This window comes from Acinetobacter sp. AB03, from assembly GCF_058107045.1.
Genome location: NZ_JBUEBA010000002.1, coordinates 2,335,712 through 2,379,977 on the forward strand (window position 1 = coordinate 2,335,712; position 44,266 = coordinate 2,379,977).

The window sequence follows — 44,266 nt, forward strand, 5'->3', positions numbered from 1 at the left end:
CACAGTCGATCTTGAATGTGGTTCAACTACAAACAACAAAGAACGCCAGCAACAAGTTGATTTTTCTGTGGGCTTCTTTGAAGTGGGTTCACGTTTACTTACTGCAACCGATTCAGGCGTGAAGGACTTTGCTGACTTAAAAGGCAAAAAATTAGTGACTACAGCAGGGACAACCTCTGAACGCTATATCCGTCAGCATGAAAAAGAACTCGGTATTGGTGAAGTGATTTCTGCCAAAGACCATGCTGAATCATTCTTGATGCTCCAAAGTGGTCGTGCTGCTGCGTTTATGATGGATGACATTTTACTTGCTGGAGAGAAATCGAAAGCCAAAGATCCAAACAAGTGGCACATTGTCGGTACAGCACCAATTCAAGAAGTTTATGGCTGTATGTTACGTAAAGGCGATACTGGCTTTAAGCAAGTGGTTGATGATGCAATTAAAGCCACTTATAGCTCAGGTGAAATTAACAAAATGTACAACAAATGGTTTGAACAACCGATTCCACCGAAAAATATTAACCTGAACTTTGCTATGTCAGACCAACTTAAAGCCTTAATTGCAAACCCACATAACCGTGATCAGTAAACGATAAAGGAAAGATTAATGTTCACTCAGGCAAAGTTTCTTTGCCTGACCTATTTTAGGGGATTGTCATGAATTATACCTGGAACTGGGGCGTCCTTTGGCAATCCACAGGCGTCGGAGATAGCACCTATCTCAGTTGGATTTTAATTGGTTTAGGCTGGCTGGTTGTTATTGCCATTGTGGCTTGGAGCATTGCAATGGTGCTCGGAAGTATTCTCGGCATTATGCGCACGCTTCCCAATAAAACCGCACGTGCTATCGGCACTGGCTACGTCACCATTTTTCGTAATGTACCTCTACTGATCCAATTATTTATTTGGTTTTATGTTGTGCCGAATTTCTTACCTGGCCCGATTAAGTCATGGTGGATTAATGATTTAAGTGCAGGAATAACAGCGCTGATTTCAGCCAGTATTGGTCTTGGACTGTTTACTGCAGCACGTGTCTGCGAACAAGTCCGCACAGGTATTGAAGCTTTACCTACTGGACAGGTCAATGCAGGTTATGCCATGGGTTTTAGTACCGCACAGCTATACCGCTATGTCATTTTACCGCAGTCCTTCCGTACGATTTTGCCGCCTCTGAGCTCCGAGTTGACCAACTGCGTCAAGAATACTTCTGTGGCCTCTTTGGTTGGGGTCTCCGAGATTATTTCGCAGATGAAAACCATCAGCGAATATACGCAGAACACCATCGAAATCTATACCTATGTCACGATTATATTCATCGTTATCAACGTGTGCCTAATTACCTTAATGACGCTGCTTGAAAAACGTTTGCGTGTCCCAGGTTTAATTGCAGGAGCTAAATAATGGAATGGCTCACCGCATTTACCCATGATTTGCAGTTATCTGCACCTGCCCTATGGCATGGTTTAAGTATCACTTTAAAAGTGGTCATCATCGCCACCATTGGCGGTATTTTCATTGGCACGCTGTTGGCACTGATGCGTTTGTCTTCAATTCGCATCTTGAATTTAATTGCCCAAGGCTATGTCAATTTATTCCGCTCGATTCCACTCCTATTGGTATTGATGTGGTTCTACTTTGCTGTACCCTTCATCTACACCACAGTCACGGGAAATTACCTGACCATTGATACCGCTTTGGTCTCAAGTATTGTGGCGTTCATGCTGTTTGAAGCGGCTTATTTCTCGGAAATTGTACGTGCAGGAATTCAATCAATTCCTAAAGGACAGTCTGCCGCGGCTTATGCACTAGGCATGACCTATGGTCAATCCATGCGCTTAATCATTTTGCCGCAAGCCTTTCGCAAAATGACACCGCTGCTGTTACAACAAACCATCATCTTGTTCCAAGACTCAACCATGGTATACGCCATTGGACTACTCGACTTCTTCCGCACCAACTACGTGCGGGGCGATTTGATGTCTCTATTAACGCAATATATTTTATTTGCTGGCTTGGTGTATTTCACCATCAGTATGCTAGCCACATATGCAGTAAAACGATTACAAAGGAGGTTAAGCGTATGAGCGACCAAAAAGTAATGATTGACCTCCAAAATGTCAGTAAATGGTATGGCGATTTTCAAGTCTTAACCGATTGCACCACACAAATTTGCCAAGGTGAAGTGGTGGTGGTCTGTGGTCCATCAGGCTCAGGAAAATCGACCCTGATTAAAACAGTGAATGGACTGGAAGCCTTCCAACAAGGTCAAATCACAGTCGATGGAATACCCATCAAAGACCCGAAAACAGATTTGACCAAATTACGCAGCCGTGTAGGTATGGTGTTTCAGCACTTCGAGTTGTTTCCGCATCTCAGCATTACTGAAAATTTAACCATTGCCCAAATTAAAGTATTGGGACGCTCTGAAGCTGAAGCGAAAAAGAAAGGCTTAGGCTATTTAGAACGGGTTGGGCTGAGTGCACATGCACATAAATTTCCAGCACAACTTTCAGGTGGACAACAACAACGTGTCGCAATTGCCCGTGCATTAAGCATGGATCCGATTGCCATGTTGTTTGATGAGCCTACATCGGCGCTTGACCCTGAAATGATTAATGAAGTTCTTGATGTGATGGTCGAGTTGGCACATGAAGGCATGACCATGATGTGTGTCACCCATGAAATGGGCTTTGCCCGCCAAGTCTCCAACCGTGTGTTATTTATGGATCAAGGTAAAATTGTTGAAGACTGTAGCAAAGATGATTTCTTTAACACCAAACGTGGTGATCGTGCTCAACAGTTCTTAGACAAGATCTTGCACTAGTACAGACGTCTTATCCCACCTTAAAAAAAGCAGATCATACGATCTGCTTTTTTAATTCACGCTCTAGTCTAAAACCAAGCGCGCATTGGTGGCTTGAACAGGACGATTATTCGGATACCCCATCAGTGCAGCGAAGTTTGTGATTTGCTGTGCTGATGCCTGCTGAATATCTTTTAAGACCACCCAACGTACACCTTCAGTACACGGCGGTGTCGTGAGCGAACCATTAAAGCGGTAGTACTCGCGATGTGTCGGCAGAAATTGATCTGCGTTTAAATTGAGTGCTTTTTGGGGTTGCCTATATTGCTGCCATAGTCCATCAAGTGCTTGATTCTTTTTCCCTTGTTCATACATCACCGCAACCACAGCCAGCTCGCCTTTTTCAGAAGCATGAACTAAATGTAATTCCATCGGAAAACTTTTGCCGTGGATCGTATTTTCAGAAGGGCTATGTAAATGCATTTGTAATAATTGAAATCGTTCTCCCTCTAAACTTAAATAACTGCCTTGCTGAATATTGGCTTGTAAAGTATGAGGAAGCTTCACGATACTCGTTGCAGCCGTTTTATAATCAAAATCAAGTGGTGCAAGGTCTGCTGAAATCACATGCTCGATATTAATGGGCGATTGATTATGCCCCGCACAAGTTTGGTATTTGCTATTGAGCTGGCTCCAATACTGCGGTGCTGTTTGTGCTTGATAACTCCAATCCGAAATTACTTCACTACTGGCCCAAGCCATCACACATGGGAGACCAAACAATGTTGCTATTAGTTTTTTCTTCATCATAATCCATCAAAAAATATCAGTTTAAAACGCCCCAATATCCTCTAAGAAATCACGCTCAAGCAGCAAAACCTAAAATGCCAATTCTGCTGCTTGTCTTTGTTTTTTGTGCAAACTCTGTAATCATCACTTTTCAGCAAAAAGCCAATATTGCCCGACTATTTTTTCTCGTTGTAGATGAAAAATGCTGAAATAGGACTGATCATATATGACAATAATTACAATTAATTACATATAGTTATGTGATTATTCATGTTTTATCTGTGATAAATGGCTTTGTTGCACAAAGATTTCATAACTATATGATTTTAAAAGTTTTGATTATTTTTTGATCCAAAATTAAATTTATTTAAATCAGATGCTTACATATTTATGCAACAAAGCCGTGATAAATTAAAATAAGAATGAGAAAATACAATCATGTTTAAAATTTTTCACTGATGCACAATCAGCACGCACATCTCATGGCATGAGCGTTCCCAAAGAGAACAAAGCAACGGAGACTCAGCTAACAATAACTGCTAACCGAATTTTTTTATCATTTTTTTGTGTTGCTACTTTTTGGGTTTAACTCAAAAGATAAAATATACACCTGTATATTTGAAATAAAAAAAATTAGATAAACATAATATATTCATAAACTTAATATTAATTTATATTTTAACCCATGCACCACTGCAATGCACAAACACCATCATGGTGCACACTTTTGCTTTATATCGAGTCTTGTTATTTTTAAGCAAAACTTAATCAATATTTCCTTTTTGCTGAGATCTTCACGAAATTACAGGCATCAGTATACTGAGTTTCTTTTTGCAAAATTTTGCACTCAAATGGAACCTAAACATGCAAAATATTGACTTACTTTTTCTTCTTCTTGGTGCGGTTTTAGTCCTTGCCATGCATGCGGGCTTTGCTTTTTTAGAACTAGGGACAGTTCGTCATAAAAATCAAGTCAACGCTTTAAGCAAAATTTTAACGGACTTTTCACTTTCCGCAATTGCCTACTTCTTTGTAGGTTATTACATTTCCTATGGACACCATTTTTTCCATATCGGGGATACCTTAGCAGCTGATCATGGTTATAACCTGATGCGCTGTTTCTTCCTGCTCACTTTTGCGGCCGCAATTCCAGCCATTATTTCAGGCGGTATTGCCGAGCGTGCCAAAATGCGCTCACAAGCGATTGCAACCGTGTTATTGGTGGCCTTGGTTTATCCTTTTTTTGAAGGAATCGCATGGAATGGCAACTTTGGTTTACAACAGTGGCTACAAGATACTTTCGGTGCAAGTTTCCATGACTTCGCAGGTTCAGTGGTGGTACATGCTATGGGAGGTTGGATCGCTCTGGCTGCTGTGGTTCTACTCGGTGCACGTGATGGTCGCTACAAAAAAGATGGTCGTGTCAGTGCGCATCCTCCTTCGTCCATTCCGTTCTTGGCTTTAGGTTCATGGATTTTGATCGTGGGTTGGTTTGGCTTTAATGTGATGAGTGCACAGCGTTTGGATGCTATTTCAGGACTGGTGGCGATTAACTCACTTATGGCCATGGTTGGCGGAACTTTAGCAGCCAACTTCGCAGGAAAAAATGACCCTGGCTTCTTACACAATGGCCCTTTAGCTGGTCTCGTGGCAATTTGTGCAGGTTCAGATGTCGTACACCCGATTGGGGCATTGGTGATTGGCGCTATTGCTGGACTGATTTTTGTCAAACTTTTCACCTACACCCAAAACAAGCTAAAAGTCGATGATGTACTCGGTGTATGGCCTTTGCACGGCGTATGTGGTGCCTTTGGTGGGCTTGCAGTCGGGATCTTTGGTCAAAAATGGCTTGGTGGTTTGGGCGGTGTTGCGATGATGTCACAGCTGATTGGTACGCTCTTAGCAATAGGTATAGCTGTTATTGGTGGATTGGTGGTCTATGGCGCTTTAAAAGCCACGATGGGCATCCGTTTAAGTCAAGAAGATGAATTTCGCGGTGCAGATTTATCTATTCATAAAATCTCTGCCAACTCAGATGACAGTATATTCTAAACACATTTCCACTTTAATGCGGCTCACATGGGCCGCTTTTTTTATTCGTATTGAACATGATAAGAGGCTTTTAGCGCTCTAAATAATCAAAAATCTCGGACAATGCCGTGATACTCGGTGCAGACATCTGTACTGAAGGAACATGAAAGCCTGATAACCACAGTGCTTGCATTCCTGCCTGCTGTGCACCTTGTACATCATTGATAGGATGATCACCGATAAATAAACACTGCTCCACATCAACAGCCAGTTGCTGTGCGGTGTCAATAAAAATATCAACTTCGGGTTTGGCTTGGCCAAACAATCCAGAACTATTGATCACATCAAAATAATGCTGAAAACCCAAGCCATTTAATATAGACAGCCGTGTGGCATGACCGCCATTTGAAATAATGGCGAGTTTATATCCAGCTTGCTTTAGACGGGTCAGTGTTTGCTCAGCCTCAGGCATTGCCACAGCACTACGACCAAACTGTTCAAACCAAAAATTGCTTAACGCTTCTAAATGCGGAGCCACCTGCCAGTTTAACTCCTGTAGCAACGCATAAGCCACCGAAGCACCGATGCTGGGATGGGTTAAATGCTCTTTTAAGGGATAACCACCATTGTCAATCCGATTCACAATCGACTCAACCTGTTCCACATCAACGCAGTTAAGTTGGCTTTGATAGATGTCGACAAGGCTTTGACTAAAAGCCGCAACACTTCGCCCACGATGCGTCAAGGTATTATCCAAATCAAATAGAACAGCACGTATCGACATGTTTAAACCTCATGTATTTGAGAGCAAATGTAACACTGAACCGACACTTTGTATTCGCCTTAAAACGATAACCAAAGCACAGATCATGCTAAAGCAGATGAAACAGGGTTTATGTTAAGCCTTGTTTAAGCTAGCGCTGTTGGAATAGCGCTTATTTTCAGAACATGGCCTCACTTGTGTCGGATCAGCAACGTTTTTTCATCCTTCAGTTTTTTATTTTGACGCTGGGTTTTGCCGTATTGTGGCTGCTCTTCCCTGTGGCGGGCACCATCGACTTACAACTGATTCACCCCTTTATGGATCAAACTGGTCATTTTCCACTAAAGCGTGACTGGGCCTTAGCAGAACTGAATCATCGTTATGTTAAAGACATCATCATCGCAGTGTATGTAATTTATTTACTGAAATGGCTCGCTTCGTATAAATGGGCTGCGTTCAAACCCCGCCGTTGGCAAAATGGTTATTTCATTGGCTTAGTCCTCATCAGTACCAGCCTCATTGGGATTTTAAAATCACAATCCGCACATGCCTGTCCATGGGACATGACTCTAGCCACGACACATGATTTCTTTTGGGACTTATCTGCCAGCGCAGGACATTGTTTCCCTGGTGGACATGCCGCGACAGGTTTTGCGCTCTTTGTGGGATATTTCGTATACCGTCTAAATGAACCCAAACGCGCGTGGTTTTATTTGCTTGCTGCCCTGATTTTAGGCTTTGTCATGGGTTGGGCGCAAATGATGCGGGGGGCGCATTTCCTTAGTCACAATTTATGGACGGCATGGGTGATTTGGCTGGTCAATGTACTGGCATATGCGCTGTGTTATAAACAGTTTACACTGTCCAGCCCAACTCAAGCCGAAACTACAGCTTAAAGATCACTTGAACTTGTAAGCCGCCCAATCCTGCACTTTGTCCAAAGTGCAGTTTGGCGCCAATTTTTTCTGCGGCTTTATCGACAATGGACAAGCCCAATCCACTGCCGACTTCCAGATGGTGATGTACGCGATAGAAACGCTTTAAAATATGATCATAAAGTTCTGGCTCAATGCCCGGTCCACTGTCTTCAATTTGAACAATGGCTTGCTGATCTTGCTGATAAATAGAGACATTAATCACACCCTGTTCAGGCGTATATTTAATCGCATTATCCAAGAGATTATAGACAATAGAATGTAAGGCTGAACTTTGAGTTTCTAGCCAAAGTGCTTCATGCTGTTCCAAGCCTAAATCGATGCTTTTGGCTAGCGCCAGCTCCATCAGTTGCTCCATACATTCAACCGCCACATCACTTAGCCCTAGCCTTTGTGTCGGTTCTAAACTTGGTAAGGAAGCATCCTGTTTCGCCAAATTGAGCAGTTGTGACACCAAATGTTGAGTCCGAATTAAGCCTAAACTTAGGTTTTTTAAGGCTTGGTGTTCTGGAAACTCATGCAGCAAAATTTTCATTTGCAAATTCAGTGCTGTAATAGGGGTTCTGAGCTCATGCGCTGCGTCGGCAATAAATTGCTTTTGTTCTTTTTGCGACAGCGAAATGCGTTCAAATAAACGATTCATTTCATTAATGGTCGGAAGAATTTCCAGTGGATAACCGTCTGGCTGAATCTCACTCAGTTCATATGGTTCACGCTGTGCAAGTTCCGCTTTAAACTCATCTAAGGGTTTTAGACTACGTCCAATAATCCAACTCAGCCCCCATAAAGCCAAAGGCATAAACAGTAAATATGGAATCAACATATTGGCCGCCAGCTCTAAAGCCAGCTTTTGTCTTACACTGCGCTGCTGACTGACTTGAATCTGGTACTTTTCTGTTGGCAGCACATAGGTATTCCATAGCCCCTGTGCCGTGTGATGGGTATAAAATCCAGCTTTTTTAACGGGTTGTATTAATAAATCAAACTCATGTTGCCATTGTTCAGGCAGTCCATACGACCAGACATCTACAAATAAATCTTCTTCGTGATAGTGTCTGTCCGCTTCAAATTCACTCTTAATTGGAGCGGGATCATGCGCTGCAACACGCTCTGCCAAATTACGCATTTGTGCATCGAGGATCTCATTGGTCTCTTCAAGGGCAATGCGATACGCTGCAATCACCAACAAACAGCCCATCACAATACTAAATAAAGAGGTATAGGTAATTAGTTGACGCTTTAAGGAAACAGGAGTCGGCTTCGCCATTTTATGCTTCAACCTGCCCCAAACGATAGCCTAAACCTCGAATGGTACGGATAAAGTCTTTGCCAAGTTTGGCACGCAAATGGTGAATATAAACTTCAATGGTATTGCTGTTAATTTCCGAATCAAGGTCATAGAGCTTTTCTTCCAAATTGGTTTTGGAAAAAATTTTATTGGGATGACTGACCAGAGGAATTAAAATAGCCCATTCTCGGTTCGACAAATCAATGGTCTGCCCTTTGTATTTGGCTAAGTGCAAATCTTCATCTAACTCTAGACCTGCATAACTCAAAGTCTGGCTTTGTTTTTGCTGTTTTAACGCGCCACTACGACGTAATAACGCATGAATACGTGCCAGCAACTCATCAAACTCATAAGGCTTAATTAAGTAATCATCCGCACCATGGTTTAAACCATCAACTCGGTTTTGTAATTGATCTCGTGCCGAAATAATCAGCACAGGCAAAGTCGGATAAAGCGAGCGAATATTTTTTAGGACCTGCATCCCATCCATCATCGGCAGGCCCAAATCCAACAACACCACATCAAATGGATATTGTTGTAATTGCTTTAAACCATCAAAACCATTGTTGACCCATACCACATCAAACTGCTGATAACGCAGCAGCGTTTGTGTGGACTCTGCAATCATAAAATCATCTTCAATAATCAATATTTTTGACATGGTCTAAGCGCTCGCTTTGGTCGCAGTACAGTGTTCTAACATATTATTTTTTGAATCAATCACCGTACTTTTTACCCCAAGTAAACTCAGTAAGCTTGGGAACAAATGATCTTGGCTTAATTCTTGGCTTTTTTGTTGCCCTAAGCAAGCGATTTGTTGCGGATTCTGCTTTTGCCATGTTTCTGAAAACCACATCAGCATCGGTACGTGGGTCTGTTGACTCGGTGCAATAGCATAAGGTGAACCATGTAAATACAGACCGTGCTCACCAGTCGACTCACCATGGTCAGATAAATACCAAAAACCTGTTTCAAAGTTTGAGTTTTGCTTCAATACACCAATCAGTTGACTCAACACATGGTCGGTATAAACAATGGAGTTGTCATAACTATTTTTCAGCTGTTCAGGTGTGCAGGCTTGAATGGCATTGGTTTCGCACATCGGTTGGAAAGGCTGAAACTTAGGCGTTGAACGCTTATAGTAAGCTGGTCCATGACTGCCCATTTGGTGTAACACAACTAAACGTGGCGTTTTATCATCAGCCGCAATACCAGCCATATACGCTTTTAAGCTATCCACCAAAATTTCATCGGTACATTCGCCATCGGCTGAACACCATTTTTTCTGTATCGGTTCTGGAATTTTATACTGCTCAACCCGATCACAAACGCCTTTACAGCCAGAGTTATTGTCAATCCATGTCACTTTGTAACCAGCACGCTGTGCAAGATCTAATAAACCTTCACGGTGGTGCGCTAACTGTGCATCATAGTTTTCACGTGGCATGCCTGAAAACATACAAGGCACAGAAACCGCAGTGGCTGTCCCGCAAGAACTGACTTGATTAAAGTTGATGACATTGAGTTTTTCCAGCTCAGGATTGGTCTTTTTCGCATAGCCATTTAAAGAAAAACTTTCTGCACGTGCCGTTTCACCGACCACCAAAACCATCAATTTCGGCAAGTTTTGCTGTCCGACTTGCTTCACCAAATGAGCATCTTCACCATAAGTCACCAACGGTAAATGCTGCTGTGGTCGATTCTTTTTATAATACGACAGGGTTGAACTGATCGCATTTTGCGGTGAAATCATCCCTTTGAGATCACGATGCTCACGGAAAATCGCGGCATAATCAACAAAGAAAATAAACAACATGCCTGCAATCAGTAAAATAGAAACTGCACTACCGAACAGCTTGTGCAATAACACGGTTTTAAAAGGATCACGGCGGATTTTGACCTTAAATAAAACCACTAAAGGTAGTACCACCATCGCCCCAATCCACAGCACAAGACGCCATGACAACAAGTCGCGCACTTCATTTCCATCGGTTTGCATCATGTTTTGAATTTGATCTGGTGTGATCGAAACGCCTAAACTGTTGACAAAATAGGCACTCATTCCACCAATGATGATCAATAACGCAGCCAACCCTTTAGCCATCGGCCGCCACTGTAACAGCTGAAAAACCAAATGATAAAAAGCCAACACCACCAAAATGGTAGCGCCGATAAAGGCATAAGCTTTGAAACCGTGATACGGTGTAAGCAACTGAACTTTCTTGTAGAACATCACGTTTAAAACCACGGCTAACCACAGCGCCAAATAGATGTTAAAGCGCGAAAGTGAAACTTCTTTAAAAATAGACTGCAAATTGAACATTTTAAATCATGTCTTGCTGAGCGGATGCCCCAATGTAGTTTTCTAAACTTAAAACTCGCTTAAATAAAAAAGGCACTGTCTGTGCAGCGCCTTTTTTCTATCACTTAAACATTAAAATTTGTACTCGATGCCCGTACCTACTACAGGTTGTTTGGTTTCAAATGATGCTTGTTCAAGCGTCAAAATCCCTGCGTAACCATAAGCTTTAACTTGCTTAGTAAAGGCATAATCAGCACCTGCAATAAACTGCTGTGCATCAAAGTCATCTTTAGATGTTTTAAAGCTGGTTGAGTTTTGACTGTACTGCGCTTTCACTGTCCAAGCTTTGGCAGTCGGTAAGTTATATTCAGCCCCAACCAACCAGCCTTGTGCATCGTCTATGGCAGCCGCGGCAGCATCATTGCCTTGTACATCCGCCACTTCAGAAGTTTGATATAAGGCTTTCAGTGCCAAACCATTATTCAGATTTACTCGACCAATCGCGCGTAAGGTATCTGCTGCTGCAAAAGCACTGCCTGCCACCCCGCCAGTCACTTCAGGCACTGACGCATTCAAAGTGCCACGTCCTGCAAAGGTTGACGGAATGGCCTTATCATAACCAACCCCTGCAACAAACTTTTTACTGTCATAGACCACTGATGCTGACCAAGCATCGCCCAGACCACGCCCTGCAACTTTTGCCCCGCCTTTAGATTTTTCAATCCCCCCTGCTTCACCTGTTGCTAACAGTGCCGCAGCTTTCAGTTTACCTGCGCCCACTCCCCAAGCAGGTGTTTCATAGACCAGCACGTTATCGACTCGGTTTTCACCCGTGAAAATCCCCGCCACATCGGCTTTGTTGGCCACATAGTTATTAAAGGTATCTACCACTGAAGACAGTTGTTTAACGGGGGTATCAATTTTACCGACTTTCAATGTACCCAATTTCTGGTCTTGTAAGCCAACGAGTAAATTACGCGGAACGAAAGTATCCGTGCTACCGCCATTGTCTACATAGAAGGTAAATTCAGCTTGGTATAGTGCGTTTAAGCGATCTGTCAGCTTCTCTTCACCTTTTAACCCCAAAAACGAGTTGTTAGAGTTTAACTCGACCACATCGCGGTCTTTATTTGGCGAGGCATTGTCTTCAGGTAAATAATCGGCCGTGACATCAATTTCACCATAAAAAGTAGGTGCTGCGAATGTTACCCCTGCCACTAAACTTAAAGCGATTGCGGCTGCAATTTGTGTTTTCATTATCAAAATATCCTACGGTAAATTTGTTACAAATATTACCGTTCAGACATATATGACTGAACAATTAAAAAATTATTTAGTTATATTTTTTAATTGTTTACATCACTATTTAGCACTTTTTATGATTTATTTATGAATCAATTATGAAAGGTCTGAATGCATCGCAATGCCACGCCATTTGAAGATAAACCACATGCTCAACATCGCAATGACTACAATCATACACAGATAATTAAAATAGCCGAGCCAATCTCCCAATAGACCGCTCACACTATACAAACCGCCACTGACAGTAGCCATCAGCGCCACTTGAAAAGTAAAGTCCGTACCTGCCAGATGTTTACGACTGTACTGCATCACTAGGGTGAGCATGACCACCAGCAGCATCGATGAGGTCATATCTTCAAAGGCATTAATCAGATAAATCAACCACGGCTGAATACTGTGCTGGTTTTCATATTGAAAGGCTAACCATGTATAAGCCGCCAGACTGAATATTTTAAGCACTGAATACAGCACTAAAGCCGTGGCACGGCGAATCAACTTCAAACTATAGCCCGCAAGTCCTGCACCCATTAAGGCGGCACATGCACCCAGCATGGTGACATAAAGCCCTATCTGAGAAAAACTCAGACCCAAATCGACCATTAAAGGCTTCAAAAGTGGCCCTGCTAAACCATCCGCTATTTTAAAGCTCAATAGCACTGCTAACCATGCTGTGAGTACGGGACTCTGGACAAAATAAGCCAAATAGTTTTTGATCTGTTGGAATTTAAAAGATGTGGTCTGAGCTGCTGAAACTTCTCGATGTTTTGGCTCTGGATAAATTAAAATCGGCAGCGTGTTTATAAAGACAATTGCCGCCAGCATCAAAAAAGTGGTCTGCCAGCTCAGCCAATCTAGTGCCCACAAGATTGCCCCACCACCGACAATAAAACCCAGACGCGATCCAATCACCTGAAAGGTATTGCCCCAGTGCTGTTGCTCCCCTTTTAAAATATTGACCGCCAATCCATCGGTTGCAATATCTTGCGTTGCCCCTAGCAAATTCATACTCAGGAGGCCCACAAAGAAAGCCCATAAATAAATAGGTTGATTTAATCCATCAATCGGGAGGAAAGATAGTCCGATCAGCACCAGCACCGTAAGGAACTGTAATGGAATAATCCAACTACGATAGTGGCCGAAACGGGTGATCCCAAAATGATCTAACACTGGTGCCCAAAACACTTTGATCGACCACGGCAACATCAGTAGTCCGAAGCCCCCAATCTGTGCCAGTGACACACCCTGTGCTCTTAAAATGACAGGCAAGGCATGGGTCATAAACCCAACAGGTAAGCCCTGCGCCCAATACAATGAAAACAGCAAAATATATACATTGCGAGTCTGTAGCATGCTGTTCCTATATACATGGATTGGTCAAAATGTTCATCTGAGATCGGTATCCGTTCACTTTTTTTGCCAATGAATTCAAGCCAATCAGTGCTTATGATGAGATGATATACATCTTGGTCGATTGAGTATAATAACAATGAACCAATATTTTCCAGAACTACCAGATCAAGTTCCAAGTCGTAACTCGTCTACATTCACTCGCGCTATTTTTAAGCAGCTCTTTTTAGCGCAAGGTTGGCGCTTTGTTGGCGAATTTCCCAACCTCCCCAAAGCCGTTGCAATTATTTCACCGCATACCTCAAATATCGATGCATGGCATGGTTTTACAGCTCTATTGGGCTTAGGCCTGCAAATCACCATTTTTGGCAAGAACAGTTTGTTTCATACCCCGCTGAAACCTTTACTTGAGTGGATTGGCGTCATACCAGTCAATCGTAGCCATGCCCAAGGTTTAACCCAAGACATTATCGATATTATTCACAGCAAAGAAAAAATTTGGGTCGGTATGGCACCTGAAGGCACACGTAAGCAAGCGGAATCCATCCGTAGTGGCTTTTATCGCATTGCGTATGGTGCACAGATTCCAATTGTGATGTTTTCCTTTGACTATGCGCAAAAAACTATTCACTGCTTGGGCGTGTTTCATCCTACTGGATATTTTGAGCAAGACCTAGAGCATATTTTAGATCTGTATATCGGCAAATTTTCAGCCAAGAACCCAAAATGGTTGGCCAAGCCTTTACAAAAACGCTTAAAAAATAGCTAGTAAATCAAGATCGAATCTGCTGAGATGTGCACCATTATTTGTTTTGCGTTTTAGTATTTTTGACCATGAATTTTGCTCGTTTATCTCTGATTGGTGCACTCACACTGACTATGGCAGGATGTGATCTTGCATCAAAGAAAACACCAACAACAACTCCCATTCAAGCTCGCGAACCTGTGATTGCGATTGCACTCGGCGGTGGCGGTGCCAAAGGTTTTGCACACATTGGGGTGCTTAAAGTTTTAGAGTCGCATGGTATTAAACCTAAAATTGTCACGGGAACCAGTGCGGGAAGTTTTGTGGGCAGTATCTACGCCAGTGGTAAAACGCCTTTCCAACTTCAGCAAATTGCCTTGACCTTAAAAGAATCGGACATTCGAGACTTAACCCTCAACTCCCAAGGGTTTATTCAAGGTCAAAAACTGCAAGACTATGTCAACAAACATGTCGGCAACAAACCAATTCAACAATTCCCTATCCGTTTTGCTGCGGTGGCGACCCGTCTTGACACTGGACGTAAAGCCGACTTTATCAAAGGCAATGCGGGCCAAGCAGTACGTGCTTCATGTAGTATTCCGAACGTTTTTGTACCTGCAGTGATTGGTGGAACCAAGTATGTTGATGGTGGTCTAGTCAGCCCAATTCCAGTCAAAACAGCCAAGGACATGGGTGCGGATATTGTGATCGCGATTGATATTTCAGCGCGCCCTGTCGGCAACAAACCCCTCAATATGTGGGGCTTGCTCGACCAGACCATTAATATTATGGGGCAGCAAAGCATCAATGAAGAATTGAGCCAAGCGACTGTGGTGATTCAACCCAAAGTCGGACACTTGGGCACTTTGGACTTAAAAGCCAGCAATCAATCTATTTTAGAAGGTGAAAAAGCTGCACAGCTCAAAATTAAATCGATTGAAAAAGCCATTGTCGATTTTAAAAAGACCCCAGCTGCTTTTAAACCTGCCCCTAAAGCCAAATTCTAAAAAATTTGATTTTTAATATTCAAAGACTTATTCATCTGCTAAATTGATATAGATGCTTCTGCATCTATATCCCTATAACGAATATATGAGTAGATGTATGGAATTTGCTTTTGAGCCTTGGCACTGGTTTGTATTGGGCGTTCTGTTAATCCTATCAGAGCTGATTCTGCCTGCTTTTGCCGCATTGTGGTTCGGTATTGCGGCCATTATGGTCGGTATTCTGTACTGGATGTTCCCCATGATGGGCGTTACCACGCAGTTTGTGACGTGGATTATTTTGTCGATTTTATGCACTTTACTTTGGTTTAAGTTTATTAAACCGCTTTCGACTGACAAAACCAAAGCAGGACTGTCTCGCGAAGCAACCATCGGTCAAATTGGCATGGTGATTCAAGCCAGCCCTGAAAATGAACACATTCGCGTTCGCTTTCCCATTCCAGTACTCGGTTCAGATGAATGGAACTGTCGTACTTTAGATAAAGTCCAAGTCGGTGACCGAGTGCGTGTCGTTGAAATACTGGGCAATGATTTAATGGTCAAAGCACACCTCTCAACCAACGAAAATAGATAAAAGTGAGTTAAGCATATGTCTGGTGGATTTATTGTCGTTTTAGCAATTTTGGCTTTTGCCGCTGTCACCATTTTTAAAGGTGTCCGTATTGTTCCACAAGGTTATAAATGGATCGTGCAACGTCTGGGTAAATACCACACCACGTTGAATCCAGGTCTCAACTTTGTGATTCCTTATGTCGATGAAGTGGCTTATAAAGTGACGACCAAAGACATTGTATTAGACATTCCCTCTCAAGAAGTGATTACCCGCGATAATGCCGTTTTGCTTATGAATGCAGTGGCCTACATCAATATCACTGCACCTGTAAATGCAGTGTATGGGATTGAAAACTATACATGGGCCATTCAAAACTTAGTGCAAACATCACTACGTTCTATTGTCGGTGAAATGGATTTGGATGATGCATTATCATCGCGCGATCACATCAAAGCTAAGCTTAAAGCGGCTATTTCTGATGACATCTCGGACTGGGGCATTACTTTAAAAACCGTTGAAATCCAAGATATTCAACCGTCGCAAACCATGCAATCTGCAATGGAAGCTCAAGCGGCGGCTGAGCGTCAACGTCGTGCGACTGTGACCAAAGCAGACGGTGAAAAACAAGCAGCGATTTTAGAAGCTGATGGTCGTTTAGAAGCGTCTCGTCGTGATGCAGAAGCACAAGTGGTCTTAGCAGAGTCTTCTCAGCGTGCCATTGAAATGGTCACTTCGGCTGTGGGCGACAAGGAAATTCCTGTGGCTTACTTGTTGGGCGAACAATATGTCAAAGCGATGCAAGACATGTCTAAATCGAACAATGCTAAAACAGTGGTGTTGCCAGCCGATATTTTAAGTACCATCCGTGGTGTTATGGGACGTAAAGACATCTAACTGATGCTTGATTTGATTGAATGAGGACAGCTTTCGAGCTGTCTTTTTTATTGTGGTTGAGGAAAAACTCAAGCCTCTAAGAAACAAGCATTAAAAAAAGAGGACAGGCTATGTCCTCTTTTTTAATCTAAACACTGAAACTTAGCTTTGGCGAGCCAATAAAAACTGTGAAATCTGATTAAGTTCTGCTGCCGCATCCATTGGGAAATAAGCCAGAGCGGCAAAGGCTTGATCATGCAAAGTTTTGGCATAGTCTTGTGCAGACTCAAGTCCCATCAAAGCTGGATAAGTCGATTTTTCGACTTGCTCATCCTTCCCTGCGGTTTTACCCAGTACATCTGTATTTGAAATGATATCTAAAATATCGTCTTGCACCTGAAAAGCCAAACCAATTGCCTGTGCATATTCGCGTAACTTTGGAATCGCTTGATCGCAACCGTCAAATACAGTCACCGCGGCCATCATCACCGCAGCAGAAATCAATGCACCCGTTTTATTTCGATGGATATTTTCAAGTGCAGTCTGATCGACACGTTTACCTTCGGCTTGCAGGTCAAGGACTTGGCCACACACCATTTTAGAGCTCGCTGTCGCTAAAATTTGCATCTGCTTCAGTACAATACCTTGATCAACCACTGGGCCAGCATCAAACAGACGGCTACCTAAAATTTCAAATGCCATGGACTGTAAGATATCGCCCGCAAGCAAAGCCGTATCTTCACCATAAGCCACATGACAGGTCGGCTGACCACGACGCAAAAGATCATTGTCCATACAAGGCAAATCATCATGTGCCAAGGAATAACAATGAATCAGTTCCACAGCTACAGCGGCGCGGCGCACGGCAGCTGCATTATTGTTTGGATTTAAATGTGCCGTGGCATAGCACAGCGCAGGACGCACACGTTTTCCACCTAACATGACCGCATGATGCACGGCACTCTTTAACGGTTCCGGAATTGAAAAAGCATCAAGTGCAGTCAATAAATCATCGTGAATACGTTGTTGAGCCTGTTGAAGTGCATTTGCTGATACGTCGGTTAGTGCTGACACATTCGCCTCGAATAACAATAGGATAAATTAATCTGGTACTCAGTTTGCCTGAGCCGATCATTTGAAATGATCTGTTGGCATGATACTGCTTTCTGCCCGCTTTCTCTATGCCGAAAGCACAAACAAGGCACAGTATTCTATTAATTTTTGCGGACGAGGTGATAAGAATGACTTTTCTACTATTTCAAGCAGCCATTACACAAGCAATCAAGCTCTAAAATTCACTGCTCATGCTCTTAGTTATTTTTAGCCTTCTTATCACAGACCTAGAGTTGACATAAAAAAAACCTCCACAGAGAGAGGCTTTTACATAGCACTACTCCAAGCTTTCCGCTGGAATACGCACCCAACCTTCCATCAACACGCGAGCACTACGACTCATGACAGCTTTTTTCACTACCCACTGACCCTTTTCTTGTATCGCTTGCGCTCCCACACGTAAGGTCCCTGAAGGATGACCAAAACGAACGGCTTCACGTGCTCCACCTCCCGCGGCCAAATTGACCAAGGTTCCAGGTATCGCTGCTGCGGTACCAATGGCAACAGCCGCTGTACCCATCATCGCATGGTGTAATTTACCCATAGAAAGTGCACGAACCAATAAATCGGTGTCTTGCTCTGTAATGGTTTTACCACTCGACGAGACATATTGTTTTGGCTTAGAAACAAAAGCAATTTTAGGCGTGTGTTGACGACTGGCAGCTTCAGAAATGTCTTGAATCAGCCCCATCTGTTTTGCACCATAGGCACGAATGGTTTCAAAACGCGCTAAAGCTTTAGCATCGCCATTAATTGCGTCTTGTAATTCACTCCCCGTGTAGCCAATGTCTTCTGCATTTAAGAAAATGGTCGGAATACCTGCATTGATAAACGTTGCTTGAAAGCAACCAATCTCTGGAACCTCTAAAGTGTCAACCAAATTCCCTGTTGGGAACATTGCACCCCCATCTTCACCATCATCGGCTGGATCTAAAAATTCAATTTGCACTTCTGCAGCTGGGAACGTCACGCCATCCAGTTCAAAACCACCTGTTTCTTGAACTTGGCCCTGCGTAATAGGTACGTGTGCAATAATGGTTTTTTGAATATTCACCTGCCAAATGCGGACTGTGCAGATGCCATTTTCGGGAATACGTGCAGCATCGACCAAACCATTTGAAATCGCAAATGAGCCTACAGCAGCCGTTAAGTTGCCACAGTTTCCGCTCCAGTCGACAAAAGGCTGATCAATCGACACTTGCCCAAATAAATAGTCGACATCATGTTCGGGCTGTTGGCTCTTCGCTAAAATCACCGTTTTACTGGTACTCGATGTTGCACCACCCATACCATCAATCTGCTTTGCATAAGGATCCGGGCTACCAATCACACGGAGCAATAACTGATCTCGAACGCGTCCAGCCTGTTGCGCGGCTTCTGGGAGATCATCTAATTTAAAGAATACGCCCTTACTGGTCCCTCCACGCATATACGTTGCTGGAATTTTGATTTGCGGTGCAAAACTCATTTTTATTGAATCCTTCATATTTATCATTGTGTTAAGTCAAAAGATCTGATTTAACTTAGGCTCATCATACCTTTTTTCCCTATGCCTACGTAAAATACAGACTTAAGTCTAAAAAAACATCATTTGTGAACGTCCGGTTTCCAAATAAAATTCCTGATTTGATAATTTAAATAAAATTAATATATTGATTCGTATGTTTTTTATTTACAATTCATTACACATTATTTTTCATATGAATAATAACTTTTTTTCATGGATTTTGAGCTACTATGCGATTTCTTCGCGATCTATTACAATCGGAAACACTTATCCATTGTCGGGCTGAAATAACTTGAATAAAGAGTCGTCTCAACTTCAGCGTGGCTTAAAGAACCGTCATATTCAATTGATTGCCATGGGCGGCGCAATTGGTACTGGCTTATTTTTAGGTTCCGCACATGTGATTGAATCTGCTGGCCCATCTATTATTTTGGGCTATGCAATTGGCGGTTTAATTGCATTTCTAATCATGCGTCAACTTGGGGAAATGATCGTTGAGGAACCTGTAGCTGGTTCTTTTAGTCATTTTGCAAACAAATACTGGGGTAAATTTGCAGGCTTTCTTGCAGGCTGGAACTACTGGATTCTATATGTTCTAGTGGCCATGACCGAGCTGACCGCTGTTGCGAAGTATATCAACTACTGGTGGCCCCATATTCCTGCATGGGCATCTGTTCTCACCTTCTTTGTGATCATTACCTTAGTCAATTTAGGTAATGTGAAATTTTATGGTGAATCAGAGTTTTGGCTAGCTATCATCAAAGTCACGGCCGTCGTCGCCATGATTGTTTTTGGTCTTTATCTTTTGGCTACGGCAGGTACAGATTCTACGGCTTCATTCAGCAACCTTTGGTCACATGGTGGTTTCTTCCCGCATGGTGTTGAAGGTCTATTCTATATGCTTGCCTTCCTCATGTTTGCCTTTGGCGGTATTGAATTGATTGGTATGGCTGCAGCAGAAGCTGATAATCCACAAAAATCAATTCCTAAAGCAATCAACCAAGTGGTATTTCGTATCCTCATTTTCTATGTGGGTTCATTGACCATTTTGTTATCGCTTGTACCTTGGAATGAATTGCAACTTGGCGGCTTAGATAAGAGCCCATTTGTAATGATCTTCAGTCAATTAGGTATTGGTTGGGCTGCGCATTTACTGAATTTTATTATCTTGACTGCAGCACTTTCTGTATATAACAGCGGTATGTATGCTAACAGCCGCATGCTGTTTGGTTTAGCACAGCAAGGCAATGCACCTAAAATATTCAGTAAAACCAATAAGCAAGGTGTGCCAATTCCGGCAGTCTTGTTCTCTGCATTGCTCATTTTCGGTTGTGTACTGTTGAATTATTTTGCGCCAGAAGATGCTCTCAGCAACTTAATTTATATTGTTGTTGGCGCTTTGGTATTGAACTGGGCCATGATCAGCTTAACTCATCTTCAATTTATGAAGGCCATGAAAAGCGAAGCGAAAAAACCATTATTTCCTGCACTTTGGTCGCCTTTCAGTAACTACCTTGTTCTTGCATTTATTGCTGTAGTGCTTTACATCATGTGGACTCAAGGTTTAAGCGGCGCTGTGATAATGATTCCAATCTGGATCGTATTAATGTTCGTTCTATACAAAATTTTGTATAGAAAAGCATAAAATATTCATTTTTAAATAGTTATTGTTTCGGCAATAACTATTTTTTTTGATTAAAATCAGCTACATTAACCGCACTTTTGCGCTCTTAGCTTAACTGGATAGAGCAGTTGCCTCCTAAGCGACCGACGTGGGTTCGAGTCCCGCAGAGCGCACCAAATCCTTAAACCCATATGCGCTTATTTTCATCACTTCACATAAAAATCAACAACTTAAAACCAACATGTAGCTTTTCTTAACTCTATACAACTTAATATAGCTTTAAATAATGAGTACCTAGCCCGATTTTATCCACTTTCACGTACTCATTTTCATGGCTAAACTGTTCAAACCCCTTACAAATCCGCAGTATGCATCTGTAAAACAGCGAGATAAGGAGTACACTCTATTTGATGGTATGGATTAATATTACTCATTCGTACATCCGGCACAAAGACATAGCGCTAGTGAATAGCCACCAAAATTCTAGACACACATAACCATTTTTTAGTTATTTGATTCCATCAAGGGATATCGAGGAAAACCCCACCAACATTTAGAATGCGAAGGGGCTTAAATATAGATTCATATTTCATCTTTGGAGGAGTTTATATTTTTTCTACTCCACTCCTATTACTTCCTTAGCCACTGTATTGTATGTACCTGAACTATACTCTCCCATAAGCTCACTATATGAAAATTCATATTGAGTGGAGCCCTCAGTGTATCGAACCAACCATCCCTCATCGTCAGAGTTTTTCAACTTTTGACATGCCGATATCATCTTCTTTTTAATAAAAATAAAGATAAGTTGCTCACTTTTTTCAGTATCGCAATTATTAGGAATTTTGGTTCTATCTGCATTGTCTTCAAGTACAACAATGGATCGATATAAGTCATTATCATCAATGATAGCCCCAATTTGTACAAGAATATTTTCTGCAGAAGGACTCAGAACAACTTCATTTTTTCGAATTTCTGCCTTGTAACACCCAGCTAAAATCAAACAAAAGCTTAAGCTCCCAGCCAATAATATTTTTTTCATAATAATTTCCTAATTAGGTGCTTAATAAAATAAAAAATTATAGCTAGTAAAGTTTATTTCTATTGTGATGAATAACGAATCTCATCAAGAAAAATTTACTACCACCCTTTATTGAAAATAGGTATTAAAAAGAATTCAATACGGCCCACTAAGATGACCAATTGATATAGTAGGGTCACATTCTTCTAAATCACCAATCATTTTTCCAAACGAAACATCTATTATTATCATAATTGTATCTGTGTTCACTGATGCTTCAATTGGCTCAACTCTCAAATTTGCTGAAGGTAATGGAATTTCAGCAACAACAAAAGACTCTTTTGATGGTGATAGTACTTGACAACCAACTAAGAAAAATAGCGCCCAAGAAATTAAGATCAATATCATTTTAATAACAATATTTTGACTTTTTATCGATTATACAAGATTAGATCTTTATATGAAGCCAAAACCAAGACTCAAATCGATATTCAAAATAGCTGTTCTCAATAGATGCACTGAATGAGCCAAATTTCATACCCAATTTTTCCCTTCTATTTTAGTCCTATAGCACTGATTTCATCCTGAAATCTTGGTATAACAAAGCCTCCCTGTTTTAAAAAATATTTTTATGAATAATATTAATTTAATTTATAGGTCAATCGTTTACCAATTTTATTTATTACGTAATTAAATTACGTATTGAATAATAATTTAGATCAAGTATGATGAATTAAAACTTCTACACTTGTTCACTCAACATTGAGAATGTTGCTGAACAGGTGCCCCATGTCAGACAAACGGATTTGTCTCTCTCGCTCTAGAATTGTAGCGACCAGTCCGTTAGCTCTGAAAGGAATCGTTAAAAAGATAAGCAATAGGATTGCTTAAAAAGAAATGAGGACGTTGTATGAATGAATTAGCCAACCCATTAGAACTGTGTGGATTCGAATTTATTGAATTTGTTTCTAAAGATGGTCAGCTAGATGCGGTGTTTGAAACCATTGGGTTTAGCAGAGTGGCAAAACATAAGTCTAAAAATGCGTATTTATGGCGTCAGGGCAAAATTAATATCATTCTAAATTATCAGCCTGAATCGTATGCAGCTTATTTCTATAAAGAACACGGCCCTTCTGCCTGTGCAATGGGTTTCCGCACCAAGAATGCGGCAAAGGCATTTAAAAAGGCGTTAGAAATTGGTGCTGAACCAATTTACAACCAAGTTGGCCCGATGGAGCTGAATATCCCAGCAATTAAAGGGATTGGTGGCTCTCCTATTTTACTCGTCGATTGTGACATTTACCAAAATGACTTCATCTTCTTTGATGATGTACCCTCCCATCCTGTCGGCACAGGTTTATATGAAATCGACCATTTGACCCATAATGTTTATAAAGGCCGTATGCAGTATTGGTCTGATTTCTATGAAAAGATTTTTAACTTCCAAGAAATTCGCTACTTCGATATTAAAGGTGAATATACTGGCCTGACGTCCAAGGCACTGACGGCACCAGATGGTAAAATCCGTATTCCGCTGAATGAAGATTCGGATAAAGGAAATGGGCAGATTGCCGAATTCCTCAATGAATTTAACGGTGAAGGCATTCAGCATATTGCCTTCATTTGTGATGACCTGATTAGCACTTGGGACAAACTCAAAGCTTTAGGTGCCAAGTTCATGACACCTCCACCCAATACCTACTATGAAATGCTAGATGAACGTTTGCCTAACCACGGCGAACCTGCTGATGAACTACAAAAACGGGGCATCTTGCTGGATGGCAACACTAAAGACGGTAATAAACGTCTCCTCTTGCAAATTTTCTCCCAAAATATGCTAGGCCCTGTCTTCTTTGAATTTATTCAACGTAAAGATGACGACGGTTTTGGTGAAGGCAACTTTAAAGCGCTATTTGAGTCGATTGAACGCGATCAAATTAAACGTGGCGTTTTAGATGTATCTAAAGCTTAAACGATTTCTAGAATCTCCCTGTACATATAGTTTTATGTACAGGGAAATTTAACTTTTGTGCAAGAACTATACTCGTAAAATTAAAGTCTGCTCCGATGACAATATAAAAATAACTAAACATCATCATGGTTCAAGGCTTTATCTCACATGGATGAAGAATAAAAATGCAGCACATTGAACAAGGAAACCTGAAAAAAGGTTTAAGTAATCGTCATATTCAGCTCATCGCCCTCGGTGGTTCTATCGGCACGGGGCTATTCCTCGGTATTTCACAAACCATCAAACTCGCAGGACCTTCTGTTATTTTAGGCTATGCCATCGCAGGCCTCATTGCCTTCCTCATGATGCGCCAACTTGGTGAAATGATTGTGCATGAACCCGTGAGTGGTTCTTTTAGTCATTTTGCTTATAAATACTGGGGCAAGTTTGCGGGCTTTATGTCTGGCTGGAATTATTGGGTACTCAATATTTTAGTGTGTATGGCTGAACTCAGTGCTGTCGGCCTCTATATCCATTACTGGTGGCCTGATATTCCAACGTGGGTTTCTGCTTTGGGTTTCTTTATTTTCATTAATGTCATTAATTTACTGCACGTGAAATTATTTGGTGAAATGGAATTCTGGTTAGCCATTATTAAGGTCGTGGCAATTATTGCCATGATTGCTTTTGGTAGTTACTTGCTGGCTAGCGGTAGTGGTCATAGCCAGTCTAGCTTACAAAATTTATGGCAGCTCGGTGGCTTCTTCCCCAATGGTATTACAGGTTTAGTGATGGCTATGGCCATGATTATGTTTGCTTTCGGTGGAATTGAACTGGTGGGCATTGCAGCAGCAGAGACAGATAACCCTCAAAAAACCCTCCCAAAAGCCGTCAATCAAATTGTTTACCGTGTCTTATTGTTTTATATCTTAAGCTTAGTCGTGATTTTGTCACTTTATCCATGGAATATGATGGCTGAAGGCGGTAGTCCTTTTGTATTGATTTTCGACTCTTTAGGCAGCCAGACCGTGGCCGCTGTTTTGAATTTTGTGGTTTTGACTGCGGCTGTTTCTGTCTATAACAGCACCAATTACTGTACCAGCCGAATGCTGCTTGGTCTGGCACAACAGGGCAATGCCCCAAAATTTTTAAGCAAAATTAATCCGCGTGGTATTCCTGTAAATGCCATTATCGTTTCAGCTTTCTTTACTTTAATATGTGTTCTGATTAACTATTTATTTCCTGAAAAAGCATTTAACTTACTCATGATGCTGGTCGTAGCGGCTATTGTGATTAACTGGGTCGTGATTTCTTATACACATTTAAAGTTTAAAAAAGCCATGAATCGCATGCAGATAAAAACTCACTTCCCAAGTGTGGCCTATCCATTTACCAATTATTTATGTATTGCCTTCATGGCGAGTATTCTGCTCATTATGAGTCGTAGCCCAGATATGCAAATTGCAGTTCTCATGATTCCAGTCTGGATCGCGATTTTACTGACGGCTTACCTCTTTAAACGGAAGCAAGAAGATCATGTTGCGTTGCTTGAAAAAAGTAAAATCACTTCCTTACCAGAAGCGTAATATCGTATTTATCATATTAGGATGTATTCATGTTTCAACATATTGATGCCTATGCAGGTGACCCGATTCTTTCTCTGATGGAGGAATTCAGCAAAGATGCGCGCCAGAATAAGGTCAACCTCAGTATCGGACTGTATTATAATGAAGATAATATCGTGCCACAGCTACAGTCGGTTCAAAAAGCCTATACACATTTAATTCCTGACTATGACAAAGTCCGAGTCTATTTGCCAATGGATGGACTCAAGAGCTTTAATCAGACTGCACAAGAACTGATTTTCGGTCAGGCTAGCCCTGCTCGTCAGCAAGGGCGTGTCGTCACCATTCAGACTTTGGGTGGTTCTGGTGCACTCAAAGTGGGGGCAGACTTTTTGAACAAATACTTTCCGCAGTCCGAGATCTGGGTCAGTCAGCCGACTTGGGAAAACCATATTGCGATCTTTAATGGCGCTGGTGTTCAAACCCATTTCTACCCTTATTATGATGCGGACACCCATGCCGTAAATCTAACGGCGATGCTAGATACCTTAAGGCAGCTACCTGCTCAAAGTATCGTACTACTGCATCCTTGCTGTCATAACCCTACAGGTGCAGATTTAGAGCCTCATGAATGGGATCAAGTGATTGAGGTTCTAAAAGCAAATGACTTGATTCCTTTCTTGGACATGGCCTATCAAGGTTTTGGTCAAGGATTGGAGCAAGATGCTTATGCGATACACGCGCTAGATCGATCTGGTATGAACTTTATTGTCAGCCATTCTTTTTCGAAGATCTTTTCCTTATATGGCGAACGCGTTGGTAGCTTAAGCTTTGTCTGCGATGACGCAAACATTGCCCAAAATGTATTGGGTCAGCTTAAAGCGACAGTCCGCCGCATTTATTCTAGCCCAGCAGCCAACGGTGCGTTATTGGTGAGTCAGGTATTAAATGACACAGCGTTGTCTCAGCTATGGCAGTCTGAATTAGAAGAAATGCGTCAGCGCATTTTACTGATGCGTCGCTTACTTGAAGACAAACTCAGTCAAGCGCTACCAGATATGGACTTTAGCTATCTGACCCAGCAACAAGGCATGTTTAGTTATACCGGCTTAAGTGCAGAACAGGTCGATTTGCTCAAACAAGATTATGGTATTTATTTAGTCCGCAGTGGCCGTATGTGTACTGCTGGCCTAAATTTAAACAATATTGATTATGTAGCTGAGTCGATGGCGACCGTGCTTAAAGCTGCAAGTTCCGCTGAGTCTGTGCTTGCTTAAGGTATATCATGTTTACTTAGGCTTCTCACTCTAGGGTTAGAAGCCTTTTTTATCGTTATTTTTCAGAACTTGAATCAAGGCAACCTAAGTCTACGGGTTTCAGCTTAGCTATCTAGTTCGTGATTCCCCCTTCGCCTTTAGACAGCGCGGTAAAAAATCAAATATTTCGACTGCCAACCACCACAACCCAATAAAAAAATCCACCAAAGGGTGGATTTAAAACTTAATTCATCTTTTCAATGCAATCGACGCTTTTATATGGCAGCAGCCGGATGAAATAAAGCATCAATCTGCCGCTGTACGCCAAGTACATAATCAATTGCCTGCTGCATTTGTCCTTCAGGTAACTGATCTTCTGTGCCAATACAAGTAATGACATGATCCAGTTGCTGCGTGAAATTAAAGACTGGAATACTAATCGCATTGATCCCAGCCATCATATCTCCTGTGACTGAAGCATAACCTTGACTCAGAATTTTCGCTTTCAGTTCTAAAAAATCTTCCCAATTTGCAGGATACTGCTCTGGTTTAGCGCTACTTTCCCATTCTTTTTCCAATAATGGCTTGATGATGTGCTCAGGCTGAAAGCAGGCATGCAAGCGCCCTGTCGCAGATTTCAGCAGCGGCATGCGTGAACCAACTCGGGTAATAATATTAAAGACATGGTTAGATTCTAGAGACTGAACCACGACCGCACCATCGGCAAACCATTTACTCACATGAATACTGCAATTCAGACGTTGCTGAATGTCCTGAATATAACGCTGGCTTAATTCCAACATATCTGTTCGTTTGAGTGCATTCACCCCAAAAGCATGTGCGCGCTCACCTAAACTATAACGCCCATCCGCTAATTGCTGAGCATAGCCTTTACGAATCAAACTCACCACATAACGGTGTACTTTGGCCGGATGCATGGATAAAACTTCGGACAGCTCTTTTAACATCATCGGTGCATTATGTGCGGTTAATGCATCTAATACGGTTAATCCAACTTCCAGAGACTGAACCCCTCCCTGTATTTTTTCTTCCTCAACACTCATCGCTTTACCCTGCATAGCTGCATTAGTTGTCATAACTCCATTGGTGAATTGTACTACTTAAATCAAAAATGTGAGCCATCTAAACCTGACTCTCTCATTCAGAGTAGTACAACTCAACAATTTACATTATTCATAAATAAATTATTTATTGCGTAATTTTAAAATATAAGTATGATTCTATCTAGAACTTAAATTTTCCACGGAAAGGATCAATATCCATGAGCAAACGCTTGAAGTCATTTGTTGAAATTGCTGCACATTCAGATTTCCCGCTAGAAAACCTGCCTTATGGCATTTTTAGTGAAAAACACAATTCGCAGCCTCGTGCTGGCGTAGCACTGGGAGAATGGGTGGTTGATCTAGCGGTACTGGAAGCGCATGGTTATTGTAAACAGGCAGATGGCAAACTGCTCTTTAATCAGCCGACACTGAATATGTTTATTGAATCAGGTCAAGTCAATTGGTCTAAGGTCCGCGCAGAATTACAAGCTTTGTTGTCCGCAAATAATCCTGATCTTCGTGATAATCAGGCCCTGCGTGATCAGGTCTTCTTCAAACAATCAGACGTTAAAATGCATATGCCTGTACACATCTCAGGCTATACCGATTTCTATTCATCTAAAGAACATGCCACCAATGTCGGTTGCATGTTCCGTGACCCGAAAAATGCGCTGTTGCCCAACTGGTCAGAACTCCCTGTTGGTTATAATGGACGTGCCAGCTCAGTTATTGTGAGCGGCACTGACATTGTCCGTCCATCAGGACAAATCAAGCTGCCAGATTCAGAACGTCCCGTATTTTCTGCTTGCCGTAAACTCGACTTTGAACTTGAAACTGGTTTTATCGTAGGCAAGGCAAGTCAGCTGGGTCAACCTGTTCCAATTGAAAACGCTTGGGATCATATTTTCGGTATGGTGCTGTTTAATGACTGGTCTGCTCGTGACTTGCAGCAATGGGAATATGTGCCACTTGGTCCGTTTAATGCCAAAACTTTTGCGTCGTCTATTTCACCTTGGATTGTGACGCTAGAAGCACTTGAGCCATTTAAAACCAGTTCGCCTGAACAAGAGCCAAAACCTTTGGCTTATCTGTGTGAAGACAACAGCAGCAACAGCTATGACATTCATCTTTCGGTTGAAATTCAGCCTGAGAATGACGAAAAAAGTGATGTGATCTGCAAAACCAACTTTAAATATATGTACTGGTCCATGGCTCAGCAGCTCACACATCATACGATTGCGGGCTGTAACTTGCAGGTCGGTGATTTGATGGGTTCAGGGACCATTTCAGGGCCAACTCCAGATTCTTATGGTTCATTGCTCGAAATCACATGGAATGCCACCAAACCTTTAACGCTATCAAATGGCGAACAGCGTAACTTCATTCAAGACGGCGATACCATCATTATGAAAGGCTATTGCGAAAAAGATGATTTGCGTATTGGCTTTGGTGAAGTCAGCGGCAAAATTCTGCCAGCAGTGGATTTTGGTTTTACCCAATAATTGCAGACTAGGATCTTGCCCATGAAACTGTATACCTATTTTCGTAGTTCTGCGGCTTACCGAGTTCGTATTGGCCTGAATTTAAAAGGTCTGACTGCTGAACATGTACCTGTGCACTTAGTCAATAATGGTGGTGAACATCATAGTGAAAGCTACCGTCAAATCAATCCGAGTAAGCTGGTGCCCACATGGGCAGAGCAAGATTTTGTCTTGATCCAATCGCTAAGTATTCTTGAATATTTAGAAGAAAAATTCCCAGACATGGCCCTGCTCCCTCAAGACTTGCAGCAGCGTGCTTTGATCCGTGCATTTAGTTTGAGTATTGCCTGCGATATCCATCCACTCAACAACCTACGGGTACTTCAGTACCTGACGGGTACATTTGAAATAAGTGATGAGCAGAAAACAGCTTGGTATAAACACTGGGTTTTAACGGGCTTTAAAGCCCTTGAAGCACAACTGGAACAGTCAAATGGCAAATTCTGTTTTGGCAATCAGCCGACCCTAGCGGATTGCTGCCTGATTCCACAAGTCTATAACGCTCTACGTTTTAATCTTGATTTATCCGATTATCCAAAAATTTGTTCGATCTATACCCATTGCAACACTTTAGAAGCCTTTCAATACGCTGCACCTGAAATGCAACCTGATGCAACTTAAGTTTTTTATAAGGATATAAAAATGACCATTCAAATTGAAAAAATTCACCACGTGGCCTACCGTTGTAAAGATGCCAAAGAAACGGTGGAATGGTACAAAAAAAATCTAAACATGGATTTCATTCTCGCCTTTGCTGAAGACCATGTCCCTTCAACCAAAGCCTTTGATCCCTATATGCACCTCTTCCTAAACGCAGGAAACGGCAATGTGTTGGCTTTCTTTGAACTACCGACCCAGCCTGAAATGGGCCGCGATGAAAACACCCCCAAATGGGTGCAGCACATTGCACTCAAAGTCAAAGACCGTCATGCACTGATTGATGCGAAAGAACACCTAGAAGCCAATGGTATAGAGGTCTTGGGCATTACCAATCATGGTATTTTCCACTCAATTTATTTCTTTGATCCAAATGGTCATCGTTTGGAACTAGCCTATGACGATGAAAAAGCGCCACAAAAAATTGCCATGATTACTGAACAAATGAAATATGACATGTTAGAAGAATGGAGCAAAACCAAACGCGCGCCGCAGCATACGCATTTCCTACATGCAGATGAATTAAGCCATAACTCTCGTACCGCCAAAGTAGACGCTTAAGTCTGGCGGAAGTTGTGCTGATGGTGAATGCCTTAGAGGCAACTTCAACGATGATAAAAAAACGCAAAGCAGCTTCGGCTGCTTTTCTGATTTAAATAGATAGGATTTCTTATTTTAATTAGCTACTTAGAGCACCTTAAATCTCCTATCAATCATCAATAATTACTTTCCATTTGCTTCACGGCGAATCCTATTTCCGTCCTCATCCGTATCGAATCAAATCGAATTGTTCATGCATGAAACCTGTTTACGCATCCCTTTAAACTTATACGTTTTAGCTAGTCAAGTAGGCAGCAATTTCATCAGCCGCAGCTCTTGCTGTTCTGGACACTCCAATTAAAGTCGCCGATGCCATGCCTGTCCACTCACCATAGCCAACCAACCATAAATTATTTAGTTTCATTGAACGCCCATTATGGACAGCAACCGTTTGATCAGGCTCGACCACACCAAGACCTCTTAAATGATTGAGTGCGGGGTTAAACCCTGTACACCAAATGACAGCATCTACCGCTTGCATTGAACCATCAGCCCAAACTGCCGAATGCTCAGTAAATGCTACAAAAGGCTCTCGACTGTGCAAAACTCCTCGTGTTCTTGCCTCTTTGACACTGTCTATCATGACAATATCACCCAGACCACCAACAGGCTGATTGATCACTTTACCTTCCTGTTGGGCTTTTAAACGCTCCGTTGCCCGAAGAAACAAGACCCGCCCATCAACATCATCCGATAAAAATTGAGGTGGTGTTACTGTGACCCAAGTGGTATCTGCAACTTTTGAAACTTCAGCAAGAATTTGTGCGCCTGAGTTTCCGCCCCCCACCACGATGACTTTCTTGTTTTTAAAAGGCGCTGCATTCATATAGTCCGCTGAATGAAGCTGTATTCCTTTAAATTTTTCACGTCCAATATCATTAGGAATATGAGGCTTGCTCCATGTACCTGTTGCACTGACCACAGCCTTTGCCCGCCAATATTGATCTCCAGCATACACATCTAAATAGTCATCTTCTTGTTCAATATGATCGACATGGACTGGCCGAATGGTCGGAAATTGATAGCGTTGCTCGTATGCCGACAAATACTCGATCACTTCATTTCGCGTTGGGTAGGTGCGTTCAGTCGTTGGCATCATCCAACCTGACAACGAACTCCATGTATGCGGTGAAAAAAGACATAGCGACTGCCAAGCATGCAGCCATGCACCGCCAGCTTGCGATTGATCATCTAAAATCACAAATGGCACTTTTTTACGTTTGAGGAAATACGCTGTAGCAAGTGCCGACTGACCACCACCGATGATAACCACATCAACTTCTGCTTTTAGTTGAGCCAAAGCCACTCTCCCATTTGCTATAGTTAAGCCATATTCAAAATTAAAAAGCCCAGTCTATGCAACAGGCTGAGCGAATTTTACAAATTGATCAACTCTGTAATTGGGCTTTTCAATTGCTCAAGCTGCTTTTCAACATCTTTGATCATCTAAAGTTTATAAGCTACGTTGATTGACACGCTTAGATAATTCTTCTGCCGACTCTTTTCGCTCTGAATAACGGTCTGTGAGGTACTGACTTTGCCCACGCGTCAGTAGCGTGAATTTATACAGCTCCTCCATGACATCGACAATTCGATCATAAAAGGCTGAAGGTTTCATCCTGCCGTCTTCTTCAAACTCTAAAAAAGCTTTGGGAATAGACGATTGGTTTGGAATGGTGATCATACGCATCCAACGACCTAAAATACGCATCTGGTTTAAGCTATTAAAAGACTGTGAACCACCACTGACTTGCATGAGCGCCAAAGTCTTGCCTTGGGTTGCACGAATAGCACCACCTGCCAGTGGAATCCAGTCAATTTGCGATTTGAAAATTGAACTCATTGAGCCATGGCGTTCCGGCGAGCACCACACCATGCCCTCTGACCATGCCAAAAGTTCATGTAGTTGTTTGGCTTTTGGATGTTCCATATCCGCATCTTCAGGTAAGGGCAAGCCCTTAGGATGAAAAATTTTTACTTCAGCGCCAAACTGCTCCAAGATACGACCAGCTTCCATCACCGCCAATCGGCTGTATGAGCGCTCACGGTTTGAACCATACAGCAGCAAAATACGGGGTGGATGATCTAGCACTTTAGCTTGTACTTTTTCTAAAGTCGGTTGATCCAAAAGATTCATATCTACATTTGGGAGAGTCATAGAAATTACACCTCTTCTTTAAAAAACTTTTTTCTAAGCCACAAAGACACACTGACTAAAGCAATCAACACTGGTACTTCAACCAGTGGACCAATTACAGTAGTAAACGCCACAGGTGAAGCTAAACCAAAAGTTGCAATGGCTACAGCCAGCGCCAATTCAAAATTATTTCCCGCAGCAGTAAAAGAAATTGCTGTGGTTTTAGGATAGTCATTCCCCATCCATTTGCTCATGAAGAAGCTGATGAAGAACATCACGATAAAGTAGATTGTCAATGGAATCGCAATACGCAAGACATCGAGTGGCAAGCTCACTACATCGTTTCCTTTAAGGCTAAACATCGCCACAATCGTAAACAATAAAGCCAGCAAACTCAGTGGGCTAATCTTGGGTAAAAAGGTATTTTGATACCAAGCCAAACCTTTAGCACGAACCAAAATAAATCGGGTCATAAAGCCAAGAAAAAATGGAATCCCTAAATACACCAATACCGCATGGGTAATGGTCCAGAAATCGACATTGATCACCTGTCCTGCAATACCGAAATAAGGCGGTAAAAAGGTCAAGAAGAGCCAAGCATAAGTACTGAAGAATAAAATCTGGAAGATACTGTTAAAGGCCACCAATGCAGCAACATATTGGTTATCCCCACAGGCCAAACCGTTCCACACCAAGACCATCGCAATACAGCGTGCTAAACCAATCAAGATCAAGCCGGTCATATATTCAGGATAGCTATGTAAAAAAATGATGGCTAAGGCAAACATCAAAACAGGTGCAATAAGCCAGTTTTGTACTAAGGAGAGTGTCAGCGTTTTCTTATCTTTAAACACCTGTGGCAAAGCAGCATAGTCCACTTTTGCCAAAGGTGGATACATCATCAAAATCAAACCGATCGCAATCGGAATATTGACTGAATCCACACTCATTTTATCCAAAGCCACCGAGGCTTGCGGAAAGAACACACCAATCGCAATGCCCAATGCCATGGCAATAAAAATCCATAGCGTGAGGTTACGATCTAGAAAGGATAATCTTTGTTGAGCCATGATGATCTCATTCAATATGCGAAATTTGATTGATCGCGGCTATCAACTCAGGACGAGACATATGCGCTGTATCGAGTGCCAATAAAGCGTCTAAGCGTCGGTTGATATGATCAACGGTGACTTGGAAGGCTTTGAGTTTTTCTTCTTTCGGTAAATCCAAGTGTGATGGATCTGCTAAACCCCAATGTGCTTTGATTGCACCACCTAAATAGAGCGGACATGCTTCCTGAGCGGCTGAATCACAAACCGTAATCACCACATCAGGTTGGAATTGTTCGCAGTCATCAATGGTCTTACTCCACAAACCTTCGGTTGAAAGACCTAAGTTTTCCAAAGTTTCAATGGTCAATGGATGTACCTGTCCAGATGGCTTGCTACCTGCACTGTATGCTTTCCAACCCTCTGGGGCACGACTATTAAACAGCACTTCTGACAGGATGCTACGGCAACTATTTCCAGTACACAAAAAAAGGAATTTCATATTGTTCTACTCGCAATAACTATTGATTTGTTGAAATGATGGAGCAACTTTTGGCTGTAAATCAGCATTTTTAAGGGTGTTAAGTACGTCTATACACCAAGTAGGTAAATTGGGATTGAGACTGTAATAGACCCATTGTCCTTGACGTCGATCTTGTAAAAGACCAGAAGAGCGTAATAAGGCTAAATGCCGTGAAATCTTGGGTTGGCTGAGTTGTAGTTTTTCAGTCAAATCACAAACACACTGTTCATTATTTCCAAGAACCAACATGACGATGTTGAATCGCGTTTCATCAGCCAAACATTTAAAGAAATTGATTTGATCCATACTTTCACTCACTCTGACATATGGATATATCAATATTCACATATATCCATGAAATTTTTATTTCAAACGTAACCCATTTGCATCAAGCACTTGTTCACCATCCTCTTTAGTGAAAGCACCCTTTTGTGGGAGTGGCAGAATTTCTAAAACCAGTTCTGACGGACGACTTAAACGAGTTCCTAGTTCAGTCACCACGAATGGGCGGTTAATCAAAATTGGATACTGAAGCATAAAATTAAGCAATTGATCTTCAGTCCAATCCTCTTGATCAATTCCTAATTCTGTATATGGAGCAACATTTTTACGAATCGCTTCTCTCACCGTTAAACCTGCATCCGCGATCATTTGAATCAGTTCATTTTTAGATGGAGGTGTTACAAGGTACTCAATCACTTCAGGTTCAATATTGGCATTACGGATTAACGCCAATGTATTACGTGATGTACCACATTCAGGGTTGTGATAAATCTTAACTTTTGGAGTAGCAGACATTTGCTCAAACTCAATTGAATCTTTATATATACTTATATATGAATAATCATATATATGCAACTCCATATTTAAAGAATATAAAATGATCTTTTTTGAATATATAGTGATCGAATGAGCGTGTTAAAATTAGATAAAACCCAAGATTTAGAGGTCAAGCTATGGAAACAGTCATGATTACTTTGATCTTAGTTATTATTTTGATTTTACTTGTCATATTCTATAAAAAGAAAAAATAAACCATGGCTTTTGGGTTTACGAATAGACTCAGTAATGCCCGCCCAATTAATCGGTAACAAGGTAAGACAGCTTTTCGCTCTCTTCTTAGCTTAGGAATTTCTGAATTATAGCCCATAAAATCAGCAACGACCTCTAACGCTTTAATACAGCGTTAGAGGGATAATGATCTCAAGATTGTATTGCTTCGGCTGTCTATTTTGCCGTATTAGGCACCATCACCAGCCCAAACCATATCCACTTTTTTTAAGCATTGCTTAATGCACTAACTAAATCACCAGTACCCTTCAAGTCAGACACCTGTCCGTCCAAAGGCTGACTAAACTGGATTCGCTGAATCTTTGCTGCACGCTCTGCGGAGAACACAGGGATTTGACTCATCGCAAATTCAGACAGAGCGGTAATGGTCAGTGAGGGATTCACACCTAAATTTCCCGGCACAATTGAACCATCTAATACGCGTAAATTTTGATAACCAAAGACTTGACCGGTGAAGTCTACAACGCCATTCGACTTATCATTACCCATCGCAACACCACTCATAATATGTGCTGTCGTTGGCGTTCCCAGTAGAATTTCAGTAAGTGCAGAACCCGGTTCTCCACCTAACTTTTGTGCAATCATTTTAGTGGCTTCTTCAGCCGCTGGGAATGAAACGGTGAGTGGCGTGTCCCCTTCTTTTTGCACGGCAGTGATACTATTTTTGAACAGTCGATACCACTTTCTACGCCATTCAAAATGAATAAACGCTTCAGACTTTTGCATTACCAATAAAATAATAGAGTCTTTGGCTTTACCCTTATAACGCAGTACTTTAAAGGTTTTTAAGGGATGCAACAGTGTAGTGAACACAAACTTCATAAAGCGCATAAAGCCCTGACCAGTCACCATCGGCACATATGGAATATAAATCCATGAAGCATCCGCACCTTCAGGGAAACGTGTGACCTCGATATTGGTATCTGCATCGACTGAAATAAAGGAGCTGATTGCCACACCATCATCCAGTTTTTTACCAGTATTGTTCACTGTGGTCAGGGTTTCCGAGTTCGTCCGAACTTCCTGTCCCAGCAATGAAGAAATATTGGGTAAAGTCTTATGCTGATCCCGCATTTTTAACAACATCGGTACCGTACCCATCACCCCTGCAGATAACACTACCCCACGACTGCGTAAACTATACTGACGAACATTCTTGCCTAAAGTTTCTTTGACGATGATTTCATAGCCTTCACCACCATCCTCACTCAAGGGTATAATTTTGATGACTTCAGAGCTTGGGCGAATTTCAACGCCATTACGCTCAGCAAAATACAGATAATTTTTCATGAGGGTGTTTTTGGCATTATTACGACAGCCCAACATACAACTGCCACAATAAATACATGAGTTACGATCTGGCCCTTCTCCATTGAAATACGGATCTTTCGCTACTTGTCCTTCCAGACCAGCTACTTGTGAAAAGAAGACCCCCGTATTCACCGTTTTAAATGAATTTGCATATCCAATTTCACTCGCAACTTCTTTTAACGTGTCGTCTGCAATATTGGTATAAGTATTATTCGCTGTACCCAGCATACGTTGAGCTAGACCATAAAATGGTTTTAAGGTGTCTTTCCAATCTTTACGAATTTTCGTCCAAGCCTCGGACTCAAAAACTGCATCAGGTGGAATTAAATGTACATTGGCATAAATTTGTGAGCCCCCACCAACACCTACCCCATGCAAAATGGTGGTTTTACTGGTGAAAGTAAATTGCATCGTGCCTTTGAATCCCAGTTCAGGTCGCCACAAATAGTTTTTGGTGTCTAAATTGGTGGTTGGAAAATCCTTGTCTTCACGGCGTAAGCCTTTCTCCAAAATCAGGACTTTATAGCCTTTTTCACTGAGGCGTAAAGCACTGACCGATCCACCAAAGCCTGAGCCAATCACGATTTGATCAAAATCAAAATCTTTATTCTTCATCCTATTAACTCCTTTAATAGTTTTATTTTTCTGTTTTTAAACACACCAACCCCTTCACTTCAAAATACCCATCTTGAAGTGAAAAGTGATTTTGAGGTTTTAAAATTTAAGCGCTTATGACTTGATGCGGATCAATAAATTCAACAGCCAATTGGCAAATTTTCCGTAAGGCGGCGCGAGAAACTTCAAGCTCGAAAAACCCGCCTGATAAAACACAGGACGCATTTTGGAAAAAGTCAAAAAGCCTTCATAACCATGATAGTGCCCCATCCCGCTGGCACCGACTCCACCAAATGGCAAGTCATGCTGCCCGACATGAAATAAGGCATCATTGACCGAAACCCCGCCCGACATAACTCGGCTGATATAAAATTCGACTAGGCTTTTGTTATTACTAAATGGATAAAAGGCCAATGGACGATCACGCTGTACAATATAGTCCACCACCTCTTCAGGCTTCTGGTAGATTTTGACCATCAAAATTGGGCCAAAGGTTTCACGCGTATCGATTTCCATCGCATCATTGCTGTTCAACACCAAAGTCAGTGGGAATTTTCGTGTCCCCGCATCAGGCTCTTGCTGATTTAAATTAATCAAACTTGCCCCTTTGGCTTCAGCATCTGCCAAGCTATGTACTAAGCGCTGAAAGGCACGCTCATCAATCACAGAAGTATAATCTTTGCTATGAATATCAGGCACATGTTCCTGCACCCACGCTGCCGCGGCTTGAATAAAAGCTTGTAACTTCGACTCATGTACAAATAAATAATCGACATTGGTACAAATTTGCCCCGCATTAAACTGTTTCACAAACATAATGCGTTCTACAGCTTTCTCAATAGGGTATTCAGGATCAATCACCGCAGGAGATTTACCACCCAACTCCAAAGTCACTGGCGTCAAGTTCTGTGCTGCAGCAGCCATGACTTTACGCCCTGTCGCACCAGAGCCAGTAAACATCAGGTGGTCAAACGGCAATTTTGAAAATTCGATGCCTACTTCACCAGTCTCATCGAAAATCTGTAATTTTTCCGCTTTAAAGTATTTGGGACTTAACTCAATCAGTAATTCAGCCAAATGTCTTGAATTTTCAGACATTTTAACCATAGCCGTATTCCCCGCAGCAAACACGGCCGACAACTGTGAAAACATCAAATTGATGGGGAAATTCCACGGCACAATAATTCCAATCACCCCCAGCGGCTGCGGAATCACACGGTTTTTTGCACCAAAATACAGGCTATGATCGACATGTCGTTTTTGTACTTTGGTCCAGTGTTTCAAGTGTTTGATGCTGCCGTTTATGTCATCCGTGACAGTAATAATTTCTGCCAATAAGGTTTCATGACGTGAACGATTGCCATAATCACGATTCAAGGAGTCAATAATTGCTTCACGGTGATTGTTAATCAATGCTTTTAAATTCAGTAAATGTTGCTTGCGTTGTGCAATCGTTTCAATGCCTTGCTGATGAAAGCTTTTGCGCTGTAATTGAAAACAATCGTGCAATGTCTGTTCTATCACTGTTTGCTCGATATGAGACTGAACCGTAAGTTGCATATGCTTTTCCTTTCACGGCTAAAATGGTGATTAAATACTTCTTTTCTATGTTGGTTGAGATAATCTCTTATCCTACTTTAACAAATGGCTTGAATTATGCTTGACTTTTTAGGACACTAAATTGATCTTTTAGGACAACACGGAATGTTGTGATGGGAAGTTATATTCGTGCAGCCAGCCTCGGCGGTTTTGAAGACTTAGTCCGTAGTTATGGCATCAACCCTATAGAAATCTTGAAAGAGATCGGGATTTTACCTGCTTTACTCCGCGATCCAGATTCATTTATTCATTATGATCATTATTTAAATTTATTGGAAAAAGCGGCCTTAGCTTGTCAGGATGATTGCTTCGGTTTAAAACTCGGTGCACTCCAAAATATTAGCACAATCGGTTTGATTGGCGTCTACATGTCCCGACAAACGACCATACTTGAAGCCTTAAGCGTGGCGCAAAATTATGTCTATTTACATGCTGAAGGCATTGTCTTCCACGTCTCGCAACATAATGCTCTGCTCTGTAAGCTGAACTTTGTGCGTTTAAGTGAATACAACACCGATGTACCACAAAAATCACAACTGGCCATTTGCCTTGTCACGAATATTCTCAAAGATTTGATTGGTTCACAGTGGCATGCTGAAAAAATTTGCTTCAAGCAAAAACCACCACAAAAAGGTGCCCAAACTTTCCAAGCTCACTTTTCATGTCCGGTGGAATTTGAAACCGATGAAGATGCGCTATATTTTCCCGCAAGCTTTTTAAGCTATAAACCCTATAACTTTAATGAAGATGCCATTAATCAACTAATCGTACAGCAGCTTGAAACACAAAGCAGCACCAAAACTGAAGACAATACCGCACTGATAGAGAGTTCAGTCCGCATGCTGATGGCGACAGGAGACTGCAGCATTGAAAATATCGCACTCTGTATGGGCATGCATCCGAAAAAGCTTCAGCGCGCTTTAAAAATGCAAGGAACAAGCTATCGAGATATACTTGAAAATGTCCGAAAAAAAGAAGCGCTTCGTATGCTTGATGCAGGCAATGTGAATTTGACAGATATTGCTCTACAGTTGGGCTATGCAGAGTTATCTATTTTCAGTCGCAACTTTAAAAGCTGGTTTGGCATTCCCCCAACCGAGTTAAAAGCCAAAACTAGAAGCCCTATTGTGTGACTTCTGGTTTTGCTACTTTGTTAAATCAAAAGTGCCCAAAGGATTCAAGCATCTAGTTTAAATCCGTTGCATGTCGCACTATTCAATGCATACTCAATTGATTATTTCGGGAAAACAAAGGATGCGACCAAGCGTGCACCCCAACCTTTCGGGCTGCCGTCAGTATCATCAACCCAATATCGAGCACCACCGCCCACACTAATCGCCTGACCATTTAGGCGAATCACTTTGGTCACAGTCAAGTTGACAGGAACTGTGGCTTCTTCTGCATTCCAGTCATATGTCGTTTCAGTATTCAATGCCACCGTCGTACTATTTGGATAAGTGTAACTAATAAAAGGTTGCACAAAGGTACTACTGATCGCCTCAACATCATCTTCATGCTCTACTCCCCAAATATGGTTTGCCAATGCCCCAAATGTCTAACCGTGACTTTGCTTCAAAACGACAAAAGTTGGGCCAGCACCGTATTGATCTGCACCCAAGGCCTTTTCCGAAGCGGTTGGAAAGAGCAAGGCAGGGCCTACACCCCATGTAACCCCATTGTCCGATGTTTTTGAGGGAGAAAAGAATAAGCTTTGTACAATGTCACCCACGCCCCAATCATCATCACGCCCCCCTTCATTATAAATTTGATAATTTACGGGTAATACAGTACGAGAGATCAAATTCCAATTTTCATTTAATTCAATCGGGATAACGGGCTGAATATTGAGTTAATAACGTTCTATATTTTTAGCCATACCAATGTTTTCATCATAATTTAATTGAAATGGCACACTGACCAAGTTCGCGACAGGATTTGATAACTGTTGGGCCAAATCTGCACCATTGTCGGCATAAGCCTGAGAAGCTCCTAATCCTCCCAAAATGCTAAGAAAAAGTAAGCCTTTTATTGCTCTAGGATTGAAAGAAAAATTATTCATGTACTTATCGCATCCTTCTAATCATTTATGGTTCACAGTAGAGCGATAGCAAACTAAAACTCTAAATTTTTTAATAAATTATGCTTTTAACGGTATAACAAAACTACAGCTTAATTTAAGTCAAGATTGAGTGCTGATTGCACCGCTTAATGACCACCTATCTTCATTCATCTATATTTAAAACTAAAGATTTTTGTTATTAACATTTGATTCAAATTTATATGTTTTTTTATAACACAACGCAATATATCCGCAACAATTATCATTGCTGCTGTAGACCATATTAATCATGTAAAAACAATAGCTCGATCTTCTAAATAAAAATAATCGATAAATGATCTACAAAATATAATTTTGTATTATAAAGCAGTAAAAAAAACCGTGATAAGCATCACAAAAAGATTTATTACCACACTTAATTGAGTAATTTTTAACCAAAAAATAAATTTTATATTTCAAATTATATATTTATATTTTTCATTAACTTAGGTTGTATAAATGTATATTTTTAGTATAAAAACTCTATTGTGATTACTTTTTGAACTGATTAGTTATATCTAGAGTATTTACTCTTATTTTAATTGTGCTATTTTTGTGACACGGAGTAACAAATGATTTCGGTTAACCGACTTCTCCAAAAGCCAAAAAACATAAACACAAAATGAGCAACAAACATTTGCATTTGCACCTCAAGGAAAGACGTAGAATGAAATTAAAGACATTAACGACAGCAATGATTTTAGCAACTGTACCAATGACCGGGGCATTTGCCGCTGCTCTAGATCGTTCAGGTCAGTCAATCTCTGCATTCTTGCAACCTGGTAACTATTTTGAAGCAGGTATTTCTGTATTAGATCCAGATGTATCTGGGAAGGCTATTTCAACTGCTGGTGGCGGCAATCTTTCTGACATGGGAGATGATTACTACTTCCCCTCAGCTGCTCTTAAATTACAAGTAACAGACCACTTCTCATTTGGTTTGATCTATGACCAACCATTTGGTGCTGATGCTGCATACTCAACAAGTGACCCACTTGTTGGTCTCAATACAGGTTTGTTCCACTTAAACGGTGAAGCAACTGAAGTAGAAGTTGACACTCAAAGTTTGTCTATGATTTTTGGTTTCCAGCCAAATGAAAATTTCAACATTTATGCTGGTCCTGTTTATCAAACAATTAAAGGTAATGTTCAATTACGTGGTGCGGCATATGGTTCAGCTAACGGCCTTGGCTTATATAATGCTGATTTAGATGAAGATGGTGCAGTTGGCTGGTTAGCTGGCTTTGCTTATCAAATTCCTGAAATTGCTTTAAAAACATCTATCACTTATCGCTCTGAAATTGACCACAAAGCATCTGCTCGCGAATATGGTCAAAGTAACGTATTAGCATTTGTTGGCAGTAGCCCTGTTTACGATGTAGCAACAGATGCAAATATTACAACTCCCCAATCTGTTAACCTTGATTTCCAAACAGGGATCATGGCAAATACAGTTGCCTTTGCAAATGTACGTTGGGTGAATTGGAAAGACTTTTCTCTTGACCTAAAACAATTCGGAACTGTTGCAGATACTCTAGGTGCGCTAGGCCAGACTCCAGACAACCCAAATGGCTTTGATATTGTTGCTTATACTGATGACCAATGGTCAGCAAACGTAGGTGTAGGCCGTAAATTTAATGATCTATGGGCAGGTAATGTCTCAGTAGGTTGGGATTCTGGTGCAGGTAATCCTATATCAACTCTTGGCCCAACTGAAGGTTACTGGAATGTTGGCTTAGGACTTCAATATAGTCCAACACCTGCAACCTTTATCGCTGGTGGTGTTAAATACTTCTGGTTAGGCGATGCAAAAGCGCAAGCCGCATCTAACTTTGGATCAGATACTTATGTTGCAGAATTTAATGACAATGATGCTTTAGCTTATGGCTTAAAAATCGGTTACAAGTTCTAATTACTAATACTGAAAAAACCATCTGCAAAGATGGTTTTTTCATTTTCAACAATGACACCTACGCTCTTTTTTATACACTTGTGATTCATTTGAGCAATAAACAAACACTTAAACATTTTGCATAATATTCAATCAGCCACTCAGCATCTAAAAATAAATCCATATAAATCATAAAATTAATATTTTTTTTAGTGTTTTTACTCTACACAAGTACAATTTTTAACTTTTCAGTTCATTTTACAACCGTAGTTGAGCATTTACTCTTTTTGTATTTATGTTACTTTTCGTGCCAATCACTTACATAAAGCTACAACAAGGAATGTTCCCTATGAAGCTTACAGCTCTTCGCTCGGCTATTTTGCTCAGCTTAATCCCAACAACTTCTGTCATAGCTGGCGGTCTAGATCGATCTGGGCAATCAATGTCTGCTTTTTTTCAATCGGGCAACTATGCTGAAGCTGGTTTTACAGTAATTGATCCAACTGTAGAAGGTACCTCTACAGTTGTTAAAGATGAAAAAATCAGTGATATGGGAGATGATTACTACTTCCCTTCTGCAGCGATTAAAATACAGCCAACCGATAATATTTCACTAGGATTATTATATGATCAGCCTTTCGGTGCTGATGCAACCTACTCATCAACAGCAGGTACATTTGGTAATGGTACGGAAGGAACTTCTGTTGAAGTTGATACTCATAATCTAACAGCGCTGATTGGTTACCAACCCAACCAAAACTGGAATTTTTATGCAGGCCCCGTATATCAAACAGTTGAAGGAAAAGTTTCATTACGTGGTGCCGCATACGGTGGTACTCGTCTATTAGGTGGCTACGACATAGATCTCAAAGAAGATGATGCTTTCGGTTGGATCGCAGGTGCCGCATACTCTATCCCTGAAATTGCACTTAGAGCGGCTGTCACTTATCGCTCTGAAATCAAACATGAACTTGATACTTCAGAAACATTTGCCCTAGGTGCTGTTGCTCGTCCTAACTCAAACACAGAAGTTGTTACACCTCAGTCTGTAAACATTGATTTGCAATCAGGTGTCGCTAAAGATACCTTAGCTTTTGCAAATATTCGCTGGGTACATTGGGATCAATTTGCAGTTAAGCCAACATATTTAGCTGCTGCAACACAAGCTGCAAGAGGTAAAGCACAAAATCTAATCGACTATTCAGATGATCAGTGGTCTATTACAACAGGTCTTTCTCATAAGTTTAATGATAAATGGGCTGGTTCAGCTTCTGTTGGTTATGACTCTGGAGCAGGTAACCCTGTTACGACACTTGGCCCTGTAGAAGGAAACTG

The 44,266-nt window shown here is 41.4% G+C and carries 43 protein-coding genes and 1 tRNA gene (1 of these 44 only partly in view); 21 read left to right on the forward strand and 23 right to left on the reverse strand.

All coding sequences use genetic code 11. The annotated features are described in order from the left end of the window. The 4 genes from ACY3FQ_RS11850 to ACY3FQ_RS11865 all read left to right on the forward strand — a co-directional run. Positions 1 to 589 carry the 3' portion of a transporter substrate-binding domain-containing protein gene (locus tag ACY3FQ_RS11850; protein ID WP_489774093.1) on the forward strand. Its footprint begins 356 nt before the window's first position, so only the last 589 of its 945 coding nucleotides appear in the window; its start codon lies off the left edge, out of view; the stop codon is at positions 587 to 589. Positions 590 to 657: 68 nt separating this feature from the next. Then, positions 658 to 1,401 (forward strand): amino acid ABC transporter permease, encoded by a 744-nt coding sequence (locus tag ACY3FQ_RS11855; RefSeq protein WP_278345200.1) that lies wholly within the window; start codon positions 658 to 660, stop codon positions 1,399 to 1,401. Continuing rightward, the gene (locus ACY3FQ_RS11860; RefSeq protein ID WP_005399959.1) at positions 1,401 to 2,084 is read left to right on the forward strand and encodes an ABC transporter permease subunit; all 684 of its coding nucleotides are present in this window, start codon (positions 1,401 to 1,403) and stop codon (positions 2,082 to 2,084) included. Before ACY3FQ_RS11855 ends, ACY3FQ_RS11860 begins: the two co-directional genes overlap by 1 nt. Positions 2,085 to 2,098: 14 nt before the next feature. Beyond that, positions 2,099 to 2,824 (forward strand): amino acid ABC transporter ATP-binding protein, encoded by a 726-nt coding sequence (locus ACY3FQ_RS11865; RefSeq protein ID WP_489774424.1) that lies wholly within the window; start codon positions 2,099 to 2,101, stop codon positions 2,822 to 2,824. Between the two features lie 63 nt (positions 2,825 to 2,887). Here the strand turns inward: ACY3FQ_RS11865 and ACY3FQ_RS11870 are convergent, their stop codons facing one another. Continuing rightward, complete coding sequence (locus tag ACY3FQ_RS11870; protein ID WP_489774425.1) at positions 2,888 to 3,610, reverse strand: carbonic anhydrase; 723 nt, start codon at positions 3,608 to 3,610, stop codon at positions 2,888 to 2,890. A gap of 846 nt (positions 3,611 to 4,456) precedes the next feature. On the opposite strand from ACY3FQ_RS11870, the gene ACY3FQ_RS11875 reads away from it, so the two are divergent. After that, the gene (locus ACY3FQ_RS11875; RefSeq protein WP_010326222.1) at positions 4,457 to 5,644 is read left to right on the forward strand and encodes an ammonium transporter; all 1,188 of its coding nucleotides are present in this window, start codon (positions 4,457 to 4,459) and stop codon (positions 5,642 to 5,644) included. A 70-nt stretch (positions 5,645 to 5,714) separates the two neighbouring features. Here the strand turns inward: ACY3FQ_RS11875 and ACY3FQ_RS11880 are convergent, their stop codons facing one another. Next, the gene (locus ACY3FQ_RS11880) at positions 5,715 to 6,407 is read right to left on the reverse strand and encodes an HAD family hydrolase (protein WP_005399962.1); all 693 of its coding nucleotides are present in this window, start codon (positions 6,405 to 6,407) and stop codon (positions 5,715 to 5,717) included. A gap of 164 nt (positions 6,408 to 6,571) precedes the next feature. Here ACY3FQ_RS11880 and ACY3FQ_RS11885 point away from each other — a divergent pair, with 164 nt between their 5' ends. Next, positions 6,572 to 7,282: a phosphatase PAP2 family protein gene (locus tag ACY3FQ_RS11885; protein WP_005399963.1), complete on the forward strand. Its 711-nt coding sequence runs from the start codon at positions 6,572 to 6,574 to the stop codon at positions 7,280 to 7,282. Here the strand turns inward: ACY3FQ_RS11885 and ACY3FQ_RS11890 are convergent. The 5 genes from ACY3FQ_RS11890 to ACY3FQ_RS11910 form a co-directional block, all read right to left on the reverse strand. After that, positions 7,272 to 8,588 carry an ATP-binding protein gene (locus tag ACY3FQ_RS11890; RefSeq protein ID WP_039889772.1) on the reverse strand — a complete coding sequence of 439 codons (1,317 nt, stop codon included), beginning with the start codon at positions 8,586 to 8,588 and terminating at the stop codon, positions 7,272 to 7,274. The two genes, ACY3FQ_RS11885 and ACY3FQ_RS11890, sit on opposite strands and share 11 nt — an antisense overlap. A gap of 1 nt (position 8,589) precedes the next feature. Then, the gene (locus ACY3FQ_RS11895; RefSeq protein WP_004694591.1) at positions 8,590 to 9,270 is read right to left on the reverse strand and encodes a response regulator transcription factor; all 681 of its coding nucleotides are present in this window, start codon (positions 9,268 to 9,270) and stop codon (positions 8,590 to 8,592) included. A gap of 3 nt (positions 9,271 to 9,273) precedes the next feature. After that, positions 9,274 to 10,932, reverse strand: a complete 1,659-nt coding sequence (locus ACY3FQ_RS11900; RefSeq protein ID WP_039889774.1) for a phosphoethanolamine transferase — start codon at positions 10,930 to 10,932, stop codon at positions 9,274 to 9,276. A 111-nt stretch (positions 10,933 to 11,043) separates the two neighbouring features. Continuing rightward, on the reverse strand, positions 11,044 to 12,168 hold the full coding sequence (locus ACY3FQ_RS11905) for a porin (protein WP_005399966.1): 1,125 nt from the start codon (positions 12,166 to 12,168) through the stop codon (positions 11,044 to 11,046). A gap of 141 nt (positions 12,169 to 12,309) precedes the next feature. Next, positions 12,310 to 13,566, reverse strand: coding sequence for an MFS transporter (locus ACY3FQ_RS11910; protein WP_005399967.1), 1,257 nt, complete (start codon positions 13,564 to 13,566; stop codon positions 12,310 to 12,312). 136 nt (positions 13,567 to 13,702) lie between these two features. Between ACY3FQ_RS11910 and ACY3FQ_RS11915 the strand changes: the two genes are divergently transcribed. The 4 genes from ACY3FQ_RS11915 (at position 13,703) to ACY3FQ_RS11930 (ending at position 16,759) form a co-directional block, all read left to right on the forward strand. Beyond that, positions 13,703 to 14,332: a 1-acyl-sn-glycerol-3-phosphate acyltransferase gene (locus ACY3FQ_RS11915; protein ID WP_489774098.1), complete on the forward strand. Its 630-nt coding sequence runs from the start codon at positions 13,703 to 13,705 to the stop codon at positions 14,330 to 14,332. Positions 14,333 to 14,397: 65 nt separating this feature from the next. Further along, positions 14,398 to 15,315 carry a patatin-like phospholipase family protein gene (locus ACY3FQ_RS11920; protein WP_183176212.1) on the forward strand — a complete coding sequence of 306 codons (918 nt, stop codon included), beginning with the start codon at positions 14,398 to 14,400 and terminating at the stop codon, positions 15,313 to 15,315. A gap of 97 nt (positions 15,316 to 15,412) precedes the next feature. Then, positions 15,413 to 15,886 carry an NfeD family protein gene (locus tag ACY3FQ_RS11925; RefSeq protein WP_005399969.1) on the forward strand — a complete coding sequence of 158 codons (474 nt, stop codon included), beginning with the start codon at positions 15,413 to 15,415 and terminating at the stop codon, positions 15,884 to 15,886. 15 nt (positions 15,887 to 15,901) lie between these two features. After that, positions 15,902 to 16,759 (forward strand): SPFH domain-containing protein, encoded by an 858-nt coding sequence (locus ACY3FQ_RS11930; protein WP_005399970.1) that lies wholly within the window; start codon positions 15,902 to 15,904, stop codon positions 16,757 to 16,759. Between the two features lie 141 nt (positions 16,760 to 16,900). Here ACY3FQ_RS11930 and ACY3FQ_RS11935 read toward each other — a convergent pair whose 3' ends face one another. Both ACY3FQ_RS11935 and prpF read right to left on the reverse strand, forming a co-directional pair. Further along, positions 16,901 to 17,812 carry a polyprenyl synthetase family protein gene (locus tag ACY3FQ_RS11935; protein WP_005399971.1) on the reverse strand — a complete coding sequence of 304 codons (912 nt, stop codon included), beginning with the start codon at positions 17,810 to 17,812 and terminating at the stop codon, positions 16,901 to 16,903. Positions 17,813 to 18,128: 316 nt separating this feature from the next. Beyond that, entirely contained in the window at positions 18,129 to 19,319 is a 1,191-nt protein-coding gene (gene prpF, locus ACY3FQ_RS11940; protein WP_201950585.1) for a 2-methylaconitate cis-trans isomerase PrpF, read from the reverse strand. A 331-nt stretch (positions 19,320 to 19,650) separates the two neighbouring features. Between prpF and ACY3FQ_RS11945 the strand changes: the two genes are divergently transcribed. Both ACY3FQ_RS11945 and ACY3FQ_RS11950 read left to right on the forward strand, forming a co-directional pair. Beyond that, positions 19,651 to 21,003, forward strand: a complete 1,353-nt coding sequence (locus ACY3FQ_RS11945) for an amino acid permease (RefSeq protein WP_005399973.1) — start codon at positions 19,651 to 19,653, stop codon at positions 21,001 to 21,003. Positions 21,004 to 21,082: 79 nt separating this feature from the next. Next, positions 21,083 to 21,158 (forward strand) — tRNA-Arg (locus ACY3FQ_RS11950). Positions 21,159 to 21,598: 440 nt separating this feature from the next. Here the strand turns inward: ACY3FQ_RS11950 and ACY3FQ_RS11955 are convergent. Then, positions 21,599 to 22,024, reverse strand: a complete 426-nt coding sequence (locus ACY3FQ_RS11955; RefSeq protein ID WP_201950576.1) for a hypothetical protein — start codon at positions 22,022 to 22,024, stop codon at positions 21,599 to 21,601. A gap of 135 nt (positions 22,025 to 22,159) precedes the next feature. After that, positions 22,160 to 22,411, reverse strand: coding sequence for a hypothetical protein (locus ACY3FQ_RS11960; protein ID WP_126035693.1), 252 nt, complete (start codon positions 22,409 to 22,411; stop codon positions 22,160 to 22,162). A gap of 502 nt (positions 22,412 to 22,913) precedes the next feature. On the opposite strand from ACY3FQ_RS11960, the gene hppD reads away from it, so the two are divergent. From hppD to ACY3FQ_RS11975, 3 genes are all read left to right on the forward strand, one after another. Then, positions 22,914 to 23,975, forward strand: coding sequence for a 4-hydroxyphenylpyruvate dioxygenase (gene hppD, locus ACY3FQ_RS11965; RefSeq protein ID WP_201950573.1), 1,062 nt, complete (start codon positions 22,914 to 22,916; stop codon positions 23,973 to 23,975). Positions 23,976 to 24,139: 164 nt separating this feature from the next. Next, complete coding sequence (locus tag ACY3FQ_RS11970) at positions 24,140 to 25,540, forward strand: amino acid permease (protein ID WP_178904650.1); 1,401 nt, start codon at positions 24,140 to 24,142, stop codon at positions 25,538 to 25,540. Positions 25,541 to 25,569: 29 nt separating this feature from the next. Continuing rightward, positions 25,570 to 26,796 (forward strand): amino acid aminotransferase, encoded by a 1,227-nt coding sequence (locus ACY3FQ_RS11975; protein WP_201950571.1) that lies wholly within the window; start codon positions 25,570 to 25,572, stop codon positions 26,794 to 26,796. A 254-nt stretch (positions 26,797 to 27,050) separates the two neighbouring features. Here ACY3FQ_RS11975 and ACY3FQ_RS11980 read toward each other — a convergent pair whose 3' ends face one another. Continuing rightward, entirely contained in the window at positions 27,051 to 27,872 is an 822-nt protein-coding gene (locus ACY3FQ_RS11980; RefSeq protein WP_180644919.1) for an IclR family transcriptional regulator, read from the reverse strand. A gap of 185 nt (positions 27,873 to 28,057) precedes the next feature. Between ACY3FQ_RS11980 and fahA the strand changes: the two genes are divergently transcribed. The 3 genes from fahA to ACY3FQ_RS11995 are packed head-to-tail and all read left to right on the forward strand — an operon-like array spanning position 28,058 to position 30,598. Beyond that, positions 28,058 to 29,341, forward strand: a complete 1,284-nt coding sequence (gene fahA / locus ACY3FQ_RS11985) for a fumarylacetoacetase (protein ID WP_180644917.1) — start codon at positions 28,058 to 28,060, stop codon at positions 29,339 to 29,341. 21 nt (positions 29,342 to 29,362) lie between these two features. Next, complete coding sequence (maiA, locus tag ACY3FQ_RS11990) at positions 29,363 to 30,001, forward strand: maleylacetoacetate isomerase (protein ID WP_180644819.1); 639 nt, start codon at positions 29,363 to 29,365, stop codon at positions 29,999 to 30,001. A 21-nt stretch (positions 30,002 to 30,022) separates the two neighbouring features. Next, entirely contained in the window at positions 30,023 to 30,598 is a 576-nt protein-coding gene (locus ACY3FQ_RS11995) for a VOC family protein (protein ID WP_201950569.1), read from the forward strand. 274 nt (positions 30,599 to 30,872) lie between these two features. Here ACY3FQ_RS11995 and ACY3FQ_RS12000 read toward each other — a convergent pair whose 3' ends face one another. The 8 genes from ACY3FQ_RS12000 to ACY3FQ_RS12035 all read right to left on the reverse strand — a co-directional run bounded on the left by ACY3FQ_RS12000 (position 30,873) and on the right by ACY3FQ_RS12035 (position 38,903). After that, positions 30,873 to 31,937, reverse strand: coding sequence for an ArsO family NAD(P)H-dependent flavin-containing monooxygenase (locus ACY3FQ_RS12000; protein ID WP_201950564.1), 1,065 nt, complete (start codon positions 31,935 to 31,937; stop codon positions 30,873 to 30,875). Positions 31,938 to 32,090: 153 nt separating this feature from the next. Further along, complete coding sequence (gene arsH, locus ACY3FQ_RS12005; RefSeq protein WP_201950561.1) at positions 32,091 to 32,795, reverse strand: arsenical resistance protein ArsH; 705 nt, start codon at positions 32,793 to 32,795, stop codon at positions 32,091 to 32,093. Positions 32,796 to 32,800: 5 nt separating this feature from the next. Then, positions 32,801 to 33,844, reverse strand: coding sequence for an ACR3 family arsenite efflux transporter (gene arsB, locus ACY3FQ_RS12010; protein ID WP_005005948.1), 1,044 nt, complete (start codon positions 33,842 to 33,844; stop codon positions 32,801 to 32,803). Positions 33,845 to 33,851: 7 nt separating this feature from the next. Continuing rightward, complete coding sequence (locus ACY3FQ_RS12015) at positions 33,852 to 34,325, reverse strand: arsenate reductase ArsC (RefSeq protein ID WP_005005946.1); 474 nt, start codon at positions 34,323 to 34,325, stop codon at positions 33,852 to 33,854. 6 nt (positions 34,326 to 34,331) lie between these two features. Next, the gene (locus ACY3FQ_RS12020) at positions 34,332 to 34,652 is read right to left on the reverse strand and encodes a metalloregulator ArsR/SmtB family transcription factor (RefSeq protein ID WP_004981310.1); all 321 of its coding nucleotides are present in this window, start codon (positions 34,650 to 34,652) and stop codon (positions 34,332 to 34,334) included. Between the two features lie 57 nt (positions 34,653 to 34,709). Next, positions 34,710 to 35,144 carry an arsenate reductase (glutaredoxin) gene (gene arsC / locus ACY3FQ_RS12025; RefSeq protein WP_005005940.1) on the reverse strand — a complete coding sequence of 145 codons (435 nt, stop codon included), beginning with the start codon at positions 35,142 to 35,144 and terminating at the stop codon, positions 34,710 to 34,712. A gap of 480 nt (positions 35,145 to 35,624) precedes the next feature. Next, positions 35,625 to 37,343 (reverse strand): GMC oxidoreductase, encoded by a 1,719-nt coding sequence (locus ACY3FQ_RS12030; protein WP_201950556.1) that lies wholly within the window; start codon positions 37,341 to 37,343, stop codon positions 35,625 to 35,627. A gap of 114 nt (positions 37,344 to 37,457) precedes the next feature. Next, positions 37,458 to 38,903: a coniferyl aldehyde dehydrogenase gene (locus ACY3FQ_RS12035; protein ID WP_201950554.1), complete on the reverse strand. Its 1,446-nt coding sequence runs from the start codon at positions 38,901 to 38,903 to the stop codon at positions 37,458 to 37,460. A 152-nt stretch (positions 38,904 to 39,055) separates the two neighbouring features. On the opposite strand from ACY3FQ_RS12035, the gene ACY3FQ_RS12040 reads away from it, so the two are divergent. Then, positions 39,056 to 40,075, forward strand: coding sequence for an AraC family transcriptional regulator (locus tag ACY3FQ_RS12040; RefSeq protein WP_201950552.1), 1,020 nt, complete (start codon positions 39,056 to 39,058; stop codon positions 40,073 to 40,075). A gap of 101 nt (positions 40,076 to 40,176) precedes the next feature. Here ACY3FQ_RS12040 and ACY3FQ_RS12045 read toward each other — a convergent pair whose 3' ends face one another. Genes ACY3FQ_RS12045 through ACY3FQ_RS12055 form a run of 3 tightly spaced genes read right to left on the reverse strand, consistent with a single transcriptional unit; the run spans position 40,177 to position 41,001 of the window. Then, entirely contained in the window at positions 40,177 to 40,485 is a 309-nt protein-coding gene (locus tag ACY3FQ_RS12045; protein ID WP_227509192.1) for a hypothetical protein, read from the reverse strand. A 12-nt stretch (positions 40,486 to 40,497) separates the two neighbouring features. After that, positions 40,498 to 40,743 (reverse strand): hypothetical protein, encoded by a 246-nt coding sequence (locus tag ACY3FQ_RS12050; RefSeq protein WP_265102682.1) that lies wholly within the window; start codon positions 40,741 to 40,743, stop codon positions 40,498 to 40,500. A gap of 48 nt (positions 40,744 to 40,791) precedes the next feature. After that, complete coding sequence (locus tag ACY3FQ_RS12055) at positions 40,792 to 41,001, reverse strand: hypothetical protein (RefSeq protein WP_262471301.1); 210 nt, start codon at positions 40,999 to 41,001, stop codon at positions 40,792 to 40,794. A 706-nt stretch (positions 41,002 to 41,707) separates the two neighbouring features. Here ACY3FQ_RS12055 and ACY3FQ_RS12060 point away from each other — a divergent pair. Together ACY3FQ_RS12060 and ACY3FQ_RS12065 are read left to right on the forward strand one after the other, a co-directional pair. Further along, on the forward strand, positions 41,708 to 42,952 hold the full coding sequence (locus ACY3FQ_RS12060; protein ID WP_201950545.1) for an OmpP1/FadL family transporter: 1,245 nt from the start codon (positions 41,708 to 41,710) through the stop codon (positions 42,950 to 42,952). Between the two features lie 328 nt (positions 42,953 to 43,280). Next, positions 43,281 to 44,266, forward strand: a 986-nt coding sequence (locus tag ACY3FQ_RS12065) for an OmpP1/FadL family transporter (protein WP_489774104.1), incomplete at its 3' end; no start/stop codon positions are given.

Bases quoted from the DNA above. Each gene is read 5' to 3' on its own strand.
- ACY3FQ_RS11930 (WP_005399970.1), top strand. From the start codon at position 15,902: ATGTCTGGTGGATTTATTGTCGTTTTAGCAATTTTGGCTTTTGCCGCT.
- ACY3FQ_RS11900 (WP_039889774.1), bottom strand. From the start codon at position 10,932: ATGTTCAATTTGCAGTCTATTTTTAAAGAAGTTTCACTTTCGCGCTTT.
- ACY3FQ_RS11905 (WP_005399966.1), bottom strand. From the start codon at position 12,168: ATGAAAACACAAATTGCAGCCGCAATCGCTTTAAGTTTAGTGGCAGGG.
- arsC (WP_005005940.1), bottom strand. From the start codon at position 35,144: ATGTCTGCTACTCCAAAAGTTAAGATTTATCACAACCCTGAATGTGGT.
- ACY3FQ_RS11855 (WP_278345200.1), top strand. From the start codon at position 658: ATGAATTATACCTGGAACTGGGGCGTCCTTTGGCAATCCACAGGCGTC.
- ACY3FQ_RS11880 (WP_005399962.1), bottom strand. From the start codon at position 6,407: ATGTCGATACGTGCTGTTCTATTTGATTTGGATAATACCTTGACGCAT.
- ACY3FQ_RS11955 (WP_201950576.1), bottom strand. From the start codon at position 22,024: ATGAAAAAAATATTATTGGCTGGGAGCTTAAGCTTTTGTTTGATTTTA.
- ACY3FQ_RS12055 (WP_262471301.1), bottom strand. From the start codon at position 41,001: ATGAATAATTTTTCTTTCAATCCTAGAGCAATAAAAGGCTTACTTTTT.
- ACY3FQ_RS12035 (WP_201950554.1), bottom strand. From the start codon at position 38,903: ATGCAACTTACGGTTCAGTCTCATATCGAGCAAACAGTGATAGAACAG.
- ACY3FQ_RS11915 (WP_489774098.1), top strand. From the start codon at position 13,703: ATGAACCAATATTTTCCAGAACTACCAGATCAAGTTCCAAGTCGTAAC.
- ACY3FQ_RS12060 (WP_201950545.1), top strand. From the start codon at position 41,708: ATGAAATTAAAGACATTAACGACAGCAATGATTTTAGCAACTGTACCA.
- prpF (WP_201950585.1), bottom strand. From the start codon at position 19,319: ATGAGTTTTGCACCGCAAATCAAAATTCCAGCAACGTATATGCGTGGA.
- ACY3FQ_RS11910 (WP_005399967.1), bottom strand. From the start codon at position 13,566: ATGCTACAGACTCGCAATGTATATATTTTGCTGTTTTCATTGTATTGG.
- ACY3FQ_RS12030 (WP_201950556.1), bottom strand. From the start codon at position 37,343: ATGAAGAATAAAGATTTTGATTTTGATCAAATCGTGATTGGCTCAGGC.
- ACY3FQ_RS12015 (WP_005005946.1), bottom strand. From the start codon at position 34,325: ATGAAATTCCTTTTTTTGTGTACTGGAAATAGTTGCCGTAGCATCCTG.
- maiA (WP_180644819.1), top strand. From the start codon at position 29,363: ATGAAACTGTATACCTATTTTCGTAGTTCTGCGGCTTACCGAGTTCGT.
- ACY3FQ_RS11995 (WP_201950569.1), top strand. From the start codon at position 30,023: ATGACCATTCAAATTGAAAAAATTCACCACGTGGCCTACCGTTGTAAA.
- ACY3FQ_RS11860 (WP_005399959.1), top strand. From the start codon at position 1,401: ATGGAATGGCTCACCGCATTTACCCATGATTTGCAGTTATCTGCACCT.
- ACY3FQ_RS11865 (WP_489774424.1), top strand. From the start codon at position 2,099: ATGATTGACCTCCAAAATGTCAGTAAATGGTATGGCGATTTTCAAGTC.
- arsB (WP_005005948.1), bottom strand. From the start codon at position 33,844: ATGGCTCAACAAAGATTATCCTTTCTAGATCGTAACCTCACGCTATGG.
- ACY3FQ_RS11970 (WP_178904650.1), top strand. From the start codon at position 24,140: ATGCAGCACATTGAACAAGGAAACCTGAAAAAAGGTTTAAGTAATCGT.
- ACY3FQ_RS11975 (WP_201950571.1), top strand. From the start codon at position 25,570: ATGTTTCAACATATTGATGCCTATGCAGGTGACCCGATTCTTTCTCTG.
- hppD (WP_201950573.1), top strand. From the start codon at position 22,914: ATGAATGAATTAGCCAACCCATTAGAACTGTGTGGATTCGAATTTATT.
- arsH (WP_201950561.1), bottom strand. From the start codon at position 32,795: ATGACTCTCCCAAATGTAGATATGAATCTTTTGGATCAACCGACTTTA.
- ACY3FQ_RS11895 (WP_004694591.1), bottom strand. From the start codon at position 9,270: ATGTCAAAAATATTGATTATTGAAGATGATTTTATGATTGCAGAGTCC.
- ACY3FQ_RS11925 (WP_005399969.1), top strand. From the start codon at position 15,413: ATGGAATTTGCTTTTGAGCCTTGGCACTGGTTTGTATTGGGCGTTCTG.
- ACY3FQ_RS12020 (WP_004981310.1), bottom strand. From the start codon at position 34,652: ATGGATCAAATCAATTTCTTTAAATGTTTGGCTGATGAAACGCGATTC.
- ACY3FQ_RS11885 (WP_005399963.1), top strand. From the start codon at position 6,572: ATGGCCTCACTTGTGTCGGATCAGCAACGTTTTTTCATCCTTCAGTTT.
- ACY3FQ_RS12040 (WP_201950552.1), top strand. From the start codon at position 39,056: ATGGGAAGTTATATTCGTGCAGCCAGCCTCGGCGGTTTTGAAGACTTA.
- fahA (WP_180644917.1), top strand. From the start codon at position 28,058: ATGAGCAAACGCTTGAAGTCATTTGTTGAAATTGCTGCACATTCAGAT.
- ACY3FQ_RS11870 (WP_489774425.1), bottom strand. From the start codon at position 3,610: ATGAAGAAAAAACTAATAGCAACATTGTTTGGTCTCCCATGTGTGATG.
- ACY3FQ_RS11890 (WP_039889772.1), bottom strand. From the start codon at position 8,588: ATGGCGAAGCCGACTCCTGTTTCCTTAAAGCGTCAACTAATTACCTAT.
- ACY3FQ_RS11875 (WP_010326222.1), top strand. From the start codon at position 4,457: ATGCAAAATATTGACTTACTTTTTCTTCTTCTTGGTGCGGTTTTAGTC.
- ACY3FQ_RS11960 (WP_126035693.1), bottom strand. From the start codon at position 22,411: ATGATATTGATCTTAATTTCTTGGGCGCTATTTTTCTTAGTTGGTTGT.
- ACY3FQ_RS11980 (WP_180644919.1), bottom strand. From the start codon at position 27,872: ATGACAACTAATGCAGCTATGCAGGGTAAAGCGATGAGTGTTGAGGAA.
- ACY3FQ_RS11920 (WP_183176212.1), top strand. From the start codon at position 14,398: ATGAATTTTGCTCGTTTATCTCTGATTGGTGCACTCACACTGACTATG.